41 protein-coding genes and 1 tRNA gene (1 of these 42 running past the window's edge) are annotated in these 47,735 nt (G+C 33.7%); 21 read left to right on the forward strand and 21 right to left on the reverse strand.

Annotated elements, in window-relative coordinates:
* The 5 genes in view from bamA to BKH45_RS03060 are tightly spaced (at most 10 nt apart) and all read left to right on the forward strand, a layout consistent with a single transcriptional unit that may run on beyond the window.
* A protein-coding gene (gene bamA, locus BKH45_RS03040) for an outer membrane protein assembly factor BamA (RefSeq protein ID WP_257874489.1) crosses the window boundary here: on the forward strand, positions 1-1,220 show its 3' portion. The gene continues 1,162 nt to the left of window position 1, outside the view; 1,220 of the gene's 2,382 nt are visible here — the last part of the coding sequence; the start codon falls outside the window, past its left edge; it ends in the stop codon at positions 1,218-1,220.
* Positions 1,221-1,230: 10 nt separating this feature from the next.
* A complete protein-coding gene (locus BKH45_RS03045; protein WP_095273999.1) occupies positions 1,231-2,277 on the forward strand; it encodes a dehypoxanthine futalosine cyclase in 1,047 nt (348 codons plus the stop codon).
* Complete coding sequence (locus tag BKH45_RS03050; RefSeq protein ID WP_095274000.1) at positions 2,278-3,600, forward strand: pitrilysin family protein; 1,323 nt, start codon at positions 2,278-2,280, stop codon at positions 3,598-3,600.
* Positions 3,597-5,030 carry an Asp-tRNA(Asn)/Glu-tRNA(Gln) amidotransferase subunit GatB gene (gene gatB, locus BKH45_RS03055; protein ID WP_095274001.1) on the forward strand — a complete coding sequence of 478 codons (1,434 nt, stop codon included), beginning with the start codon at positions 3,597-3,599 and terminating at the stop codon, positions 5,028-5,030. The genes BKH45_RS03050 and gatB overlap by 4 nt, the downstream gene beginning before the upstream one ends.
* Positions 5,024-5,356 carry a YnfA family protein gene (locus BKH45_RS03060; RefSeq protein WP_095274002.1) on the forward strand — a complete coding sequence of 111 codons (333 nt, stop codon included), beginning with the start codon at positions 5,024-5,026 and terminating at the stop codon, positions 5,354-5,356. Before gatB ends, BKH45_RS03060 begins: the two co-directional genes overlap by 7 nt.
* Before the next feature lie 5 nt (positions 5,357-5,361).
* Here BKH45_RS03060 and BKH45_RS03065 read toward each other — a convergent pair whose 3' ends face one another.
* The 4 genes from BKH45_RS03065 to hemH form a co-directional block, all read right to left on the reverse strand.
* Positions 5,362-7,386 carry a hypothetical protein gene (locus tag BKH45_RS03065; RefSeq protein ID WP_095274003.1) on the reverse strand — a complete coding sequence of 675 codons (2,025 nt, stop codon included), beginning with the start codon at positions 7,384-7,386 and terminating at the stop codon, positions 5,362-5,364.
* Positions 7,387-7,477: 91 nt separating this feature from the next.
* On the reverse strand, positions 7,478-10,306 hold the full coding sequence (gene ccsA, locus BKH45_RS03070) for a cytochrome c biogenesis protein CcsA (protein ID WP_095274004.1): 2,829 nt from the start codon (positions 10,304-10,306) through the stop codon (positions 7,478-7,480).
* A 2-nt stretch (positions 10,307-10,308) separates the two neighbouring features.
* Positions 10,309-10,953: a thioredoxin fold domain-containing protein gene (locus tag BKH45_RS03075; RefSeq protein WP_095274005.1), complete on the reverse strand. Its 645-nt coding sequence runs from the start codon at positions 10,951-10,953 to the stop codon at positions 10,309-10,311.
* A 4-nt stretch (positions 10,954-10,957) separates the two neighbouring features.
* A complete protein-coding gene (gene hemH, locus BKH45_RS03080) occupies positions 10,958-11,908 on the reverse strand; it encodes a ferrochelatase (RefSeq protein WP_095274006.1) in 951 nt (316 codons plus the stop codon).
* 100 nt (positions 11,909-12,008) lie between these two features.
* On the opposite strand from hemH, the gene BKH45_RS03085 reads away from it, so the two are divergent.
* Both BKH45_RS03085 and BKH45_RS03090 read left to right on the forward strand, forming a co-directional pair.
* Positions 12,009-12,425: a hypothetical protein gene (locus BKH45_RS03085; RefSeq protein WP_095274007.1), complete on the forward strand. Its 417-nt coding sequence runs from the start codon at positions 12,009-12,011 to the stop codon at positions 12,423-12,425.
* A 2-nt stretch (positions 12,426-12,427) separates the two neighbouring features.
* Complete coding sequence (locus BKH45_RS03090; RefSeq protein ID WP_095274008.1) at positions 12,428-13,099, forward strand: 16S rRNA (uracil(1498)-N(3))-methyltransferase; 672 nt, start codon at positions 12,428-12,430, stop codon at positions 13,097-13,099.
* Here BKH45_RS03090 and BKH45_RS03095 read toward each other — a convergent pair.
* From BKH45_RS03095 to BKH45_RS03115, 5 genes are read right to left on the reverse strand one after another with little or no spacing between them, the layout of a single operon-like run.
* Positions 13,096-13,620: a DUF2393 family protein gene (locus BKH45_RS03095; RefSeq protein ID WP_095274009.1), complete on the reverse strand. Its 525-nt coding sequence runs from the start codon at positions 13,618-13,620 to the stop codon at positions 13,096-13,098. The two genes, BKH45_RS03090 and BKH45_RS03095, sit on opposite strands and share 4 nt — an antisense overlap.
* Positions 13,608-14,324 carry a bifunctional phosphoribosyl-AMP cyclohydrolase/phosphoribosyl-ATP diphosphatase HisIE gene (gene hisIE, locus BKH45_RS03100; RefSeq protein WP_095274010.1) on the reverse strand — a complete coding sequence of 239 codons (717 nt, stop codon included), beginning with the start codon at positions 14,322-14,324 and terminating at the stop codon, positions 13,608-13,610. Before hisIE ends, BKH45_RS03095 begins: the two co-directional genes overlap by 13 nt.
* Positions 14,324-15,442 (reverse strand): prohibitin family protein, encoded by a 1,119-nt coding sequence (locus BKH45_RS03105; protein WP_095274011.1) that lies wholly within the window; start codon positions 15,440-15,442, stop codon positions 14,324-14,326. The genes hisIE and BKH45_RS03105 overlap by 1 nt, the downstream gene beginning before the upstream one ends.
* Positions 15,443-15,456: 14 nt before the next feature.
* A complete protein-coding gene (locus BKH45_RS03110) occupies positions 15,457-16,374 on the reverse strand; it encodes a branched-chain amino acid transaminase (protein ID WP_095274044.1) in 918 nt (305 codons plus the stop codon).
* Positions 16,375-16,430: 56 nt separating this feature from the next.
* Positions 16,431-17,942 carry a DEAD/DEAH box helicase gene (locus BKH45_RS03115; protein ID WP_095274012.1) on the reverse strand — a complete coding sequence of 504 codons (1,512 nt, stop codon included), beginning with the start codon at positions 17,940-17,942 and terminating at the stop codon, positions 16,431-16,433.
* Between the two features lie 238 nt (positions 17,943-18,180).
* Between BKH45_RS03115 and BKH45_RS03120 the strand changes: the two genes are divergently transcribed.
* The 5 genes from BKH45_RS03120 (at position 18,181) to BKH45_RS03140 (ending at position 22,609) form a co-directional block, all read left to right on the forward strand.
* Positions 18,181-18,927: a cytochrome c biogenesis protein CcdA gene (locus BKH45_RS03120; RefSeq protein ID WP_095274013.1), complete on the forward strand. Its 747-nt coding sequence runs from the start codon at positions 18,181-18,183 to the stop codon at positions 18,925-18,927.
* Complete coding sequence (locus tag BKH45_RS03125) at positions 18,927-19,196, forward strand: hypothetical protein (protein WP_095274014.1); 270 nt, start codon at positions 18,927-18,929, stop codon at positions 19,194-19,196. Before BKH45_RS03120 ends, BKH45_RS03125 begins: the two co-directional genes overlap by 1 nt.
* 106 nt (positions 19,197-19,302) lie before the next feature.
* Positions 19,303-20,520, forward strand: a complete 1,218-nt coding sequence (locus BKH45_RS03130; RefSeq protein ID WP_095274015.1) for an amidohydrolase family protein — start codon at positions 19,303-19,305, stop codon at positions 20,518-20,520.
* Entirely contained in the window at positions 20,520-21,347 is an 828-nt protein-coding gene (locus BKH45_RS03135) for a mechanosensitive ion channel family protein (RefSeq protein WP_095274016.1), read from the forward strand. Before BKH45_RS03130 ends, BKH45_RS03135 begins: the two co-directional genes overlap by 1 nt.
* Positions 21,344-22,609 (forward strand): aminofutalosine deaminase family hydrolase, encoded by a 1,266-nt coding sequence (locus BKH45_RS03140; protein ID WP_095274017.1) that lies wholly within the window; start codon positions 21,344-21,346, stop codon positions 22,607-22,609. The genes BKH45_RS03135 and BKH45_RS03140 overlap by 4 nt, the downstream gene beginning before the upstream one ends.
* 295 nt (positions 22,610-22,904) lie before the next feature.
* On the opposite strand, the gene BKH45_RS03145 is transcribed toward BKH45_RS03140, so the two are convergent.
* Genes BKH45_RS03145 through bamD form a run of 3 tightly spaced genes read right to left on the reverse strand, consistent with a single transcriptional unit; the run spans position 22,905 to position 26,261 of the window.
* Positions 22,905-23,177, reverse strand: coding sequence for a DUF493 domain-containing protein (locus tag BKH45_RS03145; RefSeq protein WP_095274018.1), 273 nt, complete (start codon positions 23,175-23,177; stop codon positions 22,905-22,907).
* A 32-nt stretch (positions 23,178-23,209) separates the two neighbouring features.
* Positions 23,210-25,609, reverse strand: coding sequence for an endopeptidase La (lon, locus tag BKH45_RS03150; RefSeq protein WP_095274019.1), 2,400 nt, complete (start codon positions 25,607-25,609; stop codon positions 23,210-23,212).
* Between the two features lie 10 nt (positions 25,610-25,619).
* Positions 25,620-26,261: an outer membrane protein assembly factor BamD gene (bamD, locus tag BKH45_RS03155; protein WP_095274020.1), complete on the reverse strand. Its 642-nt coding sequence runs from the start codon at positions 26,259-26,261 to the stop codon at positions 25,620-25,622.
* A 177-nt stretch (positions 26,262-26,438) separates the two neighbouring features.
* On the opposite strand from bamD, the gene fliW reads away from it, so the two are divergent.
* Both fliW and proC read left to right on the forward strand, forming a co-directional pair.
* Entirely contained in the window at positions 26,439-26,831 is a 393-nt protein-coding gene (fliW, locus tag BKH45_RS03160) for a flagellar assembly protein FliW (RefSeq protein ID WP_095274021.1), read from the forward strand.
* A 79-nt stretch (positions 26,832-26,910) separates the two neighbouring features.
* Positions 26,911-27,693: a pyrroline-5-carboxylate reductase gene (gene proC / locus BKH45_RS03165; protein ID WP_095274022.1), complete on the forward strand. Its 783-nt coding sequence runs from the start codon at positions 26,911-26,913 to the stop codon at positions 27,691-27,693.
* A 2-nt stretch (positions 27,694-27,695) separates the two neighbouring features.
* Here proC and BKH45_RS03170 read toward each other — a convergent pair whose 3' ends face one another.
* Positions 27,696-28,613: a PDC sensor domain-containing protein gene (locus BKH45_RS03170; RefSeq protein ID WP_095274023.1), complete on the reverse strand. Its 918-nt coding sequence runs from the start codon at positions 28,611-28,613 to the stop codon at positions 27,696-27,698.
* Positions 28,614-28,757: 144 nt separating this feature from the next.
* Between BKH45_RS03170 and mraY the strand changes: the two genes are divergently transcribed.
* The 4 genes from mraY to metA all read left to right on the forward strand — a co-directional run bounded on the left by mraY (position 28,758) and on the right by metA (position 34,051).
* Positions 28,758-29,822 carry a phospho-N-acetylmuramoyl-pentapeptide-transferase gene (mraY, locus tag BKH45_RS03175; protein ID WP_095274024.1) on the forward strand — a complete coding sequence of 355 codons (1,065 nt, stop codon included), beginning with the start codon at positions 28,758-28,760 and terminating at the stop codon, positions 29,820-29,822.
* Positions 29,823-29,825: 3 nt separating this feature from the next.
* Positions 29,826-31,091, forward strand: a complete 1,266-nt coding sequence (gene murD, locus BKH45_RS03180; RefSeq protein WP_095274025.1) for a UDP-N-acetylmuramoyl-L-alanine--D-glutamate ligase — start codon at positions 29,826-29,828, stop codon at positions 31,089-31,091.
* Positions 31,088-32,956 (forward strand): mechanosensitive ion channel family protein, encoded by a 1,869-nt coding sequence (locus BKH45_RS03185; protein ID WP_095274026.1) that lies wholly within the window; start codon positions 31,088-31,090, stop codon positions 32,954-32,956. The genes murD and BKH45_RS03185 overlap by 4 nt, the downstream gene beginning before the upstream one ends.
* Positions 32,957-33,148: 192 nt before the next feature.
* Positions 33,149-34,051 (forward strand): homoserine O-succinyltransferase, encoded by a 903-nt coding sequence (gene metA / locus BKH45_RS03190; RefSeq protein ID WP_095274027.1) that lies wholly within the window; start codon positions 33,149-33,151, stop codon positions 34,049-34,051.
* A gap of 2 nt (positions 34,052-34,053) precedes the next feature.
* Here metA and BKH45_RS03195 read toward each other — a convergent pair whose 3' ends face one another.
* The 3 genes from BKH45_RS03195 to BKH45_RS03205 all read right to left on the reverse strand — a co-directional run bounded on the left by BKH45_RS03195 (position 34,054) and on the right by BKH45_RS03205 (position 37,961).
* Positions 34,054-34,809 (reverse strand): exodeoxyribonuclease III, encoded by a 756-nt coding sequence (locus BKH45_RS03195; RefSeq protein ID WP_095274028.1) that lies wholly within the window; start codon positions 34,807-34,809, stop codon positions 34,054-34,056.
* 102 nt (positions 34,810-34,911) lie between these two features.
* Complete coding sequence (locus tag BKH45_RS03200) at positions 34,912-37,377, reverse strand: molybdopterin-dependent oxidoreductase (protein WP_095274029.1); 2,466 nt, start codon at positions 37,375-37,377, stop codon at positions 34,912-34,914.
* Between the two features lie 11 nt (positions 37,378-37,388).
* Complete coding sequence (locus BKH45_RS03205; RefSeq protein ID WP_095274030.1) at positions 37,389-37,961, reverse strand: hypothetical protein; 573 nt, start codon at positions 37,959-37,961, stop codon at positions 37,389-37,391.
* Positions 37,962-38,239: 278 nt separating this feature from the next.
* On the opposite strand from BKH45_RS03205, the gene BKH45_RS03210 reads away from it, so the two are divergent.
* Positions 38,240-38,315, forward strand: a tRNA-Phe gene (locus BKH45_RS03210).
* 290 nt (positions 38,316-38,605) lie between these two features.
* On the opposite strand, the gene cysE is transcribed toward BKH45_RS03210, so the two are convergent.
* The gene (gene cysE, locus BKH45_RS03215) at positions 38,606-39,331 is read right to left on the reverse strand and encodes a serine O-acetyltransferase (protein WP_257874487.1); all 726 of its coding nucleotides are present in this window, start codon (positions 39,329-39,331) and stop codon (positions 38,606-38,608) included.
* Positions 39,328-41,181, reverse strand: a complete 1,854-nt coding sequence (gene speA, locus BKH45_RS03220; RefSeq protein ID WP_095274031.1) for an arginine decarboxylase — start codon at positions 41,179-41,181, stop codon at positions 39,328-39,330. The genes cysE and speA overlap by 4 nt, the downstream gene beginning before the upstream one ends.
* Before the next feature lie 111 nt (positions 41,182-41,292).
* On the opposite strand from speA, the gene ybeY reads away from it, so the two are divergent.
* Both ybeY and BKH45_RS09045 read left to right on the forward strand, forming a co-directional pair.
* Positions 41,293-41,721 carry an rRNA maturation RNase YbeY gene (ybeY, locus tag BKH45_RS03225; RefSeq protein WP_095274032.1) on the forward strand — a complete coding sequence of 143 codons (429 nt, stop codon included), beginning with the start codon at positions 41,293-41,295 and terminating at the stop codon, positions 41,719-41,721.
* Between the two features lie 329 nt (positions 41,722-42,050).
* Entirely contained in the window at positions 42,051-42,179 is a 129-nt protein-coding gene (locus BKH45_RS09045) for a hypothetical protein (protein ID WP_257874488.1), read from the forward strand.
* A gap of 148 nt (positions 42,180-42,327) precedes the next feature.
* Here the strand turns inward: BKH45_RS09045 and BKH45_RS03230 are convergent, their stop codons facing one another.
* From BKH45_RS03230 to BKH45_RS03240, 3 genes are all read right to left on the reverse strand, one after another.
* Complete coding sequence (locus tag BKH45_RS03230; protein WP_095274033.1) at positions 42,328-43,224, reverse strand: methylenetetrahydrofolate reductase; 897 nt, start codon at positions 43,222-43,224, stop codon at positions 42,328-42,330.
* 9 nt (positions 43,225-43,233) lie between these two features.
* Complete coding sequence (gene metE, locus BKH45_RS03235) at positions 43,234-45,480, reverse strand: 5-methyltetrahydropteroyltriglutamate--homocysteine S-methyltransferase (RefSeq protein WP_095274034.1); 2,247 nt, start codon at positions 45,478-45,480, stop codon at positions 43,234-43,236.
* 305 nt (positions 45,481-45,785) lie between these two features.
* Positions 45,786-47,546, reverse strand: a complete 1,761-nt coding sequence (locus tag BKH45_RS03240; protein WP_180675603.1) for a ShlB/FhaC/HecB family hemolysin secretion/activation protein — start codon at positions 47,544-47,546, stop codon at positions 45,786-45,788.
* Positions 47,547-47,735 lie beyond the last annotated feature (189 nt).

Genomic DNA, 47,735 nt, shown 5'->3' on the forward strand with positions numbered 1-47,735 from the left:
TTTTTGATAATGTCAAAATTGAAGAAAGGCGTGTAAGTGCTGATTCAATGGACTTACTGGTAAGTGTGCAAGAAGGGAGGACAGGACAGCTTCAGTTTGGACTTGGATATGGGAGTTATGGAGGGTTGATGATTAATGGATCTGTGAGTGAGAGAAATTTATTTGGCACGGGTCAAAGCGGGAGTATTTATGCAAATATCTCTACAGGAACAGGACAAAGCTATAATGGCATCAGAAATAGCGGGCAGCAGTTTTCCGGGAATATTTCTCTTAGCAATCCCAGAATATTTGATAGCCGTTATAGCTCATCAGCAAATCTTTATGCAAACTATTATGTAAATTATCAATACGTAGAGCAATCAGGAGGGTTTGGCATCACTGCAGGGAGACTACTCACCAATACGCTTCGAGTAAGCTTAGGCTATGATATTAACATTACCAAAACTTTCAATTTTTCCTCTCCGCTTTATGAACGTTACTATGCCTCAAATAAACAAATAGTAGGAACATCTTCAACAGGTTTTGCCAGGGGTATTTGGAATAAAGATTATCATATTCCGATTGCAAGCTCTATTACACCAAGTATTAGTTTTGACAATACTGATGATTATTATTTTCCCAAAAATGGCATTATTGCTTCGGCTTACGCACAATTTAACGGCATTGGAGGAAATGTCAAAAATGCAAAACTTTATGCGAAATTTGCTGCTTATTATCATCTCAAAAAACTTATAGGGATCGACTTGATTGCCAGATACAAAGCACAAGGAGGTTATATTTTCCGTTATAACACGAATGATTTTTTAGCCATTAATAATACTTTTTATATGGGTGGGGTAACCACTATTAGAGGGTATCAAAGCGGTTCTATATCTCCTCGTGACAACTATGGTTTGTGGGTTGGGGGAGATGGGCTTTTTACTAATTCTGTTGAGCTTAGTTACGGGCTCTTAGAAGCGGCGAAAATGAGAATTTCAGCCTACTTTGATTACGGGTTTTTAACTTATAAAGGCTATACTCCAGGAATTGCAGAGTTTAAAGATTATGGCGTGCCCGGATCGGGAATAGAGCGTCTGGAATGGAAGGCAGCTACAGGGCTTGCTTTGGAATGGGTATCACCTATGGGTCCTATCGTTCTTGTATTTCCTATTCACGTTTTTAATAAAAAACCCGGAGATTATACTTCAAACTTTGAATTCACAATGGGAACAAGATTTTAAAGGATGAAAAATGAAACGAGTATCCAATGATGAAATACTTGATTTGATGAAAAATGCCTCACTCAAAGATTTGGGTGAAATGGCAAGCAAAGTAAAGCAAAATCTCCATCCGGATAAAATCACTACTTTTATTGTTGATAGAAATATTAATTATACCAATATTTGTTGGGTAGATTGCAAATTCTGCGCGTTTAAAAGACATTTCAATGAAGAAGGGCAATATCTTTTAAGTTTTGAAGAGATTGATAAAAAAATTGATGAGCTTGTTAGTATTGGAGGCACGCAAATTCTCTTTCAAGGCGGGGTGCATCCAAAGCTTAAAATTGAATATTATCAAGATTTGGTTTCCCATATCCATCAAAAGTACCCTGATATTACCGTGCATGGATTTTCGGCTATTGAGGTTAATTATATTGCCAAGGTTTCTAAACTTAGTATTCCTGAAGTTCTCAAAAAGCTTAAAAATGCAGGGTTGAGTTCTATACCCGGTGCAGGAGCAGAGATTTTAAGCGATCGCGTCAGAGATATTATTGCCCCTAAAAAATTAGATTCTGATGAGTGGATAGAAGTCCATAGACAAGCCCATAAACTGGATATCAAAAGCACAGCTACAATGATGTTTGGTAGTGTAGATAAAGACGAAGATGTAGTGGAACATTGGGATAGAGTGCGCAGACTTCAAGATGAGACCGGAGGGTTTAGGGCTTTTATTTTATGGAGTTTCCAACCTGATAATACACCTTTGCAAAAAGAAATGCCCAATATTAAAAAAGCCTCCAGTAATCGTTATTTAAGACTTTTGGCTTGCAGCAGGCTTTATTTGGATAATGTTGCTAATATTCAAAGTTCTTGGGTAACGCAAGGTTCGCATATCGGGCAGCTTGCATTGCTTTTTGGGGCTAATGACTTAGGGAGTACGATGATGGAAGAAAATGTTGTTTCAGCAGCAGGAGCAAGCCATTCAATGAATGAAGAAGAAATGATCAGGCTTATTAAAGATATTGGCGAATACCCGGCCAAAAGAAATACAGCTTATGAAATTCTTAAGAGGTATTAAATGAAAAATTTGATTATCGTGTTATTATTATTTCTAGGAGTGCAAATGATGAGTGCTAATACCCCAAAAGAGTCTATGAAATTCTATGAAATTAATGGTGTCAAGATCCCTGTGATTTATGAAGAATCCAACCTTTTGCCAACAAGTTTTGTTCAACTTGTCTTTATAGGTGGGGGGAGTATTCATGATGGAGATAAAGAAGGACTCTCCAGAATTGCTTCAAGTTTGCTTAATGAAGGCACCAAAGAACTCGGCGCGACAAAATTTTCAGAGCTTCTTGAGCAAAAAGCCATTAGTATCAGCGCTAATTCGGGACTTGAAACTCTTGATATTGAACTGAATTATCTCAAAGAAGAACAAGATAATGCCCTTAAATTCTTAGATGATCTTCTCAAATCCCCTAATATTACTGATAAGGCTTTAAAAAAAGTCCGGACCAAAACAACATCAAACCTTCTCAATAAAGAAAATGATTTTGATTATATTGCAGACATCGCTCTTAAGGCTTTGCTTTTCAAAAATACTCCTCTTGCTCAACCGGCATTGGGGAGTATTCAAAGCATACAAAATATCAAGCTTACAGATGTTAAAAAATATTTAGAACAAAATCTTGTTCTCTCAAGGCTTGTAATTGTAATGGGTGGAGACATGAACATAGATAAGACGCTTGCTTCGCTAAAATCTATTCTATCTCGCTTGCGTGTAGGAATAAAATCTCAAACACATCATTATGAAGCTAACTTTAAGCCACAAGAAAAAGTTGTTTATAAAGATACCCAACAAGCTTATATTTATTTTGGTTCTCCTTTTAAAATCCATAACCTTCAAACAGATATTTATAAGGCAAAAGTAATGGCTTTTATATTGGGCTCAAGTGGATTTGGTTCCAGATTAATGGAAGAGATTAGGGTCAAAAGAGGTTTGGCATATTCTGCTTATATGAGAATTATTACCAACAATATTGCCGGTTATACGAGTGGCTATCTACAAACGCAATTGGAAAATCAAAAAGAAAGCATAGAATTAGTCAAAAAAGTAGTTGATGATTTTGTGCAAAAAGGTGTTAGTCAAGCTGAGCTTGATGGGGCTAAAGATTTTCTTTTGGGTTCTGAGCCTCTTAGAAACGAAACTCTTTCTCAACGTCTTTATACAAAATTTTATAATTTTTATTTAGGCTTGGGGCTTGATTTTGATAAGAAACAATTAGAGCAAATCAAAAACCTTACTCTTGATGAGTTAAATGTTTATATCAAATCGCATACTGAGATCAAAGATATTTCTTTTGCTATTGTTACTAAAAAACCCAAAAAGGAATCAAAATGAGCAAGTTTGAAACTATTATCGGGCTTGAAGTTCATGTTCAGCTCAATACACAAACAAAAATATTTTGCTCTTGTCCTACAAGTTTTGGTGAAAATCCAAATATAAATGTTTGCCCTACTTGTCTGGGGTTGCCCGGAGCGCTTCCTGTACTCAATAGAGAAGTTCTTAAAAAAGCCATTCAATTTGGTAGTGCTATTCATGCTTGTATCAATCAAAGTTCAATTTTTGCCAGAAAAAATTATTTTTATCCCGATCTCCCAAAAGCCTATCAAATTTCTCAGTTTGAAATTCCTATTGTAGGCAAAGGAAGCATAGAGATTCTCGTCAATGGACAAAAACGAATCATAGGGGTTACACGTGCTCATATGGAAGAAGATGCGGGTAAAAATATTCATGAAGGAGAAATTTCTAAAGTCGATCTCAATCGTGCCTGCACCCCTTTGCTTGAAATTGTTTCTGAGCCGGATATGCGTAGTAGTGATGAGGCAATTGCTTACCTAAAAAAACTTCATTCTATTGTGCGTTTTATTGGTATCTCAGATGCCAATATGCAAGAAGGAAGTTTTCGTTGCGATGCTAATGTTTCTATCCGACCCCAAGGAGATCACAAACTTTATACCAGAGTAGAGATTAAGAATCTCAATAGTTTCAGGTTTATCCAAAAAGCTATTGAATATGAGGTACAACGCCAAAGAGAAGCTTGGGAAGATGGCAAATATAATGAAGAAGTTAGGCAAGAAACAAGGCTTTTTGACACAGAAAAAGGGATTACAAGGTCTATGCGCGGCAAAGAAGAGTCTGCAGATTATCGTTATTTTCCGGATCCTGATTTGTTGCCCGTATATATTGATGAAGAATTGTTCAAAGAAGGGAGAATCATCGCTGAGCTTCCTGATGAGAAAAAAGAACGTTATATTCAGGAGCTTGGCATTAAAGAAAGCGATGCTCTTGTATTGGTTGGTGATTTGGATATAGCAACCTATTTTGAAACTATGATTGCAGATGGGGCGAGCCCTAAGGGAAGTGTTGTGTGGCTAAGTGTTGAATTATTGGGGAGATTAAAAGGTGAAAATACCCTTCAAAATTGTGGTGTTTCACCCCATAGTTTAAGTATTTTGGTCAAACGTATTGATGAGGGAAAAATCAGCGGTAAGGGAGGCAAAGAAATTCTTGATGTCCTTGTAGAACAAAAAGGAGGTGATGTTGATGCCCTTATTGATTCGCTTGGTTTAACTCAAGTCAATGATGATGAAGCTATTTTAAAAACTATTCAAAGTGTTTTGAATGCCAATGCTCATAAGGTGAATGAATATAGAAATGGCAAGGATAAATTATTTGGATTTTTTGTAGGGCAAGTGATGAAGGCTTCAAAAGGAGCTAATCCAAATCGCGTCAATGAACTTCTAAAAGAAAAATTAGGTTTATGTTAGTTGCCAAATCAATTATATTTTTCTTGTTTGCTTGTATTTTTGAGGTTGGAGGGGGATATTTGGTATGGTTATGGTTTAAAGAAGATAAACCAATTTGGATAGGGGTTGTTGGGGGCATTTGTCTGTTTATTTATGGTGTGATAGCAACCCTTCAGGTTCAAGGATTTGGTAGGGTTTATGCAACTTATGGAGGATTTTTCATTGTATTTTCATTGCTATGGGCTTATATTTTTGATGGTTTTAAGCCTGATAGATACGATGTGATTGGTGCTATAATTACTTTATTTGGAGTATGTGTGATTATGTATGCCCCACGTCATACATAAAAATCTTATAACCCTTTTATGAATCCATCCAGAAGATTTTTTATTTTTTCTTGGTCTTTTGGAGGGGCATATTTTTTAATGAGATCACTTGCATTTTTTCCTATTTGTTTTTGGATAAGATTGCTTGCATCAATTACAATTTTGGGCGTATTCAAATCCCCATTTAGAATCAAATAAATATAATCTTTATTGAGAGATAGTTTCATCTTTGAGTTGATTTCATGTTTTGATAAATTAACTTTCATGTATTGTGAATCTATATTGATGGAACGATTTTGAAGATTGAATTTTGAATCAAGTGTTTTTTGGTCTATTTCAGAAGAAAATGTAGCTGTATCAAAAACCTGCTTACTCAAGTCAAATCCACTATATTTCTTAATAGTGTCTGTGAGTTTATTGGGCATAATTTTGCTATTTTTAAGGAATGCAGAAATCTTCCCTTTTTCTATAAAGAGATCATAATCCAGGTTTCCATCTACAAGAGCATCAAAAACGCCGGTAATTTCAAAAAGATCAAGAATTTTATAGGCACTGATTTGATCAAAATCAATATGTAATTTTTGTTGGTTGATATTGCCTTTAATATTCCCTCCCAAAGACGAAGAAACGAAATTAGCAAAAAAATGATTGGGATAGTATTTAAAATCACCCTCTAAATTAAGCACTCCTTTAAGTTGCATGTTTGTAATGAGTTTAAGTTTTTTTAATTCAGGGATAGAGATTGCATAATTTCCATCTAAAAGAGGTTTATAGATATCCAAATTTGCTTTTTTAATAGCTATTTTTCCCAGAGGAGAGTGAAGTTCAAAATTAATCTTCCCAATACCTTTTTGCAAGGCTAAATTTATTCGAGTATCAAAAATGGTATTTGGTATGTTAATGTTGAAATCATTTTTGATAGAAATTTGGTTTGTTTTGGCTTTAAGATCGCCTAAGGCATTGAATGAAAAATCTTTATTAAAATCATATGCTTCACCCTTAAAATTTCCATTTCCATCTATGTATGGGGGTTGGTAAAGCATCCACAAAAATTTAGTGGTTGCAATATTTTTGATATCAAAATCAATTTTTTGAAGATGAAAATTTTCTAAATTGATACTGTATTCACTTGTAGAATTAGCAATATCGCTATTGCCATGAATGATGAGTAAATTTTTATCTCCTTGTATAAGGCCATTTGTTGCAACCTCTCCTCTAATGGGTATTTTGAACAAAATGCCCAAAGGCGATATATCTGAAAATTTAAACCGGTATTGGTTGTTTATTTTCCATGTAGGGATTTCTAAAGTTCCATTAGTAGCGATGTTGCCTATGTTGGAAGTAAGGCTAAAATAGTTTTTGACTATTTTATCTTTGAGATGAGCTTGCAAATCAAGCAAAAAATTTGTTTTGGGGATAGTTGTTTTAAAATCTTTTTGTATCAGGGATTGGTTGAGATACCCTTGAGTAATTTGTGTAGAAAAATCTCCATCAAAACCATTGATTTGATTGGCTTTGAAATTTGCATGTAGTTTTAGAATACCATTAATATAGGGTTTTTTTCCTAAAATCATTAAGATTTCTTGAATGTGCAAATCTTTAATTTCAGCTTGTATTGCATTTACATTGAATTTTTTTATTCTAGTTTGTATATGAGTTTGGGATTGCCCTATATTACTTGATGTATGGATAAGAAAATCTTGAATTTTTCCTTCAAAGGTGGAATTGATCGAGGCTGTTTGTTTTATTTGTTCTGAGGAGGATAAATTTGGAGTTTTGATATTAAAAGCGCCTTTGATATTTTGAGAAAAAAGTGAAAAGTTTGATTGAAGGTAGGCTTGAATATTATTTTTTGTTTCAAAAGAAGCATTTAGGCTAGTGGGACGCAAGGAAAAATCTTGCAATTGCACATAAAATGGCAAATATTTATTAAGTTGTGTTTGCACAAGAGGCTTCAAAAGATAATTGCCCCATTGCGTAAATAAAACTATATAAGCAACTATGAAGATGATGGCAAGAATCCCCAATAACCAAAGCATAATTTTTTTCACCTTCTTCTCCTTTAAGTAAAATATTTTTACTTATTTGAAAATACATTCATTATTTGGCAATATTTTATCAATGTATTTATCAAGTATATATTTATAATTGAGGCATTTTCAACTTTCGCTTAAAAGCGCTGACAATAACTAAGATAATTGTAAAAGCCACAAAGTAATATAGAAATATAGGGATAGGCAAGGGATCTCCTGCAGCATAACTATGCATCCCTGATAAATAATAATTCACACCAAAATAAGTCATCAAAATTGAGTAAAAACCTATTACGCTCGCGCTTGCAAAAATATAAGGCATAAAAGCAAAGCCCATAAATCGCAAATGCAAAATAATCGCATAAACACCAATAGAAATTAATGCCCAAGTTTCTTTAGGATCCCATCCCCAATAACGCCCCCATGACTCATTTGCCCATACCCCTCCTAGAAAATTCCCAACAGTTAGCATCAATAAACCAAAAATCATACTCATTTCGTTAATGGCGCTTAAAGAAAGAATAGTTTGATCAATATTGGGGTGTTTTGGACTTCTTAGAATAAACATAACTAACGTAATGATTCCTAAAATAAAACATAAACCCAAGAACCCATAACTTGCTGTAATAACAGAAACATGGATATTAAGCCAATAAGATTTTAGTACAGGCACAAGATTGCCAATTTGAGGATCCATAAAACCCAGATGAGCTACAAAAAGTCCAATGCCTGCTAAAAAGCTTGATGCACACAAAGCGAGATTAGATTTTCTAAAAAATACCACCCCTGCTATGCCTGCAGCCCATGAAATATAAAGCATAGATTCATAGGCATTACTCCAAGGAGAATGTCCACTTACATACCAACGTAAAATAAGCCCTGCTGTATGGGCTATCACACATAATGTCATAAGGCTATAAATCCCTCTAACAAGCCATTTATTTATGGGTTTATCTCTTAAAATACCGGTAATAACAGCTATAAACAATAAAAGTCCCAATAAAATATAAGGCAATGTAAGTTTGTCAAAAAAATTGGCATGATTAAGAAAAATCTCTGAAGTAACTTTTGACTTTGGAAGGTATAAATCCTTGCCATACAATTGTTGGTATTTGGCTACTATATCTAGAGCTTCATCAGCTTGTTTCCATTGATTGTGGGCAATTCCATTATCAAATCCGGAAAAAATATCACTCAAAATAATCTGAATTTCTTTAGCTCTTTGTGGAGAAGATTTTTCTAATGCCTCTAGCGGGGCATACCAAGTATGAGATTTTTCATCCGGGAATATTCTTAAAATTTGTCCGCTAAAGACCATAAAAACAAGATTTAATCGTTCATCAACATTTAACACATCTTTATCAAAAGTCCCTCTTTCATTAGGTTTTTTGCGATTGGCTTCTTCAATATAGTTTTGTAATTTATACCCATCAGGACCAAAAGCATCTGCAAATGCAATTCGTTTTTGATTTTCACCCACTCCCAGAATTTTTCTAAGTTTTGGCGTTGCGGTATAGATAATTTTAATATCTTTCCAATCATTTGGATAAAGCATCATCCCCAAAAAGACTTGATTATTACTCAATCCTTCAAAGCCATCTTCTTTAGTGATTTTGTGGATAATATTCATTGCTACTGTATCGACCGGTTTTATTCGCCCGCCAAAATCTTGGAGTTGAAGTTGGGCAAATTTTTTAGTATGGTGGGCTGCGTTTTTTCTAAGATTTTGTAGTCTTTGGATGATCTCTTCTTGTGGAGTAGAAGATTCTGTGTCGTTAGCTTGGGGTTTGGTAGCTTGAGGCATTATTTGTGTGCTTGCAGGTCCATGAGTATCAATTTTTTCTGTTTTGGCATGAGCAATATTGCTACTTCCAAGCCCAAGCGCAATAACAAAGGCTAATGAAGCAATTTTTTGTGCTTTTAGAAATCTTGAGAGTTTTTTGAATCTTCCTTTATGTGCAAATAATAGCCAAATAGCCCCCAGTATCAACATAGCATAGCCAATATAGGTTGGAATTTTTCCGGGATCTTTATTGACAGATAAAATAGTCCCTTCTTCATCGGTGTCATATGAAGATTGAAAAAATCTATAGCCATCATAATCAAGAACGTGATTCATATAAATTCTATAAGGCATGATCGTGTTTCCTTGTGCATCTAAAACTTCAACTTCAGATGCATATGAAGAAGGACTCATTGAGCCGGGGTAGCGTTGCAAATCAAATTTATTAAGCTTCAAGCTAAAGGGAAGCTTGACTTTTTTTATACCCCAATTGATAAAAATCTTTGTCCCTTCAAAATTCATTCCAACATCTCTACTCTCAATACCTGGTCCCCCGATAATATTATATGTGCGAGGAATGCCTTCATAACCGGCTTCTAAAACCAAAAAAGAAGTATTGTCATTTTTGTTGAGATTTTTTTTATAAACTTCAATGGAATGTAATTTTAAGGGTTTATCAAAAATCATGATTGTTTTTTTGAGTTGATGGTGAGAAAACGGAGAAATTGTGCTTGGAAAAGATAGTTTTTGTGTTTTGCCCTCAGGAGAAATAGCGCTAATGTTAATAAAGCTATCAGTTGTGGTTACCAAGGAGTTTGTTTGTCCTTCACGAATATGCATAGTCCCTTCAAAACCAAAGAATCTTGTTACCCCGGCACCAAAAATAATTACTATAAGTGAAATATGAAATAAAACGCTGGCATATTTTTTTCTCTGCCATGCCTTTGAAACAATTAAAGTGCCTATCAAAACAATCATTAAATAAATATGAATCCCATCAAACCACCATGTGTTATATACCATTGCTCTAGCTGCAGGGGTGCCAAAGTCATTTTCGATAAAAGTTGCGGCTGCACAGGCGATAGCATATAAGCCAAGCAAAGGAATAGCTGCCCAAAATGAGCAGAAAAATAATTTAAATATTTTCATCTTCATCCTTATGAATGAGATGCATTCATTACGTATTCTTGTAAGAGTTGGTTGAGTTGTTTTTGGTCTTTTGCTTTTTTCCATTCTCCATTATTTATAAATTCAAGTATTTTTATAAATTGTTTTGCGCGCACATAACCGGGAAATTCTAAAATGGTTTTTCCATCTGCATCTGAAAAAACAATAGTAGGAGTTGGACGAATATCATACATCTGAGAAAGTTGCGAAGTAGAGACCTTGATTTCTTTGGGATCAGCTTTTGTGCCGACTTTAAAATCATGAATTTTTGAATAACTCATGTTGATATAATAAGCACTGAAATGATCTTTGATGTAATTTTTGAGTTCAGGAGTATCTTTGATGTCTTTTTTAAGCATTTCACAATAAGGACAACCATTAGCTCCAAATACCATCATCATATATTTCCCATTAGGAGTGATTGTCTTTGTATCGCTAAAAACATCTTCAAGCCCTGCGTAACTTTTTTTGTCCAGGTTATCATTTTCTTGTTGTGCTTCTTGGGATACATTTGCACCTGTAGAGATTATGCTTGAATCAATTTTATCTTCACTTTTTCCTTTACAACCGGAAACTCCTAATCCCAGAATTGCTAATGCAATACATAAGCTTAAACCTAAAATTATCTTCCTCATTATTTTATCCTTTCTTTTGATTGACAAATTCTACAATCATTTTTGCAAATTTATCAGAATCGTTTAGACATGGGCATACAATATAGTCTTTAATGCCTCTTTGGGTAGCTAATTTTTTATATTGAATACAAAGTTCATATTTTGTTTCTGAGTTATCAATGCTGAAAGTAAGGGGATAAATGATAACTCCTTGAGTTGTGCAATTTCGTACAATTTCTTCGGTGCTTGGACCAATCCATTTTGCAGGACCAACTTTAGATTGATAAGACAAAATAATCTTCCCAAAATTAAGATTATTTTTTTGGATAATATCTTTAAGAATCTCAACATTCCTTTCACATTCTTTTTGATAAGTATCCCCCTTATCTATCACGCTTTGAGGAAGTCCGTGAGCAGAAAATATGAGTGTAAATTCCGCGGGGTTTTTTGTTTTCATGTGATGGGAAATATCACAAATAATAGCCTTATTAAAAGATATGCTGTCATAAAATCTATCTATTACTTTGATAACAGGTTTGTAATCCAAAATTTTAAGCCGGCGATGTACTTCAGCAAGAGAAGAAAATGAAGTTGTTGTTGAATATTGCGGATACATACTAAATAATATGATTGAATCAATCTTTTGTTTTTGAAAATCTTCCAAAACTGCTTGTGTATAAGGGGGAGCATATCTCATCGCATAAGAATAGACTCTTGTATTATCAATAGATTGGAGTTTTTGAGTAAGCGAAAAAGTAATTTCTGTTATAGGGGATTTACCCCCGATTGCTGTGTAAATACTTTTAGATTTTTCTGATCGTTTGCTGACAATGATGTTGGCTATTATTTTTCTAAAAAAATTATTTTTTATTGGCAGAATGCAAGGATCATTAAACATATTTGTTAAAAATTTATCGACCTCATAAAGATTGCTTGGACCGCCCATATTCAATAGCAATACAGCCTCTTTGGACATTATGTTTGATCCTTTCTTATAGTTGTGAATTTGGGTATAATAATCAAATAAAGTTAATAGTATTAGAATATGCAAACAGCTATAAACACAGGGAGTTTTTATGCAAGAATTTGATATGGTTACAAAAGCTTTTAATGATTCAGTATTTTTCCATTCATTTTTTATGTATTTTATGCCTATTCCATTTCTTATTAATCTCTATACCCTCTTTAATCAAAAAGATTATGTAAAAATTAATCATAAAATTTGGTTTGTAATGCCTGTTATATTTTTTCTCATCAGTGTTGGTGTATTTAGTGGAATATTTATAATGGCGATGAGGGGATTTTTGTTTTATTGGAATGTTGTTTTTATGATAGTTGTTACAGTTGTCATCTTCGCAGGAGAGATTTTGCGAATCAAAAAGTTTAAATTAGCCAAAACAAAAGAAGAATTTATGATTGCTTATATACGATTTTGCAAAGTGCTTTATAGTATTGATTTTGTTTTGTGTTTAGTCGTAATCTTTGTTAGATAAAAATGCAATTTGTTTATCATGCTGATGCGGGTGTAAAAATTTTAAAAATTCAAGGAGACTTATATACACATATTTATCAGTCCAGGCGGACAAAATTTGAGAAAAATCTTTATCTCAGAAATCTTAAAGATGATAAAATTTATACTTATGAGCATATTTTTATTTCTCGGAGTAAATCAGAGCTTCAATTATGCCAACAATCTCTCAACCCTGTTATACCCAAAAGGCATATTCATTTGATTTGGGCAATTATTGATAATAAAAATATTGAAAAAACTCTCCCTTATCTCAATCAAATAGGAGTAGAGAAAATCACCTTTTTTTATGCTAATCGCAGTCAAAAGAATGAAAAAATTTCTCCGGATAGACTCAATAAAATTTTAATCCATTCTTGTGAGCAGTGTGGGCGAAGCACTTTGATGGAACTCGAAATTCTCTCTAATACAAAAGAAGCACTCAGGCTTTATCCAAAATCTTGTATATTTGATTTTGAGGGCAAAGACATTTATGCGTCTATTCCTTGTTTTGAAAATGGTGTGTTTATAGGTCCTGAGGGTGGGTTTGATGAAGTTGAAAAAAAGTTATTCAAAGATCATATTTGTTATGCAACCCAACAAGTTTTCACGCTTAAAAGTGAATGTGCAGCGTTATTTCTTGCAAGTATTGCTCCTTAGAAACAATCAATATTTAAGGTATAAGGATTGTTTTTGTAATCATAGTTGTCAAACATAAAAAGAAGGTGTTGTGTTTGATTGACTTTTATTTTAGTGCGAAATAAATGAGTAAAAACCTTTTGTGGATACATGGCATTTTTTATGCGCGCAAGCCAATTTTTGTTTTTGACTCCAGATACATTGATACTGACAAGACATTTATTGATAGTTGCCTTGCCAATATTTTGGACATCTACATCGACCAAAAAAGCATCTGCATACACTAAGGGAGAGACTTTATGATAAGAGATGTGGATTTTATAAATTTTTTCTTGCATCAGGTATTGGAGCACAAAAGGCGGAGAAATCAATGTCAAAAAAGATAACAAAAATAAAAAGTTAGATAAAATTTTTTTTGGATAAAACCATAAGCCTAAAGTAAAAATTATTAAAAAAACAATAAATATTCCAAGAAATAGACCTAATTCAAGATAACCCAATCGATGAAAAACCATTAAAAATGAATTTTTTATTTCTTGCATGACGGATCTCTATTATTTTTTTCTACAATGCCACTTAACCCTAACCTTCTTTTGAGTTCTGTTTTGATGAGATCAGGATGAATATTTTTGTAACTTAAACCCACAAGGACATGATAAATCAAATCAGCACATTCATAAATAATCTGCTCTTTGTTATTGTCTTTTAACTCAAAGGTAAGTTCCCCTGCTTCTTCAATAATTTTTTTACAAATACCATTATCTCCTTTATTGTACAACAAGGCTGTGTAGGATTCTTCCGGAGGTTGGTTTTTGCGTTCTTGAAGTGTATGGTAGAGAATATCAATGATGCTATATTTTTCATTGATATTTTGTATTTCACCTATATTGTCAAATTTTGCATTCTCTAAATCTATTTTTTGAAAAAAACAACTATCTCTGCCTGTATGGCAAACAACCCCACTCTGTATGACTTTTAACAATAATGTATCATTATCACAATCTAAAAACATCTCCATTATTTTTTGTGTATGCCCACTTTCTTCACCCTTTTTCCAAATGCGTTCTTTTGTCCGTGAGAAATAATGCGCAAAGCCTGTTTGTAAAGTAAGCCGGAGCGCTGTTTGGTTCATGAAACCCAGCATTAACAGGGCATTGGTTTGAAAGCATTGCACTATTACGGGGATTAAAGGAGATTTTTCCCAATCTAATCTTTCAATAATCCCTTGTATTTGTTCTTGTGTCATTATTTTCCGGTAGTGGCTGTATTTTTTTGCTTACTTTTGGAATCTACCCAGATATTTGGCACAGCTCCTCCCGGTGTGAGAAAAATTTGAGCATCTTTATTTTCTTTGAGTGCTTCATTGAATTTACCTTGTGTTTCTATCTGTTTTAATTGTAGCAATTTATCACTTAAACTTTGAGCGATGCTTTTATTGGCTTGGGATTTTGCTTTTGCTTCAATGATAATTGCATCAGCGACCCCTTGAGCACGGATACGATTGGCATCTGCTTCGCCTTTGGCTAGAGCTGCTGCTTTTTGAGCTTCTTGCTTGGATCTATCTACTTCATATCTGACGCGCTCAGATTCTTGTCTGGCAATTTGGACTTTTTCGATTTGTTCTTTGATGTTTTGAGGCAATACGATTTCTCTAAGTTGCACAGAGCTTAGCTCTACAGGAGAATTTGGAAATTTTGTTATTTCTTTGCTAATATCAGAGCTAATAAGTGAGGCAATTTCATTCCGTTTTGTTGGCAATTCTTCTGCAGGATAACGACCTACAACACTTCGCACCACATCACGTACCACAGGGTTGATAATTTTTTGTTCCCAACTTAATCCGTAAGTGGCAATGGTTTGAGGGGCAGTTTGTGGGTTGAGGCGGTATTGGACGGTAAGCTCAATAGATACAGTTAAACCTCTGGAATCCATCACATTAATGGCATCGTTTCTAAAAATTCCTTGATTTTTCCCTACCACACCCATGTCTTCAGTTCTAGAAAAATTAATGGTTCTTACGCGTGTATCTACGATGATAATATCTTGGATAATAGGTACAAAAAAGTGAATACCCGGTTGGAGTGGTGTGGTATCATATTTACCTGCAGTTACTTTAATCCCTACTTCTCCGGAATTGATAACTACAAATGGTTTTGCAAGCAAGATAATCAATACAATGATAATAATAGCAATTAAACCGGTAATTTTTTTGTTTGTTAAAAGATTTTGAGGAATATTTGGAGGTCTAAAACCTCCATTTTTACTCGGGTTAGGTTTATCATTTTTGTCATTTTTTTTGGGACTTTCATCATTATTTCTTTGCTCATTTTTTCTTTTTAAATGTTCGTTTAAATCAATAGGCATAATTCTCCTTTTATTTAGTGAATATAAGTTAGATAATGGCTATATTTAGGATTTTTCCCCATTACAATATCAAAAAATTCCTTCTGAAGTTTTTGTGTGATAGGTCCTGTGCGTCCTGATCCGATTATTCTAAAATCTAATTCTTTTACGGGTGTAATTTCTGCTGCAGTACCTGTAAAAAACGCTTCATCTGCAATATAAACCTCATCACGAGTCATTCGTCTTTGGATAACTTCAATGCCTATATCTTTGGCAATTTCAATTACAGTGGCTTGGGTAATGGATTCAAGAGAGTTATCATAAGGAGGTGTGATTAATGTATTGTTTCTAACAATAAAAAAACATTCCCCACTTCCTTCTGCAACAAATCCATTATCATCAAGCAATAATGCTTCTTCACAACCGCAATTCAAAGCCTCATGCTTTGCCATTTGTGAGTTGAGGTAGTTAGCGGCAATTTTTGCTTTGCCCATCATTGATTTGACAGAATTCCTTGCAAAAGAGCTTGTTTTGACTTTAATGCCATTAGCTATCCCATCTTCTCCCAGATAAGCTCCCCATTCCCAAGCTGCAATTGCAACATTTACAGGGGCTTGCGCATGATTGACCCCCATAGCTCCATACCCCAGATAGATAATAGGACGGATATAGACATTCCCCTCATAAGTATTTGCTTTGAGAAGTTCTATGTGTGCATCTTCGATTTCTTTTTGGGTATAAGGCGATTCAATGGCCACGATTTTGGCAGATTGCAACAGCCTTCTTGTATGATCTTTTAAGCGAAAAATTGCTAATCCTTTTTCTGTTTTGTATGCTCTTGTTCCCTCAAAAGCAGCATTTCCATAATGAAGTGTATGGGTGAGGACATGCGTGGTTGCCTCTTTCCATGGTATCAATTTACCATCTTTCCAGATGTATTGAGCTTCCTTAATCATTGTAATTCTCCAATTTTAATTTTGTATTTTAGCAAAGCAAGTTTAATCATATTTTATCTGCCTGTTTGCCTTCTCCCTTGTTTCCCATTTTGTCTCCCGCCGGAGGATCCGGAATCAGAGTGAGAAAAAGACTTTGATTTTGTTGTTTTGTTTGAAGGTTTGTAACTTTTGTTATTTCTGGAAGAAGAAAATCTTCTTTTATCTGATTTGTTTCTATCTCCTCCTTTTTGATCCTCTATTTTTAGAATTTCTTGTTTGCTTAGCCCAATTTTATTTCCTTTTAGGTGTATAGCCAGAAGTTTTAGAGACAATTGGGATAATTCAATTTTGTCTTTCAACCCTTCATAAATACTCACTACCTCATCACTTACTTTTGCTTTTAAAATGTTTTCTAATATTTTATTCCCATCTGTATCTATGGCAGGGATTTCATAAAGTTCAAGTTTAGATCCAATATCTTTTTGGATTCTTTTGAGTTCTTTGTATTCCAGAGGGGTTACGAGTGTGATTGCCACTCCTTTTTTGCCTGCTCTCCCTGTTCTTCCAATTCGATGGACATAACTTTCCGGATTTAGAGGAATATGATAGTTAAATACATGACTTACATCGCTAATATCCAGTCCTCTGCTTGCTACATCTGTGGCTACAAGAATATCTGCTTTGTTCGCTTTAAAGGCATTGACGGCATCTCTTCTTTCTCTTTGTTCCATGTCTCCATGAAGAGCTATAGATTTGTATCCTTTAGCACTCAAAATTGTATTGAGTTCATCAGCTTCTTTTTTGGTACGTGTGAAAATGATGCTTTTTGAGGGGGATTGGGTATCTAATAAACGCGTGATGGCATCATTTCTTTCTGTGTCATTGATGACATAAAATCGTTGTGAAATATCTACATTCGTCATGTTAGTAGGTGTAATTTTGATATTAATAGGATTTTGCAAAATTTTGTCTGCTAATACACGAATTTGTTCGGGCATCGTAGCAGAAAAAAGAAGTATCTGGGCATTGCTGGGCAAATAACCAAAAATTTCTTCAATATCATCTAAAAATCCCATATCAAGCATTTCATCACTTTCATCAAGAACTACAATTTTGGGGACAAAGTTTTCGATTCGATTATTCTTGAGGTGATCAAGGAGTCTCCCGGGAGTGGCAATCATTACTTGAGGCATTTTTTGAATAAATTCACATTGTTTTTTAATACTTTGCCCTCCATAGACGCATACAGTTTTTGTTTTGGCAAATTTTCCTAACTTGAAAATTTCATCACTAATTTGCATCGCAAGTTCTCTTGTAGGCGTGATAACCAAAGCTTCTATTGTTCTGTCATTTTTGAGCATATGGATAATTGGCAAGGCAAAAGCAGCCGTTTTTCCTGTCCCTGTTTGGGCTTGGGCAATAACATCTCTACCCTTTAAAACAGCAGGAATAGCGCTTGCTTGTATGGGACTGGGAGTTGTAAAACCTGCTTCAACAACGCCTTTTAATACTTGTGATTTTAACCCAAGTTGTTCAAAACTGCATTCTTCTTGGATAGGTTGATTGTCTAAAATTTCTTTTGGCATTTTCGCTCTTTCATTTATTTAAATTGCAAAAAGCCAAAAATCTCTCAATTAGACTTTTTGCTTTTGTATTATAACTAGAGTATTTGATTTTAATCTGAATGAGAGGTAATTTGATGCAAATTTGCCTATATTTTTGTGTAATTGGTTTGTTTTTTGAAATAACCTAAAAAATTCTATTGAGTTTTTATTTATTTTTTTGTGCTTTACTACATATAAAGTTTATAAATAAAGGCAATCCATGTTCGATGATTCTCTGATTGAGTTTTTTTCTTCAGCGCCTATAAGCGCTTCTTTATTGGCGGGGATTTTAACTTTTTTGAGTCCTTGTATCTTGCCTCTTATCCCTGCGTATATGTCTTATATCTCAGGTATTTCTCTAGAAGATCTTAAATCAGGACAGGCAAATAGAACCTCAGTATTTATTAAATCTATTTTATTTATTTTAGGATTTGGGATTATCTTTATCCTTTTGGGCGCTTCTATGGCACGCCTTATCCACAATTATTTGATAGGAGATTGGCTTAATTATGTGGCTGGAGGGGTGATTATTATTTTTGGACTTCATTTTTTAGGGATTTTTAGAATCAGTTTTTTATACAAAAGTAAAAAAAGCAATTTCGAACTCAAAGTAAGTAAAAACAAATTCCTTAGTTTTCTCTCCCCTTTTGTTTTGGGTATAAGTTTTGCATTAGGTTGGACACCTTGTGTAGGTCCTATTTTTACAAGCATTGTTATGCTTTCCGGTACACAAGAAGGCTATGGATTGGGGTTGATGGTAGTTTATACGCTCGGACTTGGCATCCCTTTTCTAGCCGTAGCTTTAATGCTCAATCAAGCCTTAGGGCTTTTGAATAAAATGAAAAAATACACACGTATCATTGAGATTATTTCCGGGTTGTTGTTGATTGGGATTGGGGTGATTATTTTAAGTGGTTCTATGAGGGATTTGAGTGAGATTTTGTTGCAGAAACTTGGAGGTATGTGATGAAGTGGGGTTTGGTAGTTCTTTTAGGCACGGTTTTATGGGCAGAACAATCACCTAAATTGTCTGTGGAATCTTGTGATGATCAATCTTCTTCACATTCTTTATTAAAAAGTAATTTTTTAAATGATACCGGATTGGTAGGAAAATCTTGTGATGGTCATGCTTTAGAGGAAGAATCATCTCAAGGGCTCAATGAAGATGAAACCCTCAATAACTTCAAGGCTTTTCTAAATTCTCCTAAAATAGACTCCCATTCTTCTTCAGAATAATTTTCTAAAAATTAAAGATTATAATTTATAGAAGTTTTTAGAAGGACTTTGCTACAATATACTTAGATAACTTAACCCCATCACATGAGGTATGTAAGGACAATAGATGTTGTTAAAAAATGGGTTTATTTGTGATTATGTCCAAAATAAAAAAGCAGATATTCGCATACAAGAAGGCAAAATTATAGAAATTTCTCCCCAACTTTATGCTAAAAATGATGAAGAACAAATAAATTGTGAGGGTAAATATATTATACCGGCTCTTATTGATTTGAATGTCTATCCCAAGAGTAAAACGCTTTCCCAAAAAACTCTTACTTCTTTGTCTAAAAAATCTCTTAAAGGGGGGGTTGGGACGGTGCTTATTCTGCCTGATACTATTCCTGCTTGCGAAGATGAGGCAATTATTGAGTTGATCAAAAGTATTGATGCACTTACAGAAATTACACTTATTCCAAGTATTAAACCCACTGACTCTATGCAAAAAATCAATAATATCGCAATTTTATGTGCTCAAGGAGGTAGGGCAATTTATATAAATAGCGCTATTGATGGAAATAATCTTTTTAGAATCACTCAATATGCTTTAATGTTGCAAATACCCATTATTTGTTTTGCCCAAGATATAGATCTTGGAAATGGCGTTATTAACGAAGGAAAGCTAGCTTCTATTTTAGGATTGCCAAGTATTTCTCCATTATCTCAAACCAAAGAAATTGCTAAAATTTCAGAAACAGCAAGATATACTCATACTAAAGTGCTGTTTAGCTCTGTTACAGAACCTGAGGCTTTTGAAATTATAGATTACTTTAGGTCTAAAAAAGCAAACATTCTTATCCAAACTCCTATTCATCATCTTATCCTCGATGAAAATGCCTGTAATCATTACAATACAAAAGCAAAATTAAACCCTCCTCTAAAAGATTTTGATACCCAAAAAAAACTTTTAAATGCACTCAAAAAAGGACAAATTGATATGCTTACAAGTCTCCAATGTGCAGATTATAATTCTCAAAAAGATCAGGTTTTTGAGCTTGCAAGTTTCGGGATTGATGCTATTAGCTATTATTTTGCCCTTGCTTATACCTATTTGATTAAAACTAATGTTTTGACTCTGGAGAATTTTTTAAAAATCGCCTCAAAAAATCAATCTGATTTTCTCTCTCTTAACAAAGGAGAAATTAGTTTAGGAAAAGATGCTGATTTGATGATTGTGGATTTGAACGCTCACACTCAAGTAACAGATAGTTTTTCTCCGTATTATCAGCAAACATTACTTTCAAAGATAGAATCTGTCATTCTTAATGGAAGGCTGTGTAAGTGATGGATAGAATAACGATTTATTTTGAAAGTATTTTGCCTTTGTTAGAAGATATCTCTATGGTATTGTTAAAGGCTATTGTAATTCTTGTCATAGGGTTTTATATAGCGAAGTTCGCACGAAAAAAAATTAATAAAATTATTGGCAAAAAAGATGAGATTTTAGGAAATTTTATTTCACAAGCTATTTTTATCAGCATTTTGATTGTTGCCGGGGTTACTATGCTTGGAAATATTGGGATTCAAACTACTTCTATACTTACTGTGTTAGGCACAGCAGGAGTGGCTATTGCTTTAGCGCTTAGGGATTCTTTATCAAGTATTGCCGGGGGGATTATCTTGATTGTTTTGAGACCATTCAAAAAAAATGACACTATTGAGCTTGGTTCTATTGTCGGTAATGTTGAATCTATCAATTTATTCAATACGATGATACGTATGCCTGATGATAAACTTGCTGTATTGCCAAACCGAAATGTTGTGAATGCCAATATTATTAATTGCACCGATAGCGAAAAACGTCGGATTGAATGGGTATTTGGAGTCAAATATAATAGCGATATTCAAAAAATTCGTTTTATTATAAAAGATGTGATTAGTAAAATGGACAAAATAGATACAAATATTGCTCCATTTGTAGGAGTTACAGACTTTGGATCAAATTCTTTAAATTTCACTATTAGGGTATGGGCGAAACTTCAAGATAATATTTTTACACTCCGTAGTGAGTTGATAGAAAATATTAAAATAGCCCTTGATAAGGAACACATAGAAATACCTCCACAAAAACTCGATATCACAATCTTGAATCAAACTAAAGAAGTTTCATGAAGCCACATATTCAATTAATTGGAGCTAGCAAGGTGTTTGTTTGTGATGAGGAGTTTGGCATTATTGATAATGGCGGGGTTGCTTTTGAGAGTGGGGGGAATCAAAATTGTATTGTTGCGCTGGGAGACTATGAAGAGCTCAAGGTAAAATACACAGATGCAACTTTTTATTCAGATAGTGTAATTTTACCCGGATTTGTCAATTCCCATATTCATTTTGAATTTGGTAATAATATTTCAAGTTTTGTATATGGGGGATTTGACAAATGGCTTCAAAGTGTTATGGCAAAGCGTGATAACGTCTTGTTGGATATACAAGATTGTGTTACATCAGGTATTCAAGAACAACTTCGCAGTGGAGTAACAAGTGTAGGGGCGATCAGTAGTTATGGTCATGATCTTACATTGTTAGCACAATCTCCTCTTAGGGTTACATATTTCAATGAAGTTATCGGCAGCACGCCTTCCGGCATAGATTTTTTGTATTCTGATTTCTTAGCCAGATACCATGCTTCCAGACAATTGCAATCATACCGTTTTAGCCCTGCAATTGCTATACATTCCCCTTATTCTGTCCATAGTGTGTTAGCAAAAAAAGTTTTAGAACTTGCCAGAAAAGATCGCGTGCTTACATCAACACATTTTTTGGAATCTCATTTTGAACGTCAATGGCTCCAAGAAGCCAAGGGTTGGTTTGGGAATTTTTATAAAAAGGTTTTAAATATCACTTCCCCACAACCTTTTTATAGCATTGAAGAATTTATAAATCTTTTTGAAGGACTGGATACTTTGTTTGTTCATTGTCTTTTTGCATCACAAAAAGAATTCGCACAAATTGGCAAAAATGGTAGTATTGTCTCATGCCCACGATCTAATCGTTTATTAAACAATACTTATTTAGACTTATCTGTGTTGCAATCTCAAGGAATTTCACCTATTTTTGCTACAGATGGTAAGAGTTCTAATAACAACCTTAATATGCTTGAAGAGCTTAGAAGCGCTTTGTTTGGATATGAAAAATTAGATTTGGAAGATTTAAGCAAAACTCTTATTTTGGGGGCTAGTGCTAATGCTGCAAAAGCATTAAGGCTTAATAATGGGATTCTTAAAAATGGAAAGTGGGCAGATATTGCAGTATTTCAATGTCCTCAAATCGCTCAAAGTTCTCAAGCTCCCCTTCAATTCTTGCTTCAATCCGGAGAAGTTACAACTCTCTATATCAATGGTAGTGCAGTAATAAAAGATAATCATCTTTATTCTTAATAATATCATTATTTTAAAATATTCACCAAATATAACAGATATTATTTGTGCGAATTAACTTATTTTGAGAGGACATCAGAAGCGCTGTTATTGTGAATGGGTGTGTATTGCTTATGATGGCTGTAAAGGTGAAAATATTATGGAAAAGTAGATTTTTCTTGTTAAAATTAATGATTATCCAATATTAAAAACATATTTGGATGGTTTTTGGGAAAAAATCTCTACAAAAATACACTTCCTTTATGGCTTCAGAATCAACTCCATTACAGACAATCCAAAGAAGCCAATAAGATGATCAGATGACCATCTTAATTTCTTGGTGAGTTGAGAGTTTACAATAGATTTCATCGCGTTCTTTTTGGCTATTTACTACTATTGTTGCATGTAGGCTTACAAATCTACCTTTTGAGGATTTGTTTTTAGCCTCTAGTGTATAAGGTCTTGGCATAATTTCAAACACAGCCTCTATGATTTTATCTTCATTTTCTCCTATAATGCGGTATTCCCATTGGGTTGGGTAGGAAATATCAGGCTTTCCTTGCAAGATACTTAGATTTTTAGTTTTCATTTAGAACCTCCATAAGGCTTAATCAAGAAAATCTAGATTAAAATCTGCGTAAGGACATCTTCAATTTTTTTCACAGGAATAATTTGGACTTCTTTTTTGACTTCTTCGGGAATATCCCCAAGATCTCTTTGATAATTCTTCTCAGGAATAAGAACTTTTTTCATCCCTGCTTTGTGGGCTGCAATTAATTTTTCTTTGAGTCCTCCTATGGGTAGGACGCTTCCGGTGAGCGTGAGTTCTCCGGTCATTGCGACATCAGATTTTGTCTTTACATCACACAAAATTGAAGCGATTACACTTGCCATTGCGATACCTGCACTGGGTCCATCTTTTGGGGTAGCACCCTCAGGAACATGTAAATGAATATCATAAAGATTATAAGCTTGTATTTCTTGATCTTTTTTGGATTTTTTGGATTTTTTTGGGGATATTTTTAAAATTTCAGAATCAATCAAAACTTTAATGACCGAAAATGCAATATGTGCAGATTCTTTCATTACATCTCCCAGACTTCCTGTGAGGGTTAAAATGCCTTTTCCTTTGATTTTAATAGCTTCAATCTTAAGCACATCTCCCCCCACACTTGTCCATGCCAATCCATTCACGACGCCCACTTTGTTTTCTTTGAGGGCAGCATCAATCTCAAAGACAATTTTGTCCAGATATAAAGGCAAATCTTTTGGAGTAATGAGAATTTTTCTAATTTTTTCTTTGGATTCTAAGATAGTTTTAGCACATTTTCTCATAATACTCGCAATACTCCGACGCAAATTTCTTACTCCTGCTTCGCGTGTATATTTTTCGATAATCATTTTAAGGGCTAGGGGAGTGATGGAAATTTCACTTTCTTTAAGAGCATGTTTTTTGAGTTCTTGAGGGATAAGATATTTTTTTGCAATTTCTTCTTTTTCTTGAGGGGTATAGCTTGAAACGCTGATAAATTCCATCCTATCGCGCAATGGAGCAGGGATATTGGAAATATCATTGGCTGTTGCTATAAAAATGATCTGAGAGAGATCAAGATTGAAATTTGTATAATAGTCTCTAAAGGCAACGTTTTGTTCCGGATCAAGAATCTCAAGTAAGACGCTTGTAGGATCTCCTCGCATACTTCTACCTACTTTGTCAATTTCATCAAGCACCATTACGGGATTCATTTCTTTGGCTTCAATAAGACCTTGAACAATTCTTCCGGGCATAGCGCCGATGTAAGTGCGTCTATGCCCTCTAAGCTCATTGACATCTTCAAGCCCACCTAATGCAATTCTAACTAAAGGGCGATTGATAGCTCTGGCAATAGAATTAGCAAGGCTGGTTTTTCCTACCCCCGGAGGTCCAAAGAAGCAAAGAATAGTGCCCTTTCCTTCGGTATTAGCTTTATCGCGTTGGTTGAGGAGTTCTCTTACGGCAAAGTATTCTACAATCCTTTCTTTAGGCTTTTGTAGTGAGTAATGATCGCGATCGAGTTGTTTTTGAACATTTTTTATAGATAATTTTTTCTTGGCAAATTTTCCAAAAGGAATTTCAAGCACCCATTCAATATAATTTTGGACTATGTTGGCATCAGCACTATCTTGATGCATTTTACTGAGACGATCAATTTGTTTTTTGATTTCTTTGTGAGTATCTTTATCTAAAAATGGCCTGAGTTTTTCAAGTTTCTGATAGTATTGATCAATTTCCTCATCTCTTTGCTTATCAATGCCAAGTTCTTTTTGAATTTGTTTGAGTTGTTCTTTGAGAAAATATTCTTTATTGATTTGTTCCATTTTGTTATGGACTTTGTTTTTAATCTCTTTTTGAAGTTTTTGAGTTTGTATTTCTTCAATCACAAGATCGATGAGAAATAGCAATCTTTCTTCTGTGTCATTGCTAGCAAAAAGTTTATAAGATTGATCTTTTTTTAGCCTTAAAATAGAAGATATAAGATCGATAATGCGATTGGGATCATCGTTATCATCAATTGTTTTTAAGAGATCAGGGGGAAAAAATTGACTGATATTAGCGAGATTAGTTACTTTTTCACGCAAAACTTCCATAATGGCATTGATTTTATCAGCATCATAATCTTTGTAAGTAATCACATCTACTAATGCTTGAAGAGGGTTATCATTTTCTATAGAAATGATTCTGCCTTTTGTAATGCCCTGAAAAAGAAGTTTTGTGCGACCATCAGGGAGTGCTACTTTTCGCATAATACTTCCAATAACCCCTACATCATAAAAACTATCTTTAGATCTTTTTTGTTCTTGAGAATTTTTTGCACAACTTACAAATACAAGATCGTTTTGCTCAAGAGCTTTGTTGGCAGCCTTGATATTGGCTTCATCGGAGATAAAAATAGGAGCAATCATAAAAGGATACATAAAAACTTCATCTTCAATAATAACAGGTATTATACTTGGGAAACTCCCATAATTGCTTATTTGCATTGTGATTCCTTTACCAGTTGAACATAACTACATACCAAGGGGTATGTGAAGGTTTTGGGTGAGTTTCTTTTTCAAGTTCTTCATCAATCCTATCCAGATATTTATTCAAAGCTTCTTTTTTATGCTGTTTTTTATAGACATTTGCAATAGCCTTGTTGAGTTCATTTTGTCCTAAGATAAATTTAACTTGCATGTATTGGACATACGGAATGTAGCGACTATTTGGATATTTATTGACAAAGTTATCCAGATCTTGGATAGTATCTGAAATAAATTCTTGATCTTTGCTTTGATTTTTAAAGCCATAATAATGGGCTTGAAGTTTTAGAAATGCTATATAGTCAGCATTTTGGATAGTGCCATATCGTTTGAGATATTCATCAAAATAAAATTCAGCCAAAATATATTCTTCTTCACTCATGTGCGCTTGACCTAAAATAAGCATAGCCTCAGGAAGAAGTGGTGAATTGATATGCTCACTTTGAAGTGAGGAATAATAATTATCTGCTGCTTCAAGATTGCCAAATTTAATTTCTTTTAAAATCCCTTGATACCAATATATAGCAGGTTTATTGTATTCGGTATTTTGCTTGGCGCATCCAATAAAAAATCCAATCAGTAAAACTACGAAAATAATCTGTTTATAAAACATAACACCCCATTTAATCTTAAAAATTGCAAAATTTTAATTGTATTATATCTTATATCATGCAACCATTTTCATAAAATACGTTGAAATAAAATTGATTTTTAGGTAAAATCTTGAAAAATTAATGATAAGATTTTAATTTTAGTATTGCAGTGTAAGTTAAAGATGAGGTTAAATATAATGATTTTTGATGTGAAATCACCGATTTTGGGATTTGAAAATGTTACAAAAATGAAATTAGAAAAAATAGATAATATTTTTGTTCGTTTAAGCAATGCAGAAAATGATGTCCCTGTTTTCACCTTGATCAATCCTTTTGTTTTAAGAGAATATGAATTTGATGTCCCTGTTGCCCTAAAACTCTTGCTTGATCTTGATAATAGTAAAAATATCTTTACAGCCAATATTATGGTTATCCAAACCCCTATTCAAAATTCTACAATTAATTTCTTAGCTCCAATTATTTTTAATTTTGATAATCAAACAATGGGGCAAGTGGTTCTTGATAGCCTTAAATATCCTCAATATGGATTAGCAGAGTCAATTTCTGCTTATTATCAAGAAGAAAAATAATTTTTTTAATTTTCATTTTTACTTAGCTTATTTGTTGTTTGGTTCTAAAATATAATTTTATATTCCAGGAGGATTTAAAATGGCAGAGAAGAATACTTTAATTTTTGTTGGATATGGCAGCATGGCAAAAGCTATTGCATGTGGGATTTATAATAGTAATTTGAAGAGCAAATATCATCTTGAAATAGCCGGCAGAGATTCAAAAAAAGCACAACATTTTATTGATTGCAATCATTTAGGGGATATAGCCAAAATCTACCAATCTTGTTGTGAGATTAATGTCGATCAAAAAATCGTTATTTTATGCCTAAAACCTTATGCTTTAGGGAATTTTAAGTATATAGGCAATGCAAATTCTGTTTATAGTGTCATGGCAGGGGTGGGTATACAGACTCTTAAACAACATATTCATTCCGGTGGTTATGCTAAATTAATGCCTAATGTTGGGGCTAGATACCAAAAATCTTCTACAGCAGTTTTTGTAGAAGGAGATATAAAACAAGAAGCCCAAGAAATACTTTCAAGTTTTGGGAGTGCTGTATTTGTAGATTCTGAAAGTTTAGTAGATGCCTCTATTGCCACAGGAGGAAGTTCTCCTGCATTTTTGGCATTGGTTGCCCAAGCAATTATTGATGCCGGAGTGAGGGAAGGGTTGAGACGAGATGATGCCTTAAAACTTGTGCGTGCAACATTTGAAGGCTTTGCTTCTTTGATGAATGAACAAACCCCTGATGAGATTATTTCTTCTATTACAAGTCCGGGGGGAACAACTGTTGAAGGACTTTATGTGCTTGAAGATAGAGCTGTGAGAGGCGCTTTTATACAAGCTTGCCATGAGGCTGTTGCTAAATCCAAGAAATAAATTTAGTTTCTATCGTCTTTATTCATAGCGCCATAGGCAAATTTGACATAAATGGACAATCCAAATAAAAGCATAGCTACGCCGGCAGTAAGATAAACAGCATAGATAATTTTATCAGGTTCGCTAATAGTAAATTTGAATACCAACATCAAAGCCTCAATCGCTAGTGCAATAACAATAGAACCCAAAAATCTAATCATCGTTTTGTGAATAGCACGATGATTATCCCCGCTATTCTTTCCTAGCACTTCTTCTTCAAAAATTGCTTTTACCAAATCAAAAATTGCCAGTGATAATGTAAGTAAAATCGTGGCTTCAAAAACTTCTTTGATGTCGAAACTTCTAAAATGAACTGAAGCTGTCCAAAAACTTCCAACTCCTTTGACAAAAAGTAAAATTGAGATAAGAGTAAGCATTGTAGAGAGACAAAAATACATAGCAATGCTAAAATTCGAAAAAATATCATAAAAGCGGCTTGGAGAACTAATGTTGATAGCATCTTTGAGAGGGATATCAATGCAAACAACAAATTGCAATTCATGATTGGGGGTGTAAATTGGATAAGAAGAGGTAACAACAAGATTTCCATTAATTTGAGTGGGGTATGGGTTGGTAATAATACATTTTTGTTCTTTGATAGCTTCATAAAAATAAGCTCTATCTGAAAAATTTTCATAAGTATTTTCGCGTATATTTTGATTATCTGTGATAGTCTGACTTATTTGATTGCCTTTAGCATCCAGAACATAGATACAATCAAAAGCTTTAATTTCATCTTTTATTTTTTTAATAGCTGTTAGAATAGATTCTAGGCTTGTTGCCGGCATATAATTTTTGATATTTTGAGTAAAAAGATAGCAGATATAAGCACGAAGTTCATAGCGAATCTTAGAATAAGTAACAATGTCTTTAGAAAGCATAATATATCCTCACACAATATTTGAAATTATATTTTACTATGAAATAAACATTTTAGAAAGCAAAAAGAGTGTAGATTTAATATTTTTAAAGATTTTATCTCAAAATATGAATTATAATTCTAAATTAAAAAACAAGGGTGCTGTATGTTGTATTATCTGTATTCGGTTTTTGGTATCAATGTATTTCAATATCTTACCTTTAGGGCCGGAGTGAGTTTTTTCCTGGCATTTTTTTTATGCGCTTTCCTTTTGCCTTCTTTTATCAAATGGGCAAAATCAAAAAAAGCAAACCAACCCATATCAACATTTGTTCCCGCTCATCAAGGCAAGGCTAACACCCCTACAATGGGGGGGATTATTTTTATTTTAGCCACAGTAATTGCCTCTGTTTTGAGTGTTAAACTTAATAATACTTATGTTATTTTAGGATTGGTTGTTTTGATTGCTTTTGGATTTATTGGAGCAAGAGATGATTATATAAAAATTGCTGCTAAAAAAAATAGCGGTATGAGCGCAAGGTTAAAATTCATTCTCCTTTTTATTGTTTCTGTAGGGGTATCAAGTGTGCTGAATATGAATGGATTGGATTCTAGTTTGTATGTGCCATTTATGAAAAAACCTTTGCTTTATTTGGATAATTATCCGGGCATAGCAATTGCATTTTGGACTTTGGTATTTTTGGCGACAACAAATGCTGTTAATATCACTGATGGATTAGATGGTCTTGCAACAGTTCCCGGCATTTGTGCTCTGGTATCTTTATCTGTGTTTGTATATATTGCAGGGAATGCTGAATTTTCCAGGTATCTCTTGTGGCCTCGAGTTGTAGATGCAGGAGAATTATTTATCGTATCTGTTGGACTTATTGGGGCGCTCCTTGGATTTTTATGGTATAACTGCCACCCTGCGCAAGTTTTTATGGGTGATAGTGGGAGTCTTGGGGTAGGAGGATTTATTGCTTATATGGCAATTATTTCTAATAATGAAATTTTACTTATTCTTATTGGCATCATTTTTGTGATTGAGACTTTATCTGTTATTCTCCAAATAGGCAGTTACAAAACACGCAAAAAAAGAATTTTTCTTATGGCACCTATTCACCATCATTTTGAGGCAAAAGGTTGGGCAGAAAATAAAATTATCGTAAGGTTTTGGATTATTGCTATTTTGAGTAATATTATTGCGTTAATGAGTATTAAAATAAGGTAAGAGATGAAAAATATTTCAATTTTTGGTTATGGGGTTACTACTAAACCAATGGTAGAATTTTTAAATGTACAAGGGATGAAATGCCATATTTTTGATGATAAATTTTTGTGCGCATCTTCTGATGAAAAGGGAAATGTTTTTGCTCCTTCAAGCGAATTTAAGCCTCAAAATTCAAAACTTGAAATTGTAAGTCCGGGTATTCCTCCTTATCACCCCTTAGTCAAACAAGCAAAAAATCTTATAGGGGAGTATGATTATTTTTATAATCTGTTTTCTTCTGCTTATTGCCCTCAAACCATTTGGATTAGTGGGACAAATGGTAAGACAACCACAACCCAAATGCTTACACTTTTGCTTCTTCATAGAGGAGCAAAGAGTGGGGGAAATATTGGCACACCTCTAGCCGTGCTTTATGCCCAAAAAGTTCCTTTGTGGGTATTGGAGACAAGCTCTTTTAGCATCCATTATATTCAAAAAGCTTATCCAAAACTCTATATTTTACTCCCGGTCAAACAAGATCATATTACTTGGCATGGGAGTTTTGAAGATTACATATGTGATAAACTCAAGCCTTTAACACTAATGTCTCAAGATACTCATGCAATTATCCCAAAAGAATTTCATTCTACAAAAGAGGTAAAAAATTTTTTAGGAAAAATATTCTTTTATGAGAACTCTATGTCTTTGTCTGAAGAAATTGGAATTACAGCAGAAGACATTAAATTTAAAGAACCTTTTTTGCTTGATGGTCTTTTGGCTCTGGAGGCTTCAAAAATTCTTTTTGAAGAAATAGATATTACTCTACTCAATAGTTTTCAAATCGGAAAATACAGGATTGAAGAATTTAGAGATAAACAAATGCGTTTATGGGTAGATGATAGCAAGGGAACAAATGTTGATGCAACTATAGAAGCACTCAAGCGTTATCAAGATAAAAAAATATTCTTGATTTTGGGAGGTGAGGATAAAGGTGCTCATCAAAATCCTATTTTTGAATTAGTCCAAAAATGGGATATAGAAATTTTTAGTATCGGGAGCAATCAAGAAAAGCTTTTAAAATTAAGCCAACAATATGGCATTAGATTTCATTTATGCAGTGAGCTTGAAAATGCAGTAAAAAAAATTAAGCATATTTTAGGACAAGATGGAGTAGGGCTTCTATCCCCTGCTGCTGCAAGTCTAGATCAATTTAGTTCTTATAAACAAAGAGGAGATCTATTCAAACAATATGTCTTGGAAGATTTAGAAGAAAATAAGGATAAAAAATGAAAAAAATTGTTTTTATAGGGACATTTATACTTTTAATGCTAGGGGCAAGTATTTCTTTAAAAGCTATGGATAATCCTGATTTTACAGATTTATATGTAATCTTTAAGCAAATCAATCAAATCAATCAAGATATTGATACTTACAAAAATAATCCTCAAAAAATTACAGAAGCTGCTGTATATGCAGAACAAAAGATGGATTTGATAAAACAATTAACTTCAAAGATTCTCGATCATAAGGAAAAAATAGGGATTGATATTAAAGCAAATAAAATAGAGCAAACTAAAATTAGGTTTGAACTTCAAACTACTACACAAACTCAGGACGCCTATACTTATACTTTAAATAAAATTTTGCTTGATGATCTTTCGTTAGACCAAGATATTTATGAAATGATAGAAAAATTACGCAAGAAAATAGATTTTTTTAGCCAAAAAGATGATGTTACTAAAACTATTGCTCCTTATTTGATTAGCTTGAATGAAAAAATAAAGGTGGAGTATTCTATCCCCTCTAATTTGAATTCAAATCAAAAACAACAACTTCAGAACAAGGTTTATCAATATAAAGTTAAACTCCAAACTTATATAGAAATTTTATCTTACATGCAAGAATATGCTCAAAATATTCTCCCTCAAAATGCAATTATGAATTTAGGCATGGAATGGCTTTTGGAAAAAATTGACCATTATGTCCCTATCAATACAAGTAATCTTGGTGTTGCAAAGGTAATTTTATCGTTATTGACATTGATTGTTTTATTGGGATGCAGAAAAATTGTAGCTAGGATTATTTTGAAAATCGTAGATTTCTTCGTGAAATTTACTCGTCACAACCAAGCCATACAAAATAAAATTCGCAATGATATTACAGCGCCAATTTCATGGCTGCTTTTAGTTTGGAGTTTTGATATTTCACTGGATATTTTATATTATCCCAATTTAGCATCTTCAAAGATTCAAGTATGGTTTGGAGTAGTTTATATTGCTTTGCTGGTATGGTTTGTTATTTCTTTATTAAAAGGTTATGGGGGTGCGTTTATTACCACTCTTGCTCAAAAAAGTTCGGATGGTTTTCGCAAAGAAGTAATTAATTTGATTTTAAAAATCGTTTATTTTATTGTGATCATTTTTGGATTGTTGGCAATTTTGAAACATTTAGGATTTAATATTTCTGCAATTATTGCATCTTTGGGGATTGGTGGATTGGCAGTTGCATTGGCTGTGAAGGATTTACTTGCAAATTTCTTTGCATCTGTGATGTTATTGTTTGATAATTCATTTTCGCAAGGGGATTGGATTGTGTGCGGAGATGTTGAAGGGACTGTGGTAGAAATGGGGTTGCGACGCACAACTGTGAGAACATTTGATAATGCACTTCTTTTTGTGCCCAATTCAGAGCTTGCCAACAAATCAATCAGGAATTGGAATCGTCGAAAAGTTGGTAGGCGTATTAAAATGAGCATTGGTTTAACTTATGGTTCTAAACGTGAACAGCTTGAAAAATGTGTCAAAGAAATTAGGGAACTGCTCTTAAATAACCAAAATATTTCCAAAGATACTGATGAGCGTGAACATATAGATTATCAAGTAGCCTTTAAAAAAGATATTATTTCTATGGATGATTATTTAGGTTATAAAAATACACTTTTTGTGTTTGTTGATGAATTTGCAGATAGCTCTATTAATATTTTATTGTATTGCTTTAGCAAGACGGTGGCTTGGGGAGAGTTTTTAAAAGTCAAAGAAGCTCTAATTCTTGAAATTATGAAAATTGTTGAATCTAATGGATTAAGCTTCGCTTTCCCAAGTCGAAGCCTTTATGTCGAAAGTCTCCCTCACGCTACATTAACTCCATCTTCTTAAAAAGAGGGAGTTTTATTTTAGATGTTTCATTAACCCACATCAATAATATTTTTAAAGATTTTATCTCTGTGATATTTGCATTTTCTTAATATAATAAACACATATTGTGTTTATTATTAATATAAAAAATCATAAATGACAAGATTTTAGATTGATTTGCTAATAAAATTATTTTGTTAATAGGAGAAAATAATGCCTGTAGTCATACCACAAGATATACCTGCTTTTAAAACACTCGATAGTGAAAATGTTTTTGTAATGTCTTCAAGTAGGGCGCTTACTCAAGACATTCGACCTATTGAAATAGTCATATTTAACTTAATGCCTACAAAAATTCAAACTGAAAGCCAGCTAATAAGATTATTGGCAAATTCACCTCTTCAAGTCAATGTAACATTCATTACAACACAATCTTATGAGAGTAAAAATACGCCAAAATCCCATTTAAAAAGATTTTATAAAAAATTTAATGAGCTTAAAAATACATACTTTGATGGGATGATTATTACAGGTGCTCCTGTGGAGCAAATGGAATATGAAGATGTTGCTTATTGGAATGAGATGAAAGAGATTTTGGATTTTGCACAAACAAATGTTAATAGTGTAATTTATATTTGTTGGGGGGCTATGGCGAGTTTGTATTATTATTATGGCGTTACAAAATATTCTCTTAAAGAAAAAATATTTGGTGTTTTTGCTAATTCAAAAATAAAAACATCTGATGTTTTATTTACAGGGTGCGATAGCCAAATTTATATGCCTCACTCCAGACATGCCGGTATTGATGAGCAAAAAGTAGCCTCTTCTAAGGAGCTTTCTATTTTGTGTTATAGTCAAGAGGCTGGGGTTGGAATTATCAAATCTATTGATAACAAAAAAATTTTTATTATTGGTCATTTAGAATATGATGCTGACACATTAAGAAACGAATATATCAGAGATAAAGAAAGGGGATTGTGCCCATTAGAACCAAAAAATTATTTTAATCAAAATCAAGAGGTGATAGTAAATTGGAGATCCGGGGCAAGCTTGATTTTTAGTAATTGGTTAAATTATTATGTTTATCAAGTTACACCTTATGATTTGAACAGATAAATTTAACATTGAATTTCAATCCCTACAGGGCAGTGGTCGCTGCCCATAATTTCGGGATATATAAAGGCATTTTTGAGTTTAGAATTTAAAGTTTCAGAACAAAGGAAATAATCAATTCTCCAACCCGTGTTGTTTTCCCTAGCTTTTCCCATATAACTCCACCAGCTATAAGCCTCTTGCAAATCAGGATAAAAATACCTAAAAGTATCTGTAAATCCTGAGTCTAAAAGTTGGGTAATTTTCCCTCTTTCTTCATCTGTAAAACCGGCATTTCTGCGATTTGTCTTTGGATTTTTTAAGTCAATTTCTTTGTGGGCAACGTTGAGATCTCCACACACTATAACAGGTTTTGTTTTTTCCAGATTTTTGAGAAATTTTCTAAAATCATCTTCCCACTCCATTCGATAAGCAAGTCTTTCAAGATCGCGTTTAGAATTAGGAGTATAGACATTTACCAGATAGAAATCTTCATACGCAGCCGTGATGATTCTGCCTTCTTTGTCGTGATGAGCAATCCCCATATCATAGCTTACGCTAATGGGCTTGTTTTTGGAAAATATAGCTACGCCTGAATATCCTTTTTTCTCCGCCCAATTCCAAAATTCTTCATAACCTTCAAAGTCAAATTGAGCTTGTTGGGGATTCATTTTGGACTCTTGGATACAAAATATATCTGCATTTACAGATCTAAAAAAATCCATGAAACCTTTGTTCATGCAAGCTCTTAAGCCATTTACATTCCATGATATTAACTTCATCTCTTGCCTTTAAATGAATGTATTATTATAGCTTGTTATTATTGAGGTATGAGGATAAATAAAAATTATTGCAGGAATTTCCTGCAATAAGAAAGCTTGTTTTTAGAGACTTTGAAGAATTTTTGGTTTAGAGAAAGCTCTAATTTCACGAGTATTTCCCTTAAACTTTTCAATTTGAACCAATGTAGTATGTGCAATGTTGCTTTGAGCGAGTTTAGAAGTTCCTTTGTCGATTGTAAGGACATTGATATCTCCATGTTGGCAGAGACTTTTTTGTCCCCAGACTTCAGGATCATACCATGCCCCTTCACAAATAATGGCGACATCTTTTCTGACTTGTTTAGTGACGATTGCTCCTGCAAGAATTTCTCCGCGATCATTAAAAAGACGGACAATATCCCCACTTTTGATATTTCTAGCTTTCGCATTTTCAGGGTGGATTAATATAGGTTCCCTACCGCTAATTTCAGCAAATGTTCGGATAAAAGAATTATTCATTTGTGAATGGAGTCTATAGCGAGAGTGTGGGCTAACAATGTGAATAGGGTATTGTTTGGATTTGGGTGATCCTAACCATTCCATAGGTTCAAACCACATAGGGTGTCCTTTGCAATCATCATAATTGAATTTTGCGATAACAGGGGAGTAAATTTCCATCTTTCCTGATGGTGTGCCAAGTTTGTTTTTGAAGGGATCTTGCACAAAATCTTGTAATCTTGTATAAAGCTCGCTTTCTTCATCATCTTTTGTAAAACGCACATAACCTTGTTTCCAAAAGTCTTCAAATTTTGGCATAGTGATATTGAGTTTTGCTCCTTGATTGCGTGCATCTTCATAAAAATCTTTTGCCCATGCTAATTCGTCTTTACCCTCTGTAAATACTTCTTCATAGCCCCATTTTTTGCAAAGTTGTTGGCATATCCAAAAATCGCTTTTGCTTTCTCCAATTGGATCAATGACAGGTTTTCTGGCAATGATATATTCTTTGTTTGCATTGGTTTGATCAATATCAATTCTCTCAACCTCTGTAGCCACAGGCAAAACGATGTCAGACATTTTTGCCATAGATGTCCAATAAGGATCGGCGGTAATGATTGTATCAACTTTTTTAAGTTGAGCGATTGTATTATTTACGTTTTGATGTCTTGTCAAGGGTGATCCGGAAGCAAGATAAAATACTCTCATATGAGGGAGTTTGATTTTTTTACCATCTTGATCGATAATAGATCCTGGAAATTGGAGGGCTTGAATAGATCTTGAAGATGGAATGGTAATATTTTGATGTTTAAGCCAAGGAGCATTAGGATACTTTTTGTTATAAACTTCAGCAACATTTGTGCTCATACCCTTCAATGAGGGCGCAATTTTGTCTGTTCCTCCTTGAGAATAATAACTTAAGCTAAATTCAAAACCACACCCTAGCTTGCCAATATGTCCCAGCATTGCAGTAAGCACTGCTATCATCCAAAATGCTTGTTCGCCATGATCTTGTCTTTGTAACGCTCTTCCGGCGATAATGAGAGTGGGTTCTTTAACAAACTTTTCAGCAAGAGATTGGATAGTTTTGGCTTGAATGCCACAGATTTTTGATGCCCAAGCAACATCTTTGATGACACCATCTTCCTTGCCCATGAAATAATCTCTAAATTTATTAAACCCTACAGTATATTTATGGATAAAATCTTTATTATAAAGTCCTGAGGTAAAAAGATAGTGTGCCATTCCTATCATCATAGCCGTATCTGTATTTGGAATAATAGAAATAAATTCAGATTCCATAAATCTTTGTGTGTCATTTTGTTTGACATCAATGCTGTAAAGATTGAGTTTTTTGTTTTTGGCTGCTTTTTTGATTTCTTCGTAAGCAGGGTAACTATCATGAGTTGGAATACCTACAGAAATTTGACTGGTAATAAGTGGATCTGTCCCCCAAAATACAACATTTTTAGCTCCCTTAAGAACAGCTTTCCATTTGGTAGGGCTTTCATAAACTGTGTTGCTACCCATTACATGGGGCATAATAACCATTCCTGCCCCTGTAGAGTAATCCCCACTTTCTTCTACATAGCCCCCTAATATTTTTAACATTCTATGGGCAACTGTGCGTCCCCAGCTAACTTTTCCGGAACCCCCCCACCAGTAGCATTCTCCATAGATTGCCTCAGGACCATATTTATCAAAATTTTTTCTTAATGCTTTTGCAGCCAAATCTAGAGCTACATCCCAGCTGACTCTTACAAACTCATCTTGTCCTCTAAGATCATTTTTTGCGGGACCTTTAGCTTTTAGGTAGCTTTTTCTTACCATTGGGTATTCGACCCGACTTTCATTATTGACAACATCAGGAATAGCATAGATGAGGTTATTGGGTTTTTTGTCTCCCTCAAAAGGCTCTACATTGACGATTTGATTACTGCTTGTTTTTGCATAAAATGCTCCATATCGATTTCCACTAAGCATTTTATTGGAATCAAAAATTGTTTGTGTAGCTGCATCAAATTTGTTAGCTTGAAGCAAACTACCTGCCCCAAGAATTGAGGTAGTTTTAATAAAATCTCTTCTTTTCATGAATTTTCTCCTTAATGATTTTGAGCATCTTTGGCGTGTTGTTGCAAATATTTAGTAATTAATTCTTTGGTATCTTTATCTAGAGAAACCATATCTTTCATACTATTGATATTGCTTGGCCATTGATTGACGGTGAAACTATTGGGTGCATGGAGACGGTGGCATTGTGAACAAGTTTGTTCATAAATGGTTTTTGCCTTTGTGTAGAGGGATTGATCACTCGAATCCAAAATTGTTTTATCAACTTCAAATTCTCCCTCTACCTCAAACCATAAGTCTCCATAATCATTTTCTTTTTTGGAAATAACTTTCAAAAAAGGATTGTCATCTTGAATAAAAGTAGCATAAATCTCCCCTAATTCAGGACTTTTTTGGATAGCTTTGGTATAGTTTTCATCCATCGCGCCTTTTAATTTAATCTTGACTTGATTACCTTGTGTCTGAAGGACTTCAACCGGTGTAAGCACTGTAATTTCGCCTACAATTTTGCCATTAATTTTTAGAGGCGAAGTTTTGTTGATATAGGCTGTTTGGGCTTGTAGTATTCCTATAGCCAAAATAGCTAACAAAAGTATCTTTTTCAATTAAACTCTCCTTTTTATTTTTAAGTTATGTATCAATTGTATTACTACAAAAATAAATAATTACTTAGTTATTCTTTAATATTTAAAAATAAATCAATAAATTCTTATAAATGAGTTAGTTTGTAACAAAAAGATAACCGTATGGATAGGCTATTTTTAGGAATTTTGAGTGTTTTTGAGGCATAAAATCATCTTAATTTTTTATAATTGAGTTTTTATGCGAATTTAAGTTGTTTTTCAAGGGTTTTTTGGAATAATTTTGCTTCTTTTTTGAGTTTGGCTTGATAGCTCAGTCGGTAGAGCAGGAGACTGAAAATCTCCGTGTCGGTGGTTCGATTCCGCCTCAAGCCACCATCCGGAGTATTCTAAAGGTATTTTATTTCATCAAGTCTATGAGGGTATAAAACCAATAGATTCTATCTTGCATAGTTATATGACTTTATGAAAACAGGCTTTATTTTAGATTTAAATACTGTTAATATTAAATTCTTCTTAATTTTTTCTTCTAAAGATAATCTTTATATATTAAGTTTTTAGCTTTTTTATCACAATTTTTATTGTATTGAATGTATTGAAAATTTTAATATCTATTTTTCAATCAAAGTCAGCTTTTAAGAAATTTTAGGGATAAATTTCATTTTCTATTATTCATCTTTAATGCAACGGATATAATTTTCATAAATATTTTGGAGTTGAGCGTCTTTTTTAGAATTTTCAGGATTAGAGTGAATGGTTTGCTCAATGAGATTGATTTTTTCAATGAGATAGTTAAAGAGTTCTTTATCAACATCAGGAAGTTTAATAGCAGCATTGGTTTCTTGAGTTTTGTTTTTATTAAGAACACGAGCAGGGATACCTATAGCTGTCATATCAGCCGGAACATCTTTGATAACAACTGAATTTGCCCCAATCTTTGCATTTGCCCCAATAGTAATATTTCCAAGAATTTTTGCCCCTGCTCCTACAACCACACCATTTTCTAAAGTAGGGTGACGCTTGATCTTCTCCAAACTCACCCCACCTAAACTTACCCCTTGATAGATAGTTACATCATCGCCAATTTCAGCTGTTTGCCCGATGACTACGCCAATACCATGATCAATAAATACTCTCCTGCCAATCTTACAAGCAGGATGAATATCAACGTTAGTTAGAAATTGTGTGAAGCCCATTAAAATTCTTGCAAAGATTTTAAACCCTCGTTGATAGAATCTATGAGCAATGCGATAATGGACAATAGCAATAAGACCGGGATAATTAAAAAAAAGCTCTATTTTAGAATTGATAGCAGGATCTTTTTTGAAAGGGACACTAAAATCTTCTTTAATAATCGCAAAAAGCCCTATTTTATTAGAATCTTTTGGAGTCAATTTTTTTCACCACTTGCAATGGTTCTTAGGTAGCCATTTTCGCTGAGCATGATATAGAGTTGCCCCATGACTTCTTTTTTGGTTTCTTCATCGATGTCTTGATTTTCTTCTATGCGTTGCTTTAAAATGCGTTCAATTTCTTTGGTATCATAATCAAGATCATCAAGCACATCCAGAATGGTTTGAGCTTCAAGAAGATTTTGTATTTCATAGCCTTTGTTTAACTCATCATCAAAAACAACGCTAAATTCAGTAGGGTGAGTAAAAAGATTATGCCTCATTCCCAGAACTTCTTGATAAGCCCCTACTAAAAAAAAGCCTAAAAAATATTCTTCTTTGGTAACATCCACATCATGCAAGAATAAGGGTTTGGAAGAATCAAAAGTAATTTCTCCATCGCTATCACAAGTAATATCCCATAAACTTGCACTCCTTGTGGGGCGTCGATTTAGCCTATCCAGAGGCATAACAGGGAAATTTTGTCCCAATCCCCAATAATCCGGCAAACTTTGAAAAAAAGAGCAATTTAATAAATACCTTTCTTGAACTTGCTCTTGAATACGGATAATATCATTGTGATTTTTATGTTTAAGGAGTTTGATGACTTTTTTGATAATCAAATGCACCAATACCTCTGTATTGCTTCTATCTTGTAAATCAATATAGCCCAGATCAAATAAAGTCAGCAAGGATTCCATATGATCAAGACTATCATGTAAATATTCAATTGCATTTTTTTCACTGATACTTTGATATAAATCAAGCATTTCAGCGATCAATGGAGGATTTTTCTCTTTGAGTTTGAGGGCTTTTTCATCATATTCTTGTGAGAATAATTCCAATACCGGAGCAATCAAAACAGCATGATTAGCGCATATATAACGACCTGATTCGATAAAAATATCCGGTTCGGGTTCTTTTTTGTTTTTGACAATTTCTTTGAGGGAAAAAACCACATCCCCACTAAATTCACTTAATGTGTAATTGCGATTATTGTTGCCTTCATGTTGAGTATATTCGACTGCAAGACCCCCGCCAATATTGACACAAGTGAGATTTTTCGCTCCCATTTTTCTAAGCTCTGCATAGATATTCCCCACTTCACGGATCGCTTTTTTTAGAGGTGAAATATCACTGATTTGGCTGCCAATATGAAAATGGATCATTGTAAATTTATGAAGCAGTTTGGAATCTTCAAGAAGTTTGATTGCTTCAAGTAATTCAGTGCTTGTTAGACCAAATTTGGAATTAATCCCCCCGCTTTTTGCCCATACTCCTGTTCCTGTGCTATGAAGACGTATTCTAAGACCGATATGAGGGCATGGCTCTCCCATTTCTTTAGCCACTTCAATAATTGTTTCCAATTCATTGAGACCTTCAATAGTGAGTGTAATATCATGCCCCATATTGGCTGCTACAAAACCCAGATTGATCATTTCACGATCTTTGAAGCCATTGACGGTGATAGGAGAACCCTTGTTAGTGTAAGCCATAGATACAATAAGTTCAGATTTACTTCCTGCTTCCAGCCCATAGCATTTATCTTTGGCACAAGCTACAAGAGGTAAGACAAAATTAGGCATTTGATTGACTTTGAGAGGAAAAACAGCCTTGAATTTACCATTATATTTATATTCTTGGATAGAAGATTCAAAAGTAGCAAATATTTTTTCTATTTGTTTTTGTATAAGATGGGGAAAGCGAATTAAGAGAGGTCCTTTATAGCCTTTTTCTCTTACTTCATTGACAATATCAATGATTGGAGGTTTATTTTTATGATTGACTTTTACAACGCCATTATCAATGATAAAGTCATCATTTGACCAAAATTTAATGCCATAATCCACCATGCATTTTCCTCAAATAAAATTTTGCTTTTAAGGGCTAAAATTATAGCACTTATATTGGGTTTTAATGTCTTAAATGTATAATCTAAAAATTTTTTAATATTCAGGATGGAGATGCTGGAAATTACCAATGAAACCGATTTTATTTTTGATTACAAACTTTTAAATAAAATTGCTGCATTCTTAAGCTCACAAGAAATTGAGCTGCTCCTAACTCATGATGAACATATCCATTTACTCAACAAAGAATTTTTGGGCAAAGATAAGACAACAGATGTGTTGAGTTTCCCATTTGATAATATGGGTATATCCGGAATATCTTTACCTCTAGGCAGTATCGTCATTAATGTAGATATGGCAAGGAGAATAAGCCAAGATTTGGGGCATTTAGTCGATCTTGAAATTGCTTTGTTGCTGGTACATGGTATTTTGCATTTGCTAGGTTATGATCATGAGAGAGATAAGGGAGAGCATCGTTTGAAAGAAGAAGAAGTTATTGATTATTTTAAGCTACCAAAGAGCTTGATTATAAGAAATACTTAAGATTGAGTAAAAATACTTTTGAAATGTGTTTTTCATCATTCTCGCAAACTTATCAAATCCTATCTGTCAATATAAAAATCTCTCAATAGGATTGTTGATTCTACTGCACCTTGCTGGTTATAATCTGATTGATTGCCAAAACAGATTCCGGATTCTTCAAGGAAAGAAGTGCGAATTTAGGCAAGAGCTTTGTGTTTTTTATTTTGAGAATGTTTATTGGAATGCTTGAGTAATAAAATTATTTTTAATATTAAAGATAATTACTATAATTTAATAATTATTAATTAATAAGATTTATTATTTTATTAAATTAATTGTAAGGATTTAAAATGAAAATAATGATTACAAGCACTTTAGGCATATGTTTATTGGGTGGTTGCGCTCATGATAGCTTGATGGCATTCAAACAATCTCATAATCAAGGATCTAAGCAAACTATTTGGATACCTAGACAATAGCAAACTTTTTGGTTTTGGGCAAAATTCTCATCAATGAATGCCCTTGGAATTAATATGGAGAATGTAAGTTATCATAAAATTTATCAACTAATAGGTATTAGAGACCGGAAGCCGTTTTATTGTCTTAATCAATTATATGCAGAGTTATTTACCGGAGAATTTTTTTTGCTAATGTGATTTTGTTGGCATTCATGAAATGGATTTTATAATGGGTATTTTTGAGATCTTCAAAGAGTTTCTTACTGAGTTCAAAGCCTACTTTCTGTTCTTGTTCTTGGCTTATTAAAGAGGCTTCTTCAAGTTTTTTGAGCCATATTTGAGGCACGAATACACCCGGGAGTTTAGAGTATAAAAATTGAGCCGTTTTATATTTCATGATTGGAAAATACCCCAATACAAGTTGGGTATTTGTGTGGAGTTCTCGGTTGATTTCTGCGCACCATTGCACCAAAATCTTAGCATTTTCTATATCATAGATAGGTTGAGTGAAAAGGGCAAGTACGCCTGATTTTATTTTGCGTTTCATCTTATTTTTGAGACTTAAGGGATTGTTGGCATAAGAGTTGATAACGCCAAAAGGATAGATTGTTTTTACCTCACCCTTGAAGGGCTTGTCATTAAGGTCTTTGTTTTGATTGCATTGGTTGATTAGGTGAATAAGGAGAGTGCTATTGCCTTCAAACACACCTTTTGCATTGGGGTAATCCCCTAGTTTGACAGGATCGCCACTGAGGGCTAAAAATAGCCTTACATCTAATTGATTTGCTCCCAGAATATCCCCCTGAATTGCAATAGAGTTTCTATCTCTCATATTGAGAGTGCATATAACAGGTTTTTTGAGTGTATTTTGCAGTTTGAGACTTGTGAGTATGGAGGATTGTTTGAATTTGGCTAATGGGGCATCTGTGCATACAAGGGCATCATAGCCATCCCATTCTTGCAATTCTTTTATGAGTTCTTCTCCAATGTTAGTCCCTCTTGGAGGAGTGATTTCATAGCTTAGAAATTTTGTATTTAAAATTTTATGGACACACTCCTCTATCATTGCTATCCCTTAGGCTTTGTCTCTGATTTGTTTGGTTGCTTGGACAAGATTTTTCAAACTTGGTTTGACCTCTTCCCATTTTCTTGTTTTTAGACCACAATCAGGATTGATCCAGAGTTGTTCTTTGGGTAAGACTTCAAGAAGAAGTTTGATTTGTTTGATGATTTCTTCTTGGGTTGGGATTCTTGGGCTATGGATGTCATAGACGCCAGGACCTACTTCATGGGAATATCCAACTTGTGCAAATATTTTTAACAATTCATTCCCGCTTCTTGCAGTTTCAATGCTGATGACATCTGCATCCAGATCTTCAATGGTTTTGATAATATCATTAAACTCACTATAACACATATGCGTATGGATTTGTGTTGAGGGTTTTGCAACACTTGTGGAGGTTTTGAAGCATAAAAGTGCCCATTCTTCATAGGTTTTGACATTTTCTTTTCGCAATGGATAACCTTCTTTGAAAGCAGCCTCATCAACTTGGATGATTTTTATCCCTGCATTTTGCAAATCATCAATTTCATCGGCAATCCCAAGCGCTATTTGTTTGCATACAGCACTTCTTTGTATGTCGTCTCTTACAAAAGACCAATTAAGGATAGTTACAGGTCCTGTGAGCATTCCTTTGACTATTTTTTTAGTCAAACTTTGGGCATAAGTAGCCCATTTAAGTGTCATTGGGGCAGGTCTGCTGACATCCCCAAAGATGATAGGGGGTTTGACACATCTGCTTCCATAGCTTTGCACCCATCCGTTTTGGCTAAAAACGAAGCCCTTAAGCTGCTCTCCAAAATATTCTACCATGTCATTTCTCTCCGGCTCTCCATGCACTAACACATCCAGCCCTATTTCTTCTTGGAAGGCGATACAATCTTTGATGTAATCTTGAATGCCTTTTTCGTAAATATCTGAATTAATTTGCCCTTTTTTAAAATCTTGTCTTAATGCGCGTAGTTGCGGAGTTTGTGGAAATGATCCAATGGTTGTGGTTGGGAGGATAGGATAGGCTAATTCTTGATGTTGGAGTTTGATTCTATCTTTAAAGGCAACTTCTCTTTGAGTTTTACCGGGGGTAAGAAGGCGATCTTGGGTGGCTTTGTCATTGATTTTTGGCGAAATTTTTCTATTTTGGTTGATGGCTTTATTTTGTTCCCATGACTGTTTGATAGATTCATTGATGCCATTTTTGAATGCAGATTCCAGAAGTTCAAGTTCTTGGATTTTTTCTCTAGCAAAGCTTAGCCAAGAGAGTATTTCTTTGTCCATGTTGGTTTCTGAATCTTTGCTAAATGGTGTGTGCAATAGCGAGCAACTTGTAGATAAAACAATTTTATCTTTAGGAAATTTTTGTGAGATTTGCTCTAAGAATTGTAGTTTTTTCTCAAGATTGGCTACCCAGATATTGCGTCCATCAATAATCCCTGCATAAAGTGTTTTACCACTTTTTGCAAGCAACTCAAGGGAGGAAAGGTTTTTTTCTCCATACAAAAAGTCTAACCCAATGCCTTCAATATTTGTTTGGCACAAAATATCTGTTGCTTCCAAACTCTGCTCAAAATAGCTCACTACAATTGTTTTGAATCCTTTAGCAGCGATTTGATCATAAACTTCTTTGATTTTGCTATAAAATCTTTCATCTGTGCCTTTTGCAAAGATAGGTTCTTCAAATTGAATAGTGAGAGTTGTGTCTAGTTTTTTGAGTTCATCAAGAAGTTGGAAATAAGCTTGTTTGAGATTTGTAAAAATAGTATCAAAATCTGTTCCATCGATGATTTTTGATAAAGCGACAAATGTAAAAAGTCCAATGAGATTGATTTTTGGTCTGTAGCCTAAAGCTTTGGCTTCATTGTACTCAAGGATAATCTTGCTTGCATCAATTTTGTAATCATCATGGGCACTTAGTTCAGGGACAACATAGTGATAATTGGTATTAAACCACTTAGTCATTTCGCAAGCAACGCTTTCTTTAAGCCCACGCGCCATTCCAAAATAAAGTTCCAAATCTTTGTATGCTCTAAATCTCCGAGGAATAGCTCCAAGAGCGCAAGCTAAATCTAACATATTGTCATAAAGACTAAAATCATTGACACTGACATACTCTAGATTTTTTTGATAACTCCAATGCTTAGCCCGCAATTCTTTGGCACTCCGGAGAAGTTGGCTTTGGGTTAAATTGCCCGCCCAAAATCCCTCTAAAGCTTTTTTAAGTTCTCTGTGTTCTCCAACTCTTGGAAATCCAATAATAATACTCATCTGTGTATCCTTGCATAATTTTATTTGAGAATATTATCATACACATATTGTGTTTTGATAAATTTTATAAAATTTATCAAAAATTTTGTTAAAATCTATAAAAATCTATATTATTAAAAGCCTTTAAATACCATGTAGTCAGTATTTTGAGATTTATTATTACAATAAGTAACATAATTTGAGACTTTTATTTTTTGATAGTTTAGAAAAATATTTAAACAATAGATCATTAAATATGCATTAGACGCGGTATAGGACAAAAATAAATGACTTTATAGATTTTTGTTAGAAAATATAGTCTTGGATTATTGCCAATAAATACCCGCAGAAGCATAAAAATATCTGCCTTTGAGTTTGGAGGGATTATAAAAAGGAGCGTATCCCCAAATTTCAGTATTAAAATATCTTCCCCAATAGATTTTTAATCCTCCGCCCCCTCCAATCAAAAACCCTTGATTTCTTAATCTATCTTGAGAATTCATATAAATATCTGTTGTGTATCCCATATCTATTCCCAAAGTTGGGACAAGAGATATTCTAAAAAAGGGAGGGAAATAATAAGCCAAGTCATTTCGATTCAAAATCCCTATTTCACCATTTAGGGCTGAGCTATCAAACCCACGCACACTATAAATCCCTCCCAGATTAAATTTTTCGTTCGCATAAAGTCTTGTTCTTGAGACTTGTGTTTTTAAAAATCCTGTATAGGCAAAATGTTGGCGATTCATATCAAAGGGCGCATAAGCATATATATCTATTGTAGGGATCGTGTAGAAAAAATCAGGAGACTCTTGAGAGTTTGTGAGATTTTCCATAGCTCCTAAAAATTTCACTCCTTGTTTGATGCCCAAACTTAGATTGAAAGAAGCTTGTTTGATATATCTTAGATAGTTGAAATTTGCATAAACATTTGTTAGATTTCGTCTTTGAGGGATAAGTTCAATATTCTCAAGATAGTTTTTCGCCCATTTTTTGCCCAATCCAAAGTTAAAAGTGATTTGATTAAGATTATCCATATAGATTAAAAAACCTCCCTTGATATCCATATTTGCACTATATCCATGATATTTAAATGTATTTTTTAATATAGGAATATTCTGAGCATATTCAGAATAAGAGGTGTTTATAGAGAATAAAAAGCGCCTAAAAGGGATGCTAAAATCAAATGAAGCATAAATATTGTGAGCATTTTTCCAATTAGGGGTGAGGACAACGTAGGTATTAAAAATTTCTGCTAAAGAGAGTATGTTTTCTAAGCCTAATTGAAAAGAAGTCTGATAAATCCCACTTGATAGAGATCCTCCATTGTTTGCATTAAAAGAAGCATAAATTGGGAGCAAGGAGGAGTGAGGCTTGATAATGAGTTTAGAACCGATTGCGTCTTGTTGATTTTCAGGGGGAATGGATAGGATTTCCATAGTGGGGTTTTGCGTTTTGAGACGTTTAAAGTTATAAAATCCTCTGTCAATGGGTTTTATGCAAAAAATATCTCCGATTTTAATCCCATAATCTTTGCCCCAAAACAAGGTTGAGAAGCGGTTTTTATTTTCATATTCTATTTCTTTGAGAATAGAAGTCTCTATCATGACAATTAATGTTTTGGTATTTAAATCTTGAGATTTTAAACCAAAATTTGTTGTGATATAGCCTTTTTTAAAGGATTTGAGTTTGATTTTATTTAAAAGTTCGCTAATTTTTTGCGTATCCAGGCATTGGTGAGTAAAAGTTTGAAGGATAGGGATAAGAAACTTAAACTCCTTTTGGACTTTTTCCTCAATAGCAAGTGTGCTTGATTGCAAATAAATATAATCAATCATAAAACAAACTAAATGGGGTATCTCCAATTCTTTTTTATAAGAAATTTTTTGAGGATTATTTTCTTTGGATGAGAGAGAGAATTTAGAGATAGAAGAAAAATTAGGGTTTGGGCATTCTTTTTGATTACCGGATTGCTTGTTTGTATGGGCTAAAGCAGAGGGTGTATCATCACAAAAAATTTGCGATCCGTCAATACATGGAGCAAGAAAAAATATCCCCATCCAACAAAAAATATTTTTTACAATCAACATTATCCTCAATTCTCTTCTCTCTCTTTTTTAAAAAGTCTCCATAACTAATGCTATTAATCTAAATAATGATAATTATTATAGGAATATATCTATGAATGATTGTATGGATTTTCTTATTTAAAATAAAAAATAGATTTTTATCTTTAAATTATACACCCTATTATTTAAAATTAGTTTAAGATATAT

Source organism: Helicobacter sp. 11S03491-1 (assembly GCF_002272835.1).
Classification (GTDB): Bacteria; Campylobacterota; Campylobacteria; order Campylobacterales; family Helicobacteraceae; genus Helicobacter_J.

Excerpts from the sequence above, each read along its gene's own strand:
- BKH45_RS03145 (WP_095274018.1), bottom strand. The coding sequence starts at position 23,177 with ATGAAAACTAAAAATCTAAGTATCTTGCAAGGAAAGCCTGATATTTCC.
- mraY (WP_095274024.1), top strand. The coding sequence starts at position 28,758 with ATGTTGTATTATCTGTATTCGGTTTTTGGTATCAATGTATTTCAATAT.
- BKH45_RS03130 (WP_095274015.1), top strand. The coding sequence starts at position 19,303 with ATGTTGTTAAAAAATGGGTTTATTTGTGATTATGTCCAAAATAAAAAA.
- BKH45_RS03125 (WP_095274014.1), top strand. The coding sequence starts at position 18,927 with ATGAAGTGGGGTTTGGTAGTTCTTTTAGGCACGGTTTTATGGGCAGAA.
- metE (WP_095274034.1), bottom strand. The coding sequence starts at position 45,480 with ATGAGTATTATTATTGGATTTCCAAGAGTTGGAGAACACAGAGAACTT.
- murD (WP_095274025.1), top strand. The coding sequence starts at position 29,826 with ATGAAAAATATTTCAATTTTTGGTTATGGGGTTACTACTAAACCAATG.
- metA (WP_095274027.1), top strand. The coding sequence starts at position 33,149 with ATGCCTGTAGTCATACCACAAGATATACCTGCTTTTAAAACACTCGAT.
- BKH45_RS03135 (WP_095274016.1), top strand. The coding sequence starts at position 20,520 with ATGGATAGAATAACGATTTATTTTGAAAGTATTTTGCCTTTGTTAGAA.
- BKH45_RS03195 (WP_095274028.1), bottom strand. The coding sequence starts at position 34,809 with ATGAAGTTAATATCATGGAATGTAAATGGCTTAAGAGCTTGCATGAAC.
- ccsA (WP_095274004.1), bottom strand. The coding sequence starts at position 10,306 with ATGAAGATGAAAATATTTAAATTATTTTTCTGCTCATTTTGGGCAGCT.
- speA (WP_095274031.1), bottom strand. The coding sequence starts at position 41,181 with ATGGTGGATTATGGCATTAAATTTTGGTCAAATGATGACTTTATCATT.
- BKH45_RS03200 (WP_095274029.1), bottom strand. The coding sequence starts at position 37,377 with ATGAAAAGAAGAGATTTTATTAAAACTACCTCAATTCTTGGGGCAGGT.
- hemH (WP_095274006.1), bottom strand. The coding sequence starts at position 11,908 with ATGTCCAAAGAGGCTGTATTGCTATTGAATATGGGCGGTCCAAGCAAT.
- BKH45_RS09045 (WP_257874488.1), top strand. The coding sequence starts at position 42,051 with ATGAAAATAATGATTACAAGCACTTTAGGCATATGTTTATTGGGTGGT.
- lon (WP_095274019.1), bottom strand. The coding sequence starts at position 25,609 with ATGCAAATAAGCAATTATGGGAGTTTCCCAAGTATAATACCTGTTATT.
- BKH45_RS03095 (WP_095274009.1), bottom strand. The coding sequence starts at position 13,620 with ATGCAAGAAATAAAAAATTCATTTTTAATGGTTTTTCATCGATTGGGT.
- BKH45_RS03120 (WP_095274013.1), top strand. The coding sequence starts at position 18,181 with ATGTTCGATGATTCTCTGATTGAGTTTTTTTCTTCAGCGCCTATAAGC.
- hisIE (WP_095274010.1), bottom strand. The coding sequence starts at position 14,324 with ATGACACAAGAACAAATACAAGGGATTATTGAAAGATTAGATTGGGAA.
- proC (WP_095274022.1), top strand. The coding sequence starts at position 26,911 with ATGGCAGAGAAGAATACTTTAATTTTTGTTGGATATGGCAGCATGGCA.
- ybeY (WP_095274032.1), top strand. The coding sequence starts at position 41,293 with ATGCTGGAAATTACCAATGAAACCGATTTTATTTTTGATTACAAACTT.
- gatB (WP_095274001.1), top strand. The coding sequence starts at position 3,597 with ATGAGCAAGTTTGAAACTATTATCGGGCTTGAAGTTCATGTTCAGCTC.
- bamD (WP_095274020.1), bottom strand. The coding sequence starts at position 26,261 with ATGTTTTATAAACAGATTATTTTCGTAGTTTTACTGATTGGATTTTTT.
- fliW (WP_095274021.1), top strand. The coding sequence starts at position 26,439 with ATGATTTTTGATGTGAAATCACCGATTTTGGGATTTGAAAATGTTACA.
- BKH45_RS03140 (WP_095274017.1), top strand. The coding sequence starts at position 21,344 with ATGAAGCCACATATTCAATTAATTGGAGCTAGCAAGGTGTTTGTTTGT.
- BKH45_RS03050 (WP_095274000.1), top strand. The coding sequence starts at position 2,278 with ATGAAAAATTTGATTATCGTGTTATTATTATTTCTAGGAGTGCAAATG.
- BKH45_RS03045 (WP_095273999.1), top strand. The coding sequence starts at position 1,231 with ATGAAACGAGTATCCAATGATGAAATACTTGATTTGATGAAAAATGCC.
- BKH45_RS03075 (WP_095274005.1), bottom strand. The coding sequence starts at position 10,953 with ATGAGGAAGATAATTTTAGGTTTAAGCTTATGTATTGCATTAGCAATT.
- BKH45_RS03090 (WP_095274008.1), top strand. The coding sequence starts at position 12,428 with ATGCAATTTGTTTATCATGCTGATGCGGGTGTAAAAATTTTAAAAATT.
- BKH45_RS03185 (WP_095274026.1), top strand. The coding sequence starts at position 31,088 with ATGAAAAAAATTGTTTTTATAGGGACATTTATACTTTTAATGCTAGGG.
- BKH45_RS03115 (WP_095274012.1), bottom strand. The coding sequence starts at position 17,942 with ATGCCAAAAGAAATTTTAGACAATCAACCTATCCAAGAAGAATGCAGT.
- BKH45_RS03085 (WP_095274007.1), top strand. The coding sequence starts at position 12,009 with ATGCAAGAATTTGATATGGTTACAAAAGCTTTTAATGATTCAGTATTT.
- BKH45_RS03105 (WP_095274011.1), bottom strand. The coding sequence starts at position 15,442 with ATGCCTATTGATTTAAACGAACATTTAAAAAGAAAAAATGAGCAAAGA.
- BKH45_RS03230 (WP_095274033.1), bottom strand. The coding sequence starts at position 43,224 with ATGATAGAGGAGTGTGTCCATAAAATTTTAAATACAAAATTTCTAAGC.
- BKH45_RS03060 (WP_095274002.1), top strand. The coding sequence starts at position 5,024 with ATGTTAGTTGCCAAATCAATTATATTTTTCTTGTTTGCTTGTATTTTT.
- BKH45_RS03170 (WP_095274023.1), bottom strand. The coding sequence starts at position 28,613 with ATGCTTTCTAAAGACATTGTTACTTATTCTAAGATTCGCTATGAACTT.